Raw genomic sequence first — 56,913 nt, forward strand, 5'->3', positions numbered from 1 at the left:
TACGGCCGACGTCGATGATGACCTGCACCACCTGCTCGACGGTGAGCGCCTCGGCGAGCTGGGCGGTCGCGCCCTGGAGGCGGGCGGTGCGCAGCGCGGCGGCACCGAGCTGGTCGGTGAGGCGGCCATGCATCTCCTCGGCCTCGCGCTGCGGCGTGACGTCGGTGTTCGCCCCGACCCACTCCACCACCTGGCCGTGCCTGATGATCGGCACGGCCCGGACCTCGAAGTGCCGGTAGCCGCTGGCCCGGGTGCGCACCCGGTAGCTCCACTCGAACGACGTTTGGCGACGCAGCGCCTCGCGCCACGCCTCCTCGGTGCCGGGACGGTCGTCGGGGTGCACCGCGTCCAGCCAGCCGTGCGCGAGGTACTCCTCCAGGCCCTGGCCGGTGATGGCCCGCCACTGGGGTGCGTCCTCGGCCACCGCGCCGCCAGGCGAGGCGATCCAGAGGATCTGCGACTGGATATCCAGCAAGGTCGCCAGGCGCTCGTACATATGTTCCGCCGAACGCTTGCCCGGATCATGCACGTCATGCCTGACCTGGGATGCCGCACGGGTCAGACCGAAGACGTCCGAATCGACCAACCCGAACGGGTCACCCGCTGTTCTCATGCCGTGGTCGCCGTCCGCCAGTGCGCTCGGCACATAGCTCCGGAACGTAGTGGTTCCCACTCCCGCCCGAGCGGCAAGTTCGCGTGAAATCGCCTGAAGGACATGGACGGCGGTCTGCCGAGAGGAGCGCGATAGTGTTCGGAGAAGGAGGTCTCTGGCATCGGGCACGAAGGTGTAGAACTCCGGCTCCTGTTCTATCGGTCGCAGGAGACCGCTGAGGATGACCTCGGCAAGGTGCTCCGGGGACGATCTGGGCAGAAGCGCTCTCTGTATGAGCCGCATCAAGGACAATGATGGAAACGAGGCAGCCGCCAGATAACCGGCGAGTGAGTAGGCCTCAGGCGAGGCCACGGCTCGAAAGCGCAGGATCCTGTTTTCGATCGGTTGCCTGTACTCGTCCTGAAGCCAAGCGTCGAGAGCAGCCGGCTGATCCTCTAGATGCGTTACTCCGATGGACCTGACGCTGCCGGCCATTACCTGAGCCCAGTTCGCGAACCACGGCGCCGACAATCCGACCACTGGAACGGGAACCGGCTTGTCCGCCCTGTCCGAATGAGGCATCTTCGGCTGCAGCCTGAGCGATGTGTTAGCGGCGAAAGGCTGGGTGAGAAATGCCTGGTGAACTGTCACGCTGGTCGCTGTTCTATGCCACAGGCGTTCCGGTAGCGGTTGCAGAATCGCCGTCGGCGAACTCGATGCCCATCTGCGGACGGTATGAGTCATCCTGCCGGTCCACCAGTGCGCACCTGAACAGTCGCTCAAGAGGAGCACGAGCCGACGCCCTGACGGGTCGGTCAGAGCGCCCGGCGCAACCGCCGAACCGACTGTGATTCCGTACGGCCCCTCTTCAAGGCGCATGAGTTGCACATTTCGAAACGCGCCCAAATTCGTGTAGAGCCGTCGAAGCTCCTCGGCCAAGGGGCGCCACAGTTCCATCGACGAGCCGAAATCAACTACCAGGGTCAGGTCTAGACGACGTTCCATGGCAGGAACCAGAACCGGCACCCACGGCGCTCGGCGGCGCGGAAACTGCCGTGCTATACGATCGGCTGTCGCTCGCTCGTCCACCGTCGATCGGCGGTGGGCCGGCACTCGATGACGCAGCGGCCGCAGAGCGCGGTTGAGCCTCAGCGCGCTGGGGAGCATCGGACCTGTGGGCACCTGAATCGGCATTGCGACCTCACCCGTCGAGTCCGGCGTCGCACGCGAGTAGATCTCCACCTGATTCGCTGGGACCAGCGGCGTTTCTCCGTCTGGTGACCTCGGTGATCCATCGATATCCCCGGTCGGTTTCTCGAGCGTGGGTGGCCTGTTCTCCCGGATCCGTTCGCGCTCTTCCAGGTACTGCGCGAGCCAGAGCCGTTCCGCGAGCTCCACGGGGGTCGGCGGTGGTCCGATCGCACTAAGGGCGAGGTGTAACCGTTCAAGGTTTGTCGTCACCGTACGCGTCCGTTTCATCGGTGTCGCGATCGAGATAGGGCATGAGCCGGTCGGCCAAACTCAACCGGTCCTCCGACCTGGCATGGTGAAGGAGGTAGACCGCGTTGAGTAGTTGGTCGGTCGCCAGGGCGCCGCTGCTCTTCTTCGCAAGAAAGCGTTCGATGACGTCGTGGCTAGCAGCCGTCAAATCGGGGCCCAAGTGCGCGGCGACAATTCGGTGCAGTTTTTCGCCGCCAGGCTGATGCAGACGGAGCGTCACGCACCGCCGCAGAAAGGCGGGCGGGAACTCCCGTTCACCGTTGCTCGTCATGATCACTAGAGGAAACGCTCGACAGCGCACCACACCCCCGGAGACGGCCACCGGTCTCCCGTCGGCTGTCATAACCTCCGCGGTCGGTGAGGTATGGCGCTGCAGCTCGGGAATCTCGAAGTAGCCCTTCTCGAAGACCGTAAGTAGGTCGTTGGGGAGATCCATGTCGCTCTTGTCGATCTCATCGATCAGCAGTACGCGCGGCCGCTCGAAGGGAAGCAGGGCTGTGCCCAGCGGACCCAGCCGGATGTACCGGCCGATCTCCTCGTCGGCGGTCGTTCCGCCGGTGAGTTCCTCTCGGCTGGCCGCGTACAGCCGGGTCAAAGGGTCGTACTGATAGAGGCCGTCCGAGAGGGTCACGCGGCTCGTGATGGGCCAGTGCAGCACGGGGCCGAGGCGTAGTTCGTACGCCACCGCCTCGGCGAGGGTGGACTTGCCCGTGCCGGGCGGGCCGGTCACGAGGAGAGGACGGCGCAGGAACAACGCGGCGTTCACTTGCTCCACCGCCTGCGGGTCGGGCTGGTAACTCGTCGCGTCGTGATCCCCAGCCTCCTCTGCCCACGCCGGCTGCGGCAGCGCAGGGCCGCCACTGAAGACCCTCCAGGGAGGGGGCGCGGGAAGATCCGTTCCGATCCTGTCGTGGGGGGTGCCTGATCCCGTGTAGATGAACCACTCGGACATGTGTCGTCCTCTTTCACGATGCCGCGAGCGGCGGGTCGGGCATACGGGTCGGGTCGTCCCAGAAGAGCGCGATTCTCTGGACAGGTTTGGAATCCATTCCAGCTATGCGTAGTTGCTTAACGCGGAAAGGAAGCCGATCAGGTGAGGACTTCTCCACGATCGCGGAAACCTCGGATAGGAACTTGCGGCCCGCGCAGTCGTCGTGACTACCGGACCGGCACGAGGTCCTTGGCCACATCATGATGGGAATGCCGAACTTGAGTGCCTTCCCGATCTCGGTGGGCGTTGGTGAATCGGCGTGAACGATCGTGGTCCGGGTATCGTCAGCCAGCCAGCTGAGCGTGGCCTTGTCTCGGCAGCCGATGAGGCTCGGCGACTCGCAACCGACTTCACGAAGCTTGCGCCAGCGCCTGATGGCCTGATCCCACCGCTGGCTGCCACCTCGTCGGCGCGCCACGTCGCGCATCACGACCGGATAGAGGAGGCCGAGTTGAATCCGATCGTCCGGGTCGTTGTTGGTGAACCAGTTCTCGACCCCAGTTCCGCGCGTGAACCAGTCGTGGGGCATCATGAATTCGATGATGAAGTCCTCGCCGGCGACCTCTGCCAGAAGGCGGGGCATCTCACGTTCTACGCTCGCCCTTACCTGCTCGGAGGGGACAGGGTCGGGGATCGCGTGTGTCCATCCCCTACCGTCGCCTCGCCAGATGGAGAATTCGAGGCGGTAGCCGCCGAGGCCGCTGGGAGCCATGCGGATGATGACCGCCGCGGATGTGGGTGTTCCGCTTGTGGTCCGCGGCTCTCCCAGGTGTCGGGTCAACCAGTGCCGCGCCACGCTGGCCTTGTGCGCGTCGTCCAAGTTGCCGATCACACGAAAGAGGAAACGAGCCAACGCGTCGGGTTCCTCGATCTCCTCTGCGGCGAGAGTGACGGCTCTCCAGAGAGAGGGACCACCTTGATCGGCGAGGAGTGGGAACTCCTGCGCCAGCAGAACCTCTGGGGTTCTTCTCAGACCGGCGTCGGCAAGACAGCGGCGTAATTGTCCCCGAGGACCCGGACCGATCTTTCCCAGCCAGGTGTGCGGAAGCAGGTCGTCAAGCGGCTCCCAATACTGCCGCAGGGTGGAGATGGGAAGCATGCGCCCCACCCGCTGACCCGGCGTCAGATCGGCATCGGTGATCATGCCGATTACATGGTCGGTGTCCGGCAGGTAGACGGCGGCGCCGCTGAAACCTTTGGCGAGAAACTGACCGTGACCGTTCCATGCGTTTACCTGACACCATTCGCGAGCCATGACTTGGCGGTCGTCGATACGGAGCTCGGCGAAGGTGCCGGAAGCTGTTTTTCCCGCTGCGAAACCATAGGAGAAGAGCTTTTTGTCTCTCCAGATGTCCATATCGATGGGGTCGGCGAACTGCGCAGGTGGCACGGGGGCGGGTTGTGAAAGTTTGAGCAACGCGAAGTCGCCTCTCGGATCCTCCCTCTTCCAAGGTCCTGTCGCAACCACGCTCGCGGGATAGTGTTGCCGAGGATGGGTGGCCGGGAAGACAACGATCGGATCCGGCACGTTGTGCACAACATGAGCACAGGTCAGCACGTGATGGCTATCGATCAAAAATCCGGAGCCCACTGTGTTGTCGGCTGCCCGATCGATCCGAGCATGCCACGAACTACCCACTACTTCTCCTGGCGGGCCCAGGTGAGCTTGACGATGAAATGACCCTCGGTGGAGGCCTTGGCTACCACTGCGCCTGCGGCTGCGTTGAATTTGACGCCGAACTCGAGCTCGACCTCGTCAGGGTTCAGCTGCTTGTCCCGGAATGAGTCGAGCACCCTCGTTGCCGCGTCTCGCACGTTTCGCAGCGAATCCTCGAATCGCGATTTCGCTTCGATGATTCCGTGCCCGCCGATCCCAACCGCTTGAAAACCTTCTGCATCCTGTTCGGCGACCTCCACGACGATCGGCTCGCCGTCGACTTCCCAGCGCACTAGCTCACTCATGTATCTCCTCGTCTAGGGCAACACGCCGAAATCTGGGTAGGGGCAATCTCGGCTCCGACCGCAACGACGTGCCCGCGGGGTAGCAGTGCGGCTGAAATCACACCTCAACGGGTACGATCCGCACTTCCCTGATCTCTGCGACCACCAACGGTGCCAGGCTTGACCGTGCCCGCTCTGGGATGTTGCCTGATCGCAACCTATTGCTATTACGGTCGGCCTATATTCAGGGAAATGCGCAATTGTTTCCCAAGCGGCTGCCGCGGGAGGATATTCGCCCGACACATGCCCGCTCCCGCTGAGTTCGACCGCTCGGTCATAGGCCGGGCGGCCTCGTCCGCCCGACTCGTCACACCGCTCCTGTGGGGTCGTGCGGTGCCGTCGCCGATAAGGCCGCCCGGGGGCCGGTCACGTCGTCGTGCAGGCGCTTCCGTTGAGGGTGAAGGCGGCCGGTTTGGGATTCTCACCGGTGTAGGCGCCGTTGAAGCCGAGGTACAGCGACTGGCCGGGCTTGATGGTCTTGTTCCATTCGTAGTTCTCGGCCGTGACAGCGGTGCCGGACTGGGTCCAGACGGCCGACCATCCGTTGGTGACCCGCTGGGAGGCGAGCGGGAAGCTGAAGCCGAGCTTCCATCCGTCGATGCCGGCGGTGCCGGTGTTGGTGATCGTGACGGTGGTGGTGAATCCGCTGCCCCAGGTGGTGGTCGCGTACGTCACCCTGCACCCGGACCCGGCCGACGGGGACGGCGACGGGCTGGGGGACGGCGACAGGCCGAGGGACGGCGACGGGGTGGGTGAGGACGTTGCCCCGGGCTGTGCGATGGCCGTGTACGGCGCCGACGGGTTGCTCAGGTTTCCGGCGGCGTCGCGGGCGACGACCTGGAAGGTGTACGGCTTGCCTCCTTCGAGGCCGGAGACGATGTCACGGGGCAGGCCGTTCTCGCCCTCGTAGGCGTAGCCGTGGTCGGTTTGCCGGAACAGGTCGTAACGGGGCGGGACTCCGCTGTCGTCGCTGACGGTGTACCAGGCGAGGAAGATTCCGCCGGGTATGTCCATCCCGGTCACGGAGGTCAGCCCGGTCGGGGTGCCGGGCGGCGTCGTGTCCGTCCCGGGGCTCGGGCTGGCGGCGGGCGGCTCGACCATGGCCCGGGCGCGGACCAGGTCGGAGGGTGCGCTGAGGTTGCCCGCGCGGTCCCGGGCCACCACGTAGAACAGGTAGTCGTGCCCCGCCGTGAGGCCGGTGACGATCGCCGTCACCTGGTCGGCCCGCATGTCGAGCGTGGCCTGCTGCGCGCGCAGGAAGGCGCCGCCGGTCCACACGTAGACCTCGTAGGTGGAGATCCCGACGTCGTCCGTGGACGGCGTCCAGAGCAGGCCGACCGCGCCGTTGACGTAGACGTTCTGTGCGGCCAGGCCCTCGGGGCGGGTCGGCGGGGTCCGGTCGACCGGCGACGGGCTTGGCGGCGGGCTGGAGGGCGGCATGCCGCTGAGATAGTTCGCACTGGCCGTCAGTTCGTTCGACGGCTGGCCCGCGTTCCCCGCCCCGTCCCTGGCGACCACTCGGAACGTGTACAACTGCCCCAGGGTGAGGCCGCTGACGATGGAACCCGGATCGGTCGTGGTCCGGATGGTGGTGAAGGCGCCGCTCTGCTTCACCTGGATGTCGTAGCCGGTGACGCCGACGTCGTCGGTCGCGGCGCCCCAGCACAGCGACACGCCGATGCCGAGGCTCGATCCGGGGGCCGCGGGCAGGGGGCAGTCCCGCAGCGTCCCCGGCGCGCTGGGCGGCGTGGTGTCCTCGGCCGCCGCGGAGGCCGGGGGGAGGGCCGCGGCGGCGAGGGCGAGCCCGGCGCCTGCGAGGCCGGCCCCCAGGAGAGCGGCTCGCACAGCCGCGGCTTTACCGAGACCCTGGACGGACATGGAAGTCACCTCTCTTCGGGCGGTCCGGCGCGCCGGAGTGCGCCGGACCGCGGATGGGGATCAGGAGCAGGTGGTGCCGTTGAGAGTGAAGGTGGTGGGTTTGGGGTTGGCGCCGGTGTAGGTGCCGTTGAAGCCGATCTGGATGGACTGTCCGGGGGTGATGGTCGTGTTCCAGTCGAGGTTGGCGGCGGTGACGTTCGCTCCGGTCTGGGTCCAGGTGGCCGACCAGCCGGGCGGGGTGATCTTCTGGGTGCCGGGGAAGGCGAACTTCAGTGTCCAGCCGCTGATCGCGGTCGTGCCGGTGTTGGCGATGGTCACGGTCGCGGTGAACCCGCCGCCCCAGTCGCTCGTGCCGTAGGTCACCTTGCACCCCCCACCGGCCGACGGAGACGGAGACGGCGAAGGGCTGGGCGAGGGGGACGGGCTCGGCGAAACCGACGGGCTGGGCGACGGGCTGGGCAGGCCGGACTGGGCGGTCGCGGTGAGCGTGGCCGAGGGCTGGCTGGTGTTGCCGGCCGCGTCCCTGGCCACGACGTAGAACGTGTAGCTGGTCCCGGCCACCAGCTTGTCCGCGACGTACAGCGTGGACGTGGACGAGCCGATCTTGGTGAAGCCGGAGCCCTGCTTCATGTAGACGTCGTAGCCGGTGACCCCGGTGTCGTCGGTCGAGGCCGTCCAGCACATCGGGACGGCGTTGGCGAAGTCCGCCCCGCAGACCCACAGCCCGGTGGGCGCGCTCGGCGGCGTGGTGTCCACAGAGGGCGAAGGCGAGGGCGAAGGCGAAGGCGAGGACGACGGCGACGGAGAGGGGGACGGCGAGGGAGACGGGCTGGACGTGCCGCCGGGCGGCGTGCCCCACACCAGCGTGTTCCCGTCGTACACCGGCACGTGCGACGCCGCCGACGCCGACCAGTCGTTGGCCGGGTCCCAGGCCGCGCCGTTCGGCACCGAGATCCGCAGTTGCGTGCCGCGCCGGTAGAGCTGGGCGTCGCCGGGATAGATGGGCTTGCCCGTGCAGTCCACCTCGGCGTAGTAGGTGCGGTCCTGCGCGAGCGTCGGCCCGGTCACGGCACAGCCGTTGCTGTCTCCGCCGGTCACCTTCACCTGGGAGACGGAGGTCGAGCCGTCGAGCGTGAAGTAGTAGCGCGCCTTGCCCGACTGGAGGACGCGCGGTGGCCAGTTCGACGTGTTGGTGATGGTGACGGTCAGCGAGGTGCCGTCCACACCGCTGTAGACGTTGCCGGTCTCGGCGTAGATCTCCTCGTACTTCTGCTCCGGGGCGGGGAAGCCCGCCACCGGTGTCCCGCCGTACTCCTCGGCGAACCGCGCGAGCACGTTGGTGATGCCGGAGTTGTAGTCGATCGCCACCTCGTTGCGGACGTAGTCCGTGCGGCTGTCGGTGTAGGCGTCGGTCTGGTCCGGGCCGCCGGCGAGCGCGCCGTACAGGACGTGCAGGTTCGGGCCGGTGGTGTCGCTCATGTAGCCGAGGTACTGGCCGCTGGCCGCGCGGTGGTGGACGTGCGTCGGCGGGTTGGTCCCGAAGCCGACCATGTAGCTGGAGTGCCGGGGATTGTCCCCGAGGGCGTAGTCGACCTGCCGCTTGGCGAAGTCGTGGTAGCGGGCGTAGAGCGGGTCATCGGGCCCGAGGTGGTCGGCGTAGACGAGGGCCACCCAGGCGGTGTTCAGCGCCATGCGCAGCGACGCCCAGTTGAAGACGTACGCCAGGCCGCCGGGGGTGACCGGTCCCTTCTTGCCCTTGTATCCGACGGTCCAGTAGTCCAGGTAGCGCTGGACGTCGTCCTTGTACTTCTGCTCGCCGGTCAGTTCCGCCATCTGCTCGTAGACGGCGTACTCCTTGTCGTTCCAGCCCAGGCCGAAGGTGTAGGCGGGGACGGTGGTGCCGCCCGCGCCCTGGCCGACGTCGGGCTCGCCGCCCATCTTCGGGTAGAACTCGCGGGCCTTGTCCAGGTAGCTCCCCGTGCCGGTGGCCCGGTAGAGCCAGACGGAGGCCCAGGCCAGCTCGTCCCAGTACATCTTGGTCGCGCCCGGGTGGTCGGAGCCGCCCTCCCAGGTCGAGTTGTAGTAGCCGGAGATGCCCGGTACGCAACTCGTGTACGCCGTGTCCTGACCGTTGGAGCCCTTGGTCGTGTCGGCGAACGTGAACAGCTGCCTGGCGTGCGTGAGCAGCGTGTCGGCGTACGCCGGGTCGGTCTGCCGGAAGGCCATCGAGGAGGCCGCCATGGCCGCCGCCGTCTCGGCGACGACGTCGGTGCCCTTGCACGTCGGCGTGATCTTGTAGACCGGCCGCGACATGCCCTTGATGTCGATCACCTCGGGCGGACCCCAGTACGCGTGGTCCACGCTGCCGTCGCCCACCTGGACGTACAACGTCTCCGGATCGGGATGGGCGGCGATCAGGTAGTCGGTGGCCCACTTGAGGTTGTTCAGCATGGGCGTGAGCTGGGTCCCGTAGCCGGTGCGGTTCTCGACCAGCCCCCAGGCCAGCATGGTCGTGGTGAACGCCATCGGGAAGCCGAACTTGACGTGGTCGCCCGCGTCGTACCAGCCGCCGGACAGGTCCGCCCCGGCGGCCTTCCCGTCGTTCAGCGTGCGGTCGCCGCGCCACTCCACCCGGCTCCAGGCGGGCTTCCTGCCCGACTGCTGCGCCTCGTAGAAGTAGATCGACTTCTGCAGGGCCTCGGTGTAGTTGTACGAGCTCGCCGCTTGGGCGGGCGCCGGGCCCGGGACGAGCAGGGCGGCCAGTACGGCGGCCACCCCGCCCAGGGACAGGAGTCTCATGGATGGCCTCGTCTCAGGAGCAGGTGGTGCCGTTGAGGGTGAAGGTGGTGGGTTTGGGGTTGCTGCCGGTGTAGGTGCCGTTGAAGCCGATCTGGATGGACTGTCCGGGGGTGATGGTCGTGTTCCAGTCGAGGTTGGCGGCGGTGACGTTCGCTCCGGTCTGGGTCCAGGTGGCCGACCAGCCGGGCGGGGTGATCTTCTGGGTGCCGGGGAAGGCGAACTTCAGTGTCCAGCCGCTGATCGCGGTCGTGCCGGTGTTGGCGATGGTCACGGTCGCGGTGAACCCGCCGCCCCAGTCGCTCGTGCCGTAGGTCACCTTGCACCCCCCACCGGCCGACGGTGACGGCGACGGTGACGGCGACGGAGACGGGCTGGGCGAGGGGGACGGGCTCGGCGAAACCGACGGGCTGGGCGACGGCGACGCCGAAGGGGACGCCGAGGGCGACGCGGACGGCGACGGCGAGGGCGACGCGGACGGGGAGACGCTGGGGCTGGGCGACGGCTCGGCGCCGGGCGGCGTGCCCCAGATGAGGCGGCCGTCGTTGCCGTACAGGGTCATGTGGTCCGCGCCCTTGGCCGACCAGTCGTTGGACGGGTCCCACGTCGCGCCGTCGGCGACGCCGATGCGGAGTTGCACCTCGCGGCGGTACTCCGACTGGCCGCCGGGGAAGATGAGCGTGCCTGTGCAGTCGACCTCGGCGTAGTAGGTGCGCCCCTCCAGCAGGTGTGGCCCGGTGGGCTGCTTGCACTGCGTGTAGGACGTGCTCACCGTGACCTGGCTCGCCGTCGTCGAGCCGTCCAGGGTGAAGTAGTAGCGGAACTTCGCCTTGTCCAGCACGGTCGCCGGCCAGGCCGACTTGTTGACGACGAAGGTCTTGGCCGCCGTCTCCCGCGTCGTGTGGGTGAGCGTCGGCTCCAGATAGAACTCCGGGCCGTCGGGCGTCTCACGGGGCAGCGTGGCCAGGGGCGAGCCGCCGTACTCGCCGTAGAGGACGGCGAGCGAGCTGGTGATGCCGGAGTTGTAGTCGAGGGAGACCTCGTTCTTGACGTAGTCGCCGCGGCTGTCGGCATAGGCGTCGGCGCCGTCCGGGCCGCCGACCAGCGCGCCGTACAGGACGTGCCTGCTGACGGCGGGCTCGCCGTCGGGACCGGCGTTGGTCCAGGAACCGTGCGCGCCGCGGTGGTGCGGGTTGCGCGGCGGGTTGGTCCCGAAGCCGATCATGTAGCTGGAATGCCGGGGGTTGTCGCCGAGCGCGTAGTCGATCTGCCGTTTGCCGAAGTCGTGGTAGCGCGCGTAGAGCGGGTCGCCCGAGCCGAGGAAGTCGGCGTACTTCATCGCGACGAAGGCCGTGTTGGCGGCCATGCGCAGCGAGGCCCAGTAGAAGATGTACGCTAGGCCGCCGGGCGTGATCGTGCCCTTCTTGCCCTTGTATCCCACGGTCCAGTAGTCCAGGTAGCGCTGGACGTCGTCCTTGTATCGCTGCTCGCCGGTCAGCTCGGCCATCTGCTCATAGACGGCGTACTGCTTGTCGTTCCAGCCGAAGCCGAAGTTGAAGACCGGCACCTGCTGTCCGTTGCTGCCCGGGTCCTCCTGGGCGCCCATCTTCGGGTAGAACTCGCGCGCCCGGTCGAGGTAGCCCGCGGTGCCGGTGGCCCGGTAGAGCCAGACGGAGGCCCAGGCCAGCTCGTCCCAGTACATCTTCGTGGCGCCCTCGACCTGCCCGCCCTCGCCGGTGGAGTTGTAGAACCCCTGCGCGGCGCTGACGCAGTTCACGTACGCCGTGTCGCGGCCGTTCGTCCCCTTGGTCGTGTCGGCGAACGTGAACAGTTGCTTGGCGTGGGTGAGCAGCGTGTCGGCGTACGACGGGTCGGTCGGCCGGAAGACGATCGACGAGGCGGCCATCGCGGCGGCGGTCTCGGCGGCGACGTCGGTGCCCGGGCACGACGCGGTGATCTTGTAGACCGGCCGCTTGTGGCCCTTGGCCTCGACGGTCTCCGGCGCCCCCCAGTAGGAGTGGTCCTCACCGCCGTCGCCGACCTGGACGTACAGGACGTTCGGCTCCGGGTGGGCGTGGATGAAGTAGTCGCCCGCCTGCCGGAGCGTGTTCAGCAGGTATGGCAACTGGCCCGAGCGCTCGTAGGACGCCCGGTAGTCCGCGCCGCCCCAGGCCAGCGTCGTGGTCATGGCCGCCATCGGGAAGCCGAACTTCACGTGGTCGCCCGCGTCGTAGAAGCCGCCCGACAGGTCCACCCCGGCGGACTTGCCGTCGTTGACGGTCGAGTCGGCCCGCCAGGTCACCCGGTTGGTGGACGGGAGGTGCCCCGACTCCTGCGCCTCGTAGAACAGGAACGACTTCTGCAGCGCCTCGCCATAGTTGAAGGAGGCGGCCTCAACGGGGGCGGAAGTCGAGGTGACGGCCAGCAGGGCGCCGGCCAGTGCGGTCGCCGTGCTCGCGCTCAGCAGCCGTCGCGGTAGTCGCATCACGTGCCCCTCGGAAAGGACGACGGGCCGGCCCCGCCGTGCGGGGCCGCCCCGGAAGCGGGCGGGACGATCTCGGGATGACTCCCGCCCGGATCGTGCGTACGCGAGGCGGCGCGATCCAAGCACGCTCCGGTCACGGAGCAGTACGTCCAGGTCAGGACGGCCGAGGGCACGTCGGGGAACTGAAACTTTCAGCTCGGCGCGGCGCTCGGAGCAGCGGCATGAGCACACCCGCGAGGAGAACTCCGGCGACGACCAGGGTCGCCGCGGGCAGCGCCGTCCTGCCGAACCGGCGGTGAATGAGTTTCGGACTGTGTGCCATCGGAAGCGGCCCGCCTGCCTCGCGCCCGGACGCCCAGGACGTCCGGCCGCGAGGTGTCACCCGCGCGGGTCGTGCCGGACCCGGCGCCGGAGTTCGCCCTACGGGCGGCGGCGCGGTGTGGCTACGCCCGCGCCGGCGTGGGCGCGTACGTGTCGATCTCGTGGTGCCGCATCCGGTGGATCAGCGTGTCCAGCGCCCAGGCGCCGGGCCCGAAGACCACGATGAGGAAGAACGACCAGCAGAACATCGCCGCCGCCTCGCCGCCGTTCCGGATCGGGAACAGGCCCTGCGGCATGTGGACCGTGAAATACGCGTACGCCATCGAGCCGGAGCACAGCAGCGCGCTGACGCGGGTGAACAGCCCGACGAGGACGAGCGTCCCGAAGACCAGCTGGATGGCCGCCGCCCACCAGCCCGGCCACGTGCCGAAGGCCAGGGCGTGACCGGTGCCGCGGTTGCCGCCCAGCACGCCGAAGATCGTCGCCACGCCGTGGCAGACGAACAGCAGCCCCGTCACGATGCGGAAAAGCGAGAGGACTGGGCCCCTGATCTGGTCCGTTTTCATGTGATCACCTTCTTGTCGTGCCTGCCGGACGGGCCGCGCCGCATACGCGCGGCGCGATCCGGGTCGGCCGATGGGAACGCGCCGGAAAAGCCGGGATCCGGCGGAAGTGAAACGGGAAACTCCGGCCGTCGCCTATTCGCAGTCATGGCGAAGTAAATCGGCCGTGATTTCCTGTGCTCCGTGGCTCACATTGTCGGCGAATTGGACGTCCGGCGGCGTGAAGCCGCGCGGAGGTGCGAGCAAAAGCCCCAGAACCACTGGTCAAAGCCCGAAATGAGCAGCATCGTCGCTGGCGGCTTCGGCGGTTCGGCTGTGGACCACGGCGGCCGCGCCGCGCTTATTCGACGGCGAATACGCGCAGGGCGGCGTAGCCCCAAGAATGCTCACAGAAGTACCCATAGTCAAGAGTTCAAGTAATTCTCCGTCAGGAAATGGCGACACCATGTCGGCAAATCCGTGACGTCACCCCGGTCACCTGCTGGTTCTCCGGGCACCCGGGCGGTCCCGCTCCGGCAGGCGGCGTGAAACTTTCTCGCATCACCGCCGGGAACCCTGCGGGCTACCTCGTCCAGAGGCACTCCTGCGCCGTCCGCACGAGTGCCATCAACCCGGCCGACAGCCGTTCGCCCCGCCACGCGAGCGCGTACGTCAGGCGAAGGTCACCCGCGTCCAGGGGGACGAAGGCGACGTCGTCCCTGCGGACGGACGTGACGACCAGGGAGGGTGTGGGCAGCAGGCCGACGCCGGCCGCGACCAGGTCGAGCGCGGCGGCGAAGTCGTCGATCTCGTCGGCCACCACGTGCTGCCGGTGCGGCCCGACGCGGGCGGCGAGCCGTGCCCACATCCCGCCGGGCGGGCGTTCGCGCGGCAGCAGGACGCGGTGCCGCGCGAGCCGTTCGGGCTGCAGGCGGGGCAGGCCGGCGAGCGGGTCCCCGGCCGGTACGGCCAGGTGCCCGACGGGCACGTGGAAACGGGCGGCGGTGGTCAGCTCCCGCGGGAAGGGGGCGGCGAGGATGGCCGCGGTCACCTCTCCGGCGGCGAGGGCCGCGACGGCGGCGGCCCGGCCGGCCGGGTACAGCTCCACCTCGGCCGGGGGATCACGGCGTGCCATCCGGCGGGCGATCCGCGCCGCGAGGCCGCCCACCGGCGGGGGATAGGCCAGGCGGACACCGGCGCCCTCGGGCGCGGTGAGCCGCCTCGCCTCGGCCGAGAAGGCGGCCGCCGACTCCAGCAACGCCTCGGCGTACGGCAGCAGTGTCTTGCCGGCCGGCGACAGGTGGACCTCCCGGCTGGTCCGCTCGAACAGGCGGACCCCGAGCGCGCGCTCGAGACGGCCGACGGCCTGGCTCGCGGCGGGCTGGGAGACGCCCAGTTCGGCGGCGGCGCGGGAGAAGCTGAGATGCCGGGCGACGAGGGCGAAGCAGCCGATGTCGCGCAGCGGCGGGCCGGAGTCCACGCTCCAGTATGGGGAGATCAGGCGGTCCTGCGCAGACGCAGGTCGCAGCCCGTCTGACGGTAGAACGCCCACTGGTCGTAGTAGACCCGCCCGCTGGCGAACACGCCGTCGTCGCCCATCGTGTAGGCGCCCGCCGCCGGGAAGACCACGCGGCGGCCCGTGCCCATGACCTCCGTGCCGCCCGGCAGCAGCAGCACCCCGGTGTGGGTGCCGCTGAACGTCCACTCCGTGATGATGGTGTCGTCGAGGACGGCCCGTGAGGTGATCTCGTTGCGCATGTCGGGAAACGCCGTGAAGAGCTGCCGGAAGTACCAGCCGATCTGCTCGTGACCCTCCATCACCCCCGCGGGCGTGACGAAGACGGCCCTGGTGGTGAAGCAGCGGACCACCCGCTCCTCGTCCTGCGAGCTGATCGCGTCCGTGAGCGCGTCGAGCAGCGCGCCGATCTCAGCCATGCCCCTCCCGTCCCCCGTGCTGGAACTCCTACCCCCGGCAAAGGGCGGTGACGCAGGCGCGCGGCGCGCAGGGGTGTGCGCGTCGGAGGTCAGTCCTTGCGGGCGACCCCGCACAGCGCGTCGACCTCAGGCGCCTCCCCGAACTGGCTGGGGCCGGGCCGCCATCGCGACACCGACACCACCCCCGGTTCCAGCAGCGTGAGGCCGTCGAAGAAGCGCGCGATCTGCTCGGGCGTCCGCAACCGGTAGGGGTCGCCGCCCTCGGCGCGGATGCGCTCCGCCTCGTCGGCCGCCTCGGGCAGGACGACCTTCGTGCCGTCCTCGAACACCAGGTGGCTGCCGGACGGCAGGGCGTCCATGAGCTGACGCACGATCGCGTACGCCTCCTCGTCGTCGAGCACCTGGCCCATGATCCCCAGCAGCATGAGCGCCACCGGCTCGCCGAAGTCGAGCGTCTTCGACGCGGCGTTCAAGATCTTTTCAGGTTCGCGTACGTCGGCCTCGATGTAGTCGGTCACGCCGGGCGGGCTGCTGATCAGCAGGGCGTTCGCGTGCACCAGCACGAGGGGGTCGTTGTCGACGTACACGACCCGGGACTCCGGCGCCACCCGCTGCGCCACCTGGTGGGTGTTGTCGGCGGTCGGCAGGCCGGTGCCGATGTCGAGGAACTGCCGGATGCCCACCTCGCCCGCCAGGTGCCGTACGGCTCGGCCGAGGAAGCCGCGCGACTGCCGGGCGATGTCGACGATGCCCGGGTACGCCTGCCGGATCTGCTCGCCGAGTTCGCGGTCGACGGTGAAGTGGTCCTTGCCGCCCAGAAAGTAGTTCCAGATGCGTGCCGAGTGCGGCACGCTCGTGTCGAGCTTGGGACGGTGCTCCTCGCCGGGGCCGTCCGCCGAGCCTTCGCTCACCTGGTCCTCCTGCGGTCACGTGATCAATGCCCCACCTTAGAGACTCGCGGGTCCGCGGCATAGCCGTGAGAACCGGCCCTTGAGTCTCCAGCCGGTGGAGAGACCAGACTCGGTGTCATGGACGACGAGGGGCTGTTCACCATCGGATGGCTCTCCCGCCGCACCGGGATGCCGGTGCGCACGATCCGGTACTGGTCGGACGTCGGCGCGCTGCCGCCCGCGGAGCGGAGCGAGGGAGGCTACCGGCTCTACGACGCCGGCGCCGTGGCCAGGCTGGAGCTCATCAGGACGCTGCGGGATCTCGGTCTCGGCCTGGACGACGTACGGCGGGTGCTGGAGCGGAAGGTCACCCTGGCCGACGTCGCCGCCGTCCATGTGGACGCACTGGACGCGCAGATCCGCACCCTGCGGATCAGGCGCGCGGTGCTCAGCACCGTCGCGAGGCGGCGGTCCGGCACGGAGGAGACGAAACTGTTGAGCGATCTGGCACGGCTGTCCGCCGAGGAACGGCGGCGCATCATCGAGAACTTCGTGGACGAGGTCTTCGGCGGCCTGGACGCCGATCCGGAGCTCAGGAACCGGCTGCGGCACACCGAGATCGGCCTGCCCGACGACCCCACGCCCGAGCAGGTGGACGCCTGGGTGGAGCTCGCCGAGCTCGTCCGCGACCCGGGCTTCCGGCGGCGGATGCGCGACATGGTGGAGCACAACACGCGCAACCGCGCCGGGCAGGAGCCGGGGGCCTTCATGTGGTTCGCGAAGAAGGTCGCCTGGCAGGTCGGTGAGGCCCGGGAGAACGGGATGCGCCCCGACTCGCCCGAGGCCGCCGAGGTCGTCGGCCGCCTGCTCGGCGACATGGACGCCGACGGCCGGGCGGCGGTCAGGGAGCGCCTGGAGGCCGGCCTGTTCGCCGAGGCCGAGCGCTACCGGCATCTCATGGCCGTGATCAACGGCCGGGAGCCGAAGCCGTCCCACGCGGACGATTTCGCCTGGCTCCTCGCCGCCCTTCGCGCCCACCCCTGAAGTCCGGAATCCCGATCACGACCGCGCGACCCCTCGCGCGACGGGCGCGGAAGAGCGGCATGTACATTGCGGTCGTCGATCAGGAAGGGGCGGCCCTCATGGGTGAGTCGCGTCAGGCGGTGCGTGTGCTGCTCGTCTCGGGGAGCACCAGGGGTTCCTCGACCAACACCGCGGCATTGCGGACCGCCGTCCTGGCGGCGCCGGACGAGGTGGAGGCCGTGCTGTACGAAGGGCTGGCCGACCTGCCCGCTTTCACCCCCGACGAGGATCCCGGGCATCCGCATCCCGCGGTGCGGGTGCTGCGCGAGAGGATCACCGCCGCCGATGCCGTGGTGTTCAGCACGCCCGAGTACGCCGGAGCCCTGCCGGGCAGCTTCAAGAACCTGCTCGACTGGACGGTGGGCGGCGGCGAGCTCAACCGCAAGCCGGTGGCCTGGATCAACGTCGCCGCTCCGGGGCGGGGGGATGCCGCCTACGCGGAGCTGGCGAAGGTCCTGGGCTACGTGGACGCCGTGATCGTCGATGAGTGTTGCGTGCGCCTGCCGGTCGCCAGGGACGCGGTCGGGGCGGACGGATCGGTCGCCGACGCGGAGTTCCGCGCCCGGCTCACCGATGTGCTCGGAACGCTCGCGCTCCACGCCCGATAGTCCCTGCCCGAGGGTGGCGGACGGCGGCCGGTCACCACGTCCCGGAGGAACGGGCGGAAGCGGTCGTCACGCATCTGATCCGGTTCTTCGGCTGACCCGGCTCGGCCTTTCCGCCGCCTCGCGGCGCCCGCCCGCGGGCCGCTCCACACGGCCGGGCGGTCGCCGTGGAACCGGTCCCCGCCACGCTTCGGCGTTGACCGAACTTACCCCGGGCAGCGATGACGTATGTCGTCGACGAGAACTTCCCCTACCATCCCCGGCCCCGACCCGGCCGCGGTGCGCCGGAGACGCCGGACGATCCTCGTCGTGATGTGCGCGGGCATGTTCCTCGTGCAACTCGACGTGACCGTCGTCAACGTCGCCCTGCCGCACATCGGCTCGGACCTCCGCACCGGCCTGCCCGGCATGCAGTGGGTCGTCGACTCCTACACCGTCGTCCTCGCCGCGTGCCTGCTCGCCGCCGGCGTCGTGGGAGACCGGCTGGGACACCGTGCCGTCGCCGTCGCAGGGCTCGCCCTCTTCGGCGCCGCCTCCCTGCTGTGCGGCCTCGCCCCCGGCGTCGGCACGCTGGTCGCGGCCCGCGCCCTGCAGGGCTTCGCCGCCGCACTGCTGCTGCCCAGCACCCTGGCCGTGGTCAACACGACCTTCCCCGAACGCGCAGAACAGGCCCGCGCCCTCGGTGTCTGGGCGGGGGTGTCCGCCCTGGCGCTGCCCTGCGGCCCGGTGCTCGGCGGCCTGCTCGTCACCCTCGCCGGCTGGCGCTCGGTCTTCCTCGTCAACCTGCCCGTCGTCGCGGTCGCCGTCGTGCTCACCCTCCGCCGGGTCGGCAGGGACGAGCCCGCACCCGACCGGCGGCTGGACGTCCCGGGTGTGCTCGCCGCGGGCGTCGCCCTGCTGGCCGTCGCCTACTGCGCCATCGCCTACGGCCACTCGGGCGTCTCCGCCCAGACGGCGGCGGCCGCCGTGGTCGCCGTGCTCGGCACGGCGGCCCTGGCCTGGTGGGAGCGCCGGGCTGTCGAGCCCCTCTTCCCGCCGTCCGTCCTCGGCAGTTCCCGCTTCGTCGGCGCCAACGCCGTCGCCGCCCTGATGAACTTCGTCGGGATCGGCTTCGTCTTCGTCGTCACCCTGTATCTGCAGGGTGTCCGCCACCACGACGCCCTGTCCGCCGGCGCCATGCTGCTGCCGCTGTTCGCCCCCCTCGCGCTGTGCGCGCCGATCACCGGGCGGCTCGCCGCCCGCTACGGGCCCCGGCTCCCGATGCTGGGCGGGCTGCTGCTCGGCACGATCGGCGCCGCCTGCCTGGCGCTGGTCACCCCCACCGGCCCCTACGCGGCGCTCCTCCCCGCGCTCCTCGGCCTCGGTCTGGGCATGGGCCTGCTCACCGCGTCAGTGGTCGCCGCGGCGCTGCGCGCCGGGCCCCCCTCCCGCCCCGGCCTGTCCTCGGGCGTCAACAACACCGCCCGGCAGGCGGGCGGTGCGCTCGGCGTCGCCGTCCTCGGCGCCATCGTGCAGGACCCCGCCGACGCCGTGAGGTTCACCGCCGGCCTGCGATGGGCGGGCGGCCTGTCGGCCCTGCTGTGGATCGCCGCGATCGTCATCACCCTCCGTACGGTGCCGGGCCCTGAGGACCGGGACGCCGCCGGATGACCGTTCCCTTCATCGGGCCTCGGTGAGCGGCGCGGGAGCCGGCAGGCCGATCCGCTCCCGTACGGCCTGCTGGAAGTGCGCGCAGCCGGTGACGTCGTCGTGGTCGCAGCCCAGCGCGCACTCGACCACCTCTAACGCCGCGCGGGCCTGTTCGATGCGCCGCAGGAGCTCGGCCTGCCGCCGGCGGAGGATCTCCCGCCGCTCGGACGCCGCGCGGGTGGCGATCATCTCGCGGATCTCGTCGAGGCCGAGCCCGGCCTCCTTCGCCCGCAGGATCACGGCCACGCGGAAGAGGTCGTCGGGGCCGTAACGGCGCCGGTCGCCCGCGACCCGGGCGGGCGTCAGCAGTCCCACCGACTCCCAGTGCCGCAGGACGTGCGTCGCGAGGCCGAACCGGGCGGCCGCCTCGCCGATGCCGATGGTCGCACTTGACTTCATGTCGACATTAAGTCGGAGGCTGTCCTCCATGTCGAACCACACCCTCATCGCCCTTCTCGACCGCGTGGACAGGCATCCGGGCCAGGTGGCGCTGCGTGCCCGCTCCTACGAACTTCTCGGCCTGGCGGCCGGGAGCCGTGTGGCGGACGTCGGCTGCGGCGCCGGACCGGCCGTCGCGGAGATGGCCGCCCTGGGGGCGGAACCGATCGGGCTGGACACGGACGGGCAGGTGATCGAGGTCGCCCGGTCCCGGCACCCGGGCCTGGAGTTCCGCCGGGCGGACGCCTGCGACCTGCCGTTCGGGGACGGCGAGCTGGCCGGTTATCGGGCCGACAAGGTCTACCATGCCCTGGCCGATCCGGCCCGGGCGGCGGCCGAGGCATGGCGGGTGCTCGCCCCGGGCGGGCGGATCGTGCTGGTGGGGCAGGACTGGGACACGTTCGTGATCGATTCGGACGACCCCGCCCTCACCCGCGTCATGGTGCGGGCGAGGGCGGACGCCGTTCCCAGCCCGCACGCGGCCCGCCGTCACCGCAACCTCCTGCTCGACGCGGGCTTCGCGGACGTCACCGCCGAGGTCCGTACGGGCGTCTTCACGGACGGTTCGCTCCTGCCGATGGTCACCGGCATCGCCGAGGGCGCGTACGCGGCGGGGGCGGTCACCCGGCGGCAGGCCGACGACTGGATCGCGGAGCAGACCGGCCGCGCGCGGCGGGGCAGGCTGTTCCTCGCCGTGCCCATGTTCCTGGCCGCCGCCCGCCGCCCATGAGCGTACGGCTTGCCGAGGGCGGCCCCGCCGCGTGACGGGATCGGCCCGGGGTCGGTGGTGATGAAGACGACGGAGATCGCGTCGCGCGGAATGTCGGTGGCCACGGCTACCGTTCGTCCGGTGACGATGTTCGATCTTTCATTGCCGGCCACGGCGGGAGCCGTCCGCGTCGAGGAAGGCGCCTGATGGTCACGGTGGACGACGTGCGGCGGGTCGCGCGGGCACTGCCCCGCACCGAGGAAGCGCTGGTGCGCGACCATGTGAAGTTCCGGATCAGGGGCATCGTGTACGCCTCTATCTCCCCGGACGAGACCTTGATGGGCTTCGCGTTCCCCAAGGAGGAGCGGGCGGCCCTCGTGGCCTCCGAGCCGGAGAAGTTCCTCATGCCCCTTCCCTCGGACGAGCGCTACCAGTGGGTTCGGGTCAGGATGGCGGCCATCGACGAGACCGAGATGCGCGAACTCATCGTCGACGCCTGGCGCATGGTCGTGCCCAAACGAGTGGCCGCCGCCTACGACGCGACCTGACCGCCCAGCCCCCGTCGTCGGGCCGCGCTTCCCGTGAGGTGGCCTTGATCCGCTGCCCCATGCCCTCCTCATCGTGGTGCCCATCCTGCCGGCCCCCGACGGTTAAGCTCGATGCGAGGTGTCTCGAACCGCTCAACCAGCCGGGGTACCACAAGCGTGAGGAGGTAGCGGCATGACGGCCGAGCCGCACGATCTGATCGGCGTTCGGACGCCCGAACAGATCGTGGAGTCCCTGAAGGGCGATCGGACTCCGCGTAACATTCGCGCGTGCCTTCCTCCGGAAGATCGCGAGTACTTCGACAGGGACTACCGGCAGGCTATGGGCAAGGCCACCGAGGAACTGGACCTCGCGCCGGTGCACGCCCTGCTCGCTCATTGGTGGCACATGGCCAGGATGAAGGCGACCGGGGAGTATGAAACGGTCCTGGAACACGGCGCTCGAGTCCAAGAGCAGATCGAACGTGGCGAATATGTCCAGGGGAGATCGTTGCGGGAGGTTCTGGCCGAACGAGCATCCGAGCTTGGCGTGGAACTTGACCTCTAGATGTACACGGTCGATAAGAGCAAGCAAGTAGACGAGCAGATCGCCGCTCTTCCCGCAGAGGCGCTCGCGGCGTTCCACGAGGTGACTGTGTTTCTTCAAGTCGCGCCGTGGAACGGCCACTCCTTTGTCAGTGCACGGCCAGACGCCCCGATGCGGACGCGAACGTTCGGCGACGGCGGTTATGGCATGGTCACCTACCTGATCGTGGAGTACCGGCGCCTGGTCGAGATTATTCACGTGACCTGGTACGGCTGAGCACTGCAGGCATCCGGCTTCTTCGTTCGTGAGCGAGATGGCATGCGACGTGATGCGGCGCACACGAGGGGAAAGCGATGCGACACCAGGGCCAGGTCCGCCCGCGCCGCTGCCGAGAAGCGGCGCGAGCATCATGTACGGATCCCACGGCCGGTCGCCCTGATCCATAAGCACGGTCGACGAATCTGCTCGGGACCGGACGAGGGGCCGGAGGGCCGCGGACGAATCTGGTAGCCGGGACAGTAGGCCCGAACCCCGCAAGGGAGGATCTCTGTCCCGGCTCAGACCCCGGCGCCGCCGTCGACCCGCAGGACGGCACCGGTCACGTAGGAGGAGCGGTCGCTCAGCAGCCAGGCGGCGGCCTCGGCGATCTCGGCCGGCTCGGCCCCGCGGCGCAGTGGTGTCAGCGCCGTGAGCCGTTCCTGGAGACCGGGGGACTCCGCTTCCCAGGCACGCATCATCTCGGTGAGCGTGTTGCCGGGAGCGATGGCGTTGACGCGGATGCCTTCGGGGCCGTAGGTGACGGCGGCCGACTCGGTGAGGCTGTTGACCGCCCGTTTCATCGCAGCGTAGGCCGGGAGCTCCGGGTTGCCTCCCCAACTGCCGACGGACGAGTTGTTGACGATGGCGCCCGTGCCCGCGGTGGCCCGGATCGCCTCCACCTCGGCGACCATGGCCAGCCAGACGCCCTTGAGGTTCACGGCGTAGATGCGGTCGAAGCCGGCCTCCGGCATCCGGTCCATCGGGCCGGGCTGCTGGCCGGTCGCCCCGTTGTTGAAGGCGACGTCGAGCCGGCCGTACAGGTCCACCGCGCGGCCCACGGCGGCCCGCACGCTTGCCGCGTCGGCCAGGTCGCACACCACATGGTCCGCGGTGCCGCCCGCCATCCGGATCTCCTCGGTCACCGCCTTCAGCTCGGCCTCGGTCCGGGCCGCGAGCAGCACCCGGGCGCCCTCCCGGGCGAACAGCCGCGCCGCCGCGGCTCCGATACCGCGTCCGGCGCCGCTGATGAAGGCGACCTTGCCGGCCAGCAGACCAGGAGCGCCGGGCATGGTGGGGGTGGATGTGCCGGTGGTGATTGTGTTGTCCATGGCAGTGAGCCTGCGCCGGTGGGCGCGGCCTATCCAGGCATCGGCAGTACCTGGATCGCCTCCGCGCTCCGTGCACACTGGAAGTGTGAACCGACGAGAACTGGCCGACTTCCTGCGCAGCAGGCGCGAACGGATAAGCCCTGCCGACGTGGGGCTGCCCGCCGGGCCCAGGCGCCGTACGCCGGGGCTGCGGCGTGAGGAGGCGGCGCAGCTGGCGTTCATCTCGACCGAGTACTACACGCGGCTGGAGCAGGCCCGCGGTCCGCGTCCGTCGCGCGAGGTGCTGGCCGGGCTGGCCCGGGCCCTGCGCCTGTCGGACGCCGAGCGCGCCCATCTCCATCACCTCGCCGGAGCCCCGGCCGCCCCGCCGCCAGGGCCCTCGCGAGAGGTGCGGCAGAGCATCCTGGACCTGCTGGCGCGGCTGCCGCAGGCCGCCGCGTTCGTGACGTCCGCGACGCTCGAGGTGCTCGCCTGGAACGATCTGGCGGCCGCCCTCATGGAGGACTTCTCGGCCTTGTCCCGGCGCGACCGCAACCTGGTGCGCCGCGTGTTCCTCGGCCCGCACCATGAGGGACGGCGGTTGTACGGGGTCTCCGACGCCGGCGAGTTCGCCCAGCACGCTGCCCGGCGCCTGCGTGCCGCCGCCGGCCGCTATCCCGACGCGCCCGAGGTGACCGGGCTGGTGGCCGAACTTCTCGCGAAGAGCCCGGAGTTCGCGCGGCTGTGGGCGTCCCACGACGTGTCGGACGGGCCCACGCTGTGCAAGACCTTCCAGCACCCGATGGTCGGCCCGATCACCGTCAACTGCGACGTCCTCGACATCACCGACCGCGACCAGCAGGTGGTCATCTACACCGCCGTCCCCGGTTCGCCGTCCGACGAGGCGCTACGGCTGCTGTCGGTCATCGGTACACAGCGCATGGACGCCCCCCGCTGAACAGCCCTGGCCAACTGTCGAGTTGACCCATAAGCCTTGTCAATAGATCCCCGGCACGACGACGATCCACACCCGGGTCGCCCTGCCCGACGATCCCACGCCCGTGCCGAACGCCGCAGCCGGTGGCGGCGCTGCGCTTCTGTTCGCGGGTCAGATGCTGCGGTGGTTGCGCACAGCGGATTCGAGTTCAGACAGCTGGGGCCCGAGCGCGGCGTCGACGGCGAGCGGGTCACTGACGTGCAGCCGCTGCATGGCTCGCCGGGTGGACAGGCTGGTGTTGATCTCGTGCTCGCCGCGGCCAAGCGCGTCGAGCAGGTCGGTCACCACCTCTTCGACCGGGCGGCGGCCGAAACCCAGGTCCTCCCCCGCGGCCGAGCTGTCCATCATCGCCGTGGCTGTGGCCCCGGGATACCAGGTGGCGACGTGCACGCCGGTGCCGTGAAGCTCCCGGCGCAGCGCGTGACCAAACGCGGCCAGGCCCGTCTTGGTCGCCGCATAGGTCGCGTAAAAGGGCAGCGGGAGCAGTGCCATGCCGCTGGCGATACCCAGCACGACGCTGTCGCGCCGCCGGCCGAGGCCGTTCACGTCGGCGGAGCGCTCGGATTGGGCGGCCGCGCGCAGATCGGGCAGCAAGGCGCGCGTGAGCAGGATCGGCGCGGTCAAGTTGAGACCCACCATCGCCCGCACATCCGCTACATCGCACTCTTCCAGCCGGCCCGCGCGCACGTTGCCGGCATTGTTGATCAGTAAATCGACCTTGCCCAGCACCGTGCGCGCAGTGTCGGCGACCTTCTCCTCGGCCCCCTCGGCGGTGATGTCAGCGGCCAGCACTTCGGCTGCGCCGCCGGCCCGCGCCACCGCCGAGGCGGTCTCCCGCAACGCCTGCTCGCGGCGCCCCACCAGCAGCAACCGGGCACCGCGCCGGCCGAACTGTTCGGCCAGCGCGCGGCCGATCCCACTCCCCGCCCCGGTAATCACGCCAGACCGGTCGGTCATGTCAATGGGCAGCGGTGTTTCGGTCTGGGTCATGTGCGCTCCTTGGCATTGTGCGGGCCCGTTTTCACTTCTGGTCGGAGCCCGGGAAAACGTCGGCTAGTCGCCGGCTACGGCCGCTGCCTGACACGCCGCGAATCGGGATCAGTAATCCGCCCCGTCGGCCACCGGATCGGCGACCGCCGCCGGCGGCGTGCAGGCGGCTGAGCAACAGCAGCCCCCTAGCCGTCACATGTTCGGATAGCCGGAACATAGCACATGTTCGGGCTTTGCGAACATGGTGGGCTACCATGACAGTGTGGCAAGCCGAACAGCGACCGATCTTGTGCATCCTGATCGAGAGGAACTGGTCTTCGCTCGCGTCATGGGGGCGCTGAGCGATCCGGTGCGCCTCGGTGTGGTCGCTCGCCTGGCAGAGGCCGGACCCGATGGCGAGCTGGCGTGCGGGACCATCACCACACCGGTGAGCAAGTCCACCCAGAGCGCTCATTTCAAGATCCTCCGAGAGGCCGGAGTGATACATCAGCGAGACCAGGGAACCCGGCGCCTGAACCGGCTACGCCGAGACGACCTCGACGCTCGCTTTCCGGGCCTACTCGACCTCGCCATCACCCACGGGCGCGACGTGATCGCCGAGTGGGCGGGCCAGCCGCAGGCGACCGAAAGATCTGGTTGACCATCGTCCGGCCCCTGCTCGCCGGATGGTTCAGCCGAACGGCCGGGGACCGCCGACCGCCTCAGCCGCAAGCGCCCGGTACTGGTCCCCTAAGGGCTGCCCGTGCTTATGAATGGGGGCTCGGTCGAAGTGATCCATAAGGGGGGTGAATGGATCCGGCTCTGTCAGGTGCGGCGCGGGGAGGATGCGGGGCGTCCTGTTGATCTGGCGAACGAGGAGCCGGCATGACATCGTCCTTTCCCGCATCGACCGTGCTCGGATATCCGAGGATCGGGCCGCGCCGGGAGTTGAAGCGGGCGCTGGAGGCGTACTGGGAGGGGCGTTCCTCTCGGGAGGAGCTGGAGGACGCGGGACGGCGGCTGCGTGCGGACACCTGGCGGCGGCTCGCCGCGCTCGGCCTGGAGGGCCTCCCGTCGAACACGTTCTCCTACTACGACCAGGTGCTCGACACGGCGGTGCTGCTGGGCGCGGTGCCCGGGCGTTACCGGCACGACGACGACCTGGCGACCTACTTCGCGATGGCCCGGGGCGCCGAGGGAATCGCCCCACTGCGCATGACCAAGTGGTTCGACACCAACTACCACTACATCGTTCCCGAGATCGGCCCGGACACGGTCTTCTCCCTCGACGCCGCCAAGCCGCTGACAGAGGTACGCGAGGCCCGCGCGCTGGGGCTGGAGACCCGCCCGGTGCTGGTCGGGCCGGTGACGTTCCTGCTGCTGTCGCAGGCCGCGCCGGACAGTCCTGACGGCTTCGCTCCGCTCGACCGGCTGGACGACGTGGTCGAGGTGTACGCGCGCCTGCTGGCCGAACTGGCCGCGGAGGGCGTCGGCTGGGTGCAGCTGGACGAGCCCGCCCTGGTGACCGACCGCACCGCCGCCGAGCCGGCCGCGGTCGAGGCGGCGTACGGACGGCTGGGACGGCTGGAGAACCGGCCGGCGCTGCTGGTCGCCTCCTATTTCGGGGATCTCGGCGACGCGCTGCCCGCGCTGGCCGGAACGCCGGTCGAGGCCGTCGGCCTCGACCTCGTCCGGGGCACGGCCCACGGTGTGGACGCCCTGGCCGGCAAGACGGTGGTCGCCGGCGTGGTGTCGGGCCGGGACGTGTGGCGCGCCGACCGGGACCGCGCGCTGGCCACGCTGCGTGCCGCGCGGGAGCGCGCCGGGCGGGTCGTGGTGAGCACGTCGTGCTCGCTCCTCCACGTGCCCTACGACGTGGAACGGGAGACCGGCCTCGATCCCGCGCTGCGGCGGCGGCTGGCGTTCGCGGAGCAGAAGGTCGCCGAGGTGGTCGAACTGGCGGCTCTGCTCGCGGCCACACCCGGTCGTCACCTGCCCGAACACCTCGCCGCGCAAGAGCGTCCGCACACCTCCCGGCTCCGGACGGCGGAGGGCCGAGCCCCCTACGCCGTACGGGCCGCGGCGCAGGCCGAGCACCTGAAGCTGCCGCTTCTCCCGGTCACCACGATCGGCTCCTTCCCCCAGACGGGCGAGCTGCGCCGGGCCCGGGCGGCCCTGGCGGCCGGGGAGATCGGCGCGGCGGCGTACGAGAGCATGGTCCGCGCGGAGATCGATCAGGTCATCGCGCTGCAGGAGCGGCTGGGGCTGGACGTCCTCGTGCACGGCGAGCCCGAGCGCAACGACATGGTGCAGTATTTCGCCGAGCACCTCGACGGTTTCGCCGTCACCCGGCACGGCTGGGTCCAGTCGTACGGCTCGCGCTGCACCCGCCCGCCCATCCTGCACGGCGACGTGCGGCGGCCGGAGCCGATCACCGTCCGCTGGGCGCGATACGCCCAGTCGCTGACGAGTAAGCCGGTCAAGGGCATGCTCACCGGTCCGGTGACGATCGTGGCGTGGTCGTTCGTCCGCGACGACCTGCCACTGCGCGAGGTGGTGTTCCAGGTCGCCGACGCCGTACGGGAGGAGGTAGGCGACCTGGAGGAGGCGGGTATCCGCGTCATCCAGGTCGACGAGCCCGCGCTGCGCGAGCTGGTGCCGCTGCGGCGCGCTGAGCAGGCCGCCTACCTGGCGTGGGCCGTCGCGGCCTACCGATGGGCCACCTCGGGCGCGAGCGCGCACACGCAGATCCACACGCACCTGTGCTACTCGGACGCCGACGAGATCCTCGCCGCGATCGACGCCCTCGACGCCGACGTCACGAGCATCGAGTCGGCGCGCTCGCGGGGGCGCCTGCTCGGCGCGGTCGGCGCCTTCCCCAGGGGATTGGGGCCGGGCGTCTACGACATCCACTCGCCGCGGGTGCCGGGCGCCGGCGAGGTGGAGCGCCTGCTCACGGAGGCGCTGCGGACGGTGCCCGCCGAGCGGTTGTGGGTCAACCCCGACTGCGGGCTGAAGACCCGCTCGTACGAGCAGGTCGAGGCGGCGCTCGCCAACGTGGTCGAGGCGGCGGCCCGCCTGCGCGAGCGGTACGCCTGACTCGGACCGGTACGCGTCCGGAGCGGGCCCCGGGCCGGCCGGCGGTACGCGGACCGTCCCGCAACCGCGAGTGGGGTCCCCGCGGAGAGCGATCCGGTCGCTGTTCCGCGACTGCGGCTAGAGGTCGACGCTGGCCAGGACGACGCCCCGATAGAGGACGAGCGGGGCACCGCCGTCGAGGCGGGCCAGGACGATCTCGTGATCCGGGCCGGGACCGGCGCCGCAGGATCCTTCACCGCCGTGCTCGACGTGGCCGCGCTGCCGCCCGGCTCGCTCACCACTGTGAGCGAGCCGTCATCGCCGTCATGCCCGCTGTCGCCGCCACCGTCGCCGGTATCGCGAGTGTCACCGGAGAACAGGATCCGGCGCCCGGGAAGGGCCGTGACCGGGAACGCTCCGGCCGGTCCGGCCGCGGTGACCCCCTCGGACGTGAGGGCGACCACGACGCCGTCCGGCGCGAAGCGGATGCCCGTCACGCCCGGGGTGTCCGTCCCTGGGCCGGACGGCTGCCCTCCCGGTGGGGTGGCGGGGAGCGGCACGGCCTGCCGGGCCCGCGGAAGGGTGACGGCCCGGCGTGCCTGGGCCTGCCGGAGGTCGACCTCCCACACCTCGGCGGGCTTCGGGTCACCGATGTCCGTGTTCCGGGCGAGCACCGCGACGAGCGCGTGCTCGCCCGCGACGGCGATCTTCACGCTGCCGTCGCCCGTAGGGAAGCCCTTGACCGGAGTGAGCGTGCCCGTCCGCAGATCGGCCACGACCAGGTGCGGCCGGGTACGGCCCGCCATCGCGAGGGCACGGCGGCCGTCCGGCGTGAAGGCGGCCGGCCCGACATCGTCCACCAGCCGGCGGACCTTGCCGTGGAAACCGGCGACGGCCAGCACCGACGCGCCGTCGTCCTGCCGCAGGATCGTCGCGTACCCGTCGCCCGTGAAGGCGCCGGGGGCGCCGCGGCTCGACCGGCCCACGGTCACCGCGGTGCCGTCCCGGGTGCCGGTGATGACGAGCGCGTCGTCCCGCAGCGACGCCAGGTAGCGCCCGTCGGGGGAGACGGCCACCGGAAACGCCGGCACGGAGGTCCTCGGGGTCGCGGTGCCGTCGCGCAGGTCGACGCCGCCGGCGTCGGTCGATCCCGGGCCGTACCAGTACACGCCCCCGTTGGGTGCGCGCTCGCACTGCGCCTCGGGCCCCGGCTGCTCGATCCGGCCGTCCGTACGGACGAGCAGGCACCGCCCGGTGGTCGCGGACACGGTGGGGCCGACGGGGAACGTCCCCTCGACGAAGACGTGAGCGGGAAGCGTCGCGTCGACCACGTCGCCGGAGACCAGGACGGCGTCGCGGGGATCCCCTGCCAGGCCGCGTACCGCGATGGGAGCGGCCGGGTCGCCCAGTGCGACCTCCACGTGCCGGCGGACCCAGGTGCCCTTCGCCAGCGCGTCGCCGAACCGGCCCACCCGGATCAGGCCGAGCATGTCGTCCCGCGTCTCGTCGGGGACGCGGGCGAGGAAGACGGCCCCGCCGTGTCCTTCACCACCGGGCCCATCACCACCGACGCCGGCGGGCAGCGGGTTGACGCGTGCGGCCAGGTTCTCCGGCCCCGGCGGTCCGCCGGGGGAGCAGGCCGCGAGCGAGAGCAGGGCGAGCACCACGGCCGCGGGCGTACGCAGACCCATGAGCGCGATCTTAGATCCCCCGTCAGCCGCGCTTGGCGGAACTCCGGGGGACCACCAGGCCGGACTCGTAGGCGAAGACGACGAGCTGGGCACGGTCTCGCGCACCGAGCTTGGTCATCGCCCTGCTCACGTGGGTCTTGGCGGTGAACGGGCTGATCACCATGTGCGCGGCGATCTCCTCGTTGGTGAGGCCGCGCGCGACCAGGGCGACGACCTCCCGTTCGCGGTTGGTGAGCTCCTCGAGAGCGGCCGTCGGCACGGCGTCCGGCGGGCGGGAGACGTACTCGCTGATGAGCGTCCGGGTGACCGCCGGGGACAGCAGGGCGTCGCCGCGCGCCGCGACCCTGATCGCCTGGAGAAGCTCCACCGGCTCGGTGTCCTTGAGCAGGAAGCCGCTCGCGCCCGCGCGCAGCGCGTCGAACACGTAGCGGTCGAGCCCGTAGTTGGTCAGGATCACCACCCGGGTGGCGGCCAGGCGGGGATCGGCGGCGATGCGGCGGGTCGTCTCGATGCCGTCCATCACCGGCATCTGGATGTCCACGAGCGCGATGTCGGGGACGTGCCGCTCGGCCAGCGCCAGGCCCTGGCTGCCGTCGCCCGCCTCGCCGACCACTTCCACGCCGTCCTCGGCGTCGAGCAGCGCCTTGAATCCGGCCCGGATGAGCGCCTGGTCGTCCACCAGCAGCACCCTGATCACGCCGCTCCCTCCGCAGCCGGCAAGGGCAGCTCGGCGTGGATGGTGAAACCGCCGTCCGCCCTTGGACCGGTCTGGAGCCGCCCGCCGAGCGCGGACACCCGCTCCCGCATGCCGGTGAGCCCGACGCCCACACGAACCGCTTCCGGCTGGGCCACGGTGCCCGTCTCGGAGGTCCCGTCCGCTCCGTGTCGTGGCGTCGCCGCGGCGGGCAGACCCCGGCCGTCGTCCTCGACGCGTACGACGAGGGTGTCGGGCAGGTAGCGGACGTGCACGGACGCCGAGGCGGGGCCCGCGTGCCGCGCCACGTTGGTGAGCGACTCCTGCACGATCCGGTAGGCGGCCAGGTCGACCTCGGGCGGCAGGGCGCGGGGCGTGCCGCTGATCGCGAGCGTGGCCGGCACGCCCGCCGACCGCGCCCGCTCGACCAGCTCGCCGATCCTGTCGGCCCGGGCCGTGCCGGGCGCGTCGTCAGGGCCGGGTTCGCGCAGCACCTCCAGCGTCGCGCGCAGCTCCCGCATGGCGTCCGCGCTCGCGTCCTGGATCGCCAGCAGCGCGGCCGGCACGTCGTCGCCCCGCTTGCGCGCCAGATGGACGGCCACGCCGGCCTGCACCTTGATGATCGAGATGCTGTGGGTGAGCGAGTCGTGCAGCTCTCTGGCGATGCGCAGCCGTTCCTCGCCGGCGCGGCGCAGCGCGACCTCCTCGCGGGTGCGCTCCGCCTCGACGGCGCGCTGCTCGGCCTGGCGCAGGTACGCCCGCCGCTGCCGGGAGACGACCCCCGCCACGTTGGCGGCGACGAACCAGCCGACCAGCAGGCCGACCCGGTCCACCACGTCGCGCGGGGTCCGCGTGCCGAGGTCCGACAGCTCCACCAGCAGGACACCGGAGAGGTAGGCGGCGCTGACCGACGCCGCCCACAGGCGCCGGCCCGCGGTGGCCGCGGAAAACACGGTGATCAGGAGGGGAAAGACGGTCGCGGTCTCGGGATGCACCCGCAGGGCGTAGACCAGCATGCAGGCCGCGGCGACGACGAGCGCCGTCACGGGCGCCGTCCGCCGCGCGGCCAGGGCGGCGGACCCGCCCACCAGGAGCAGGTAGCCCACCACCCCCAGCTGCGCGGGGCCGCTCGGCGAGCCCGGAAGCAGGGTGGCGACCGCCAGCAGCACCGCCACGACAGCCGCGATCGCGGCATCCGAGGCGTAGAACCGGGGAAGGCGGCGGGGCCCGGCCTCCATCCGGTCGCCGGAGAGGGCCGGTCCGTCGGGGAAGGCCAACAGGTCCGCGAACGCCCGCGGGCCGGGCGACGCCGGTGCGTCCACGATCACCGGTGAGTCAGGGGACGCCAATGGGCTGGGGGACGCCTGCCGTCCGCGATCGCCGTCCATGTCAGCAGGGTAGACCGAGCCGTTTCGCGCCGCCTCCTCCCGGCGGACCGATCCCGCGCTACTCCCGCCGTAGTACGGCCGCCACCTCGCAGCCGCGCCGGGAGCGGCTGGGAACGCCTTCCGCCGTACGACGACGGGGGCGCCCGCGCTCGGCAGGATCGGTCCGCATGACAGCACGACCGATGAGGAGGCCGAGATGCCGACGCCATATCGCTATGTGACCCCGGTGCCAACGGAGGCGGCGGCCGGGCTGATCGCCCAGGTCTACGCCCAGATCGCCCGTGATTTCGGCATTGCCCGCATGCCGCTGTTCCTGACGTTGTCCCCGGCTCCCGAGGTGCTCGCTCCCACATGGGCGATGCTGCGTGAGTCGCTGCTCGCCGGGCAGGCCCCGAGGGCGGCCAAGGAGGTCGTCGCCACCGGGGTCTCCCTCGCCAACAAGTGCCCGTTCTGTGTCGACGCGCACACCGTGCTGCTGCACGCGACCGGCGAGCACGAGCTGGCCGAGACCGTCGCGCGCGGGGAGAAGCCGTCCGATCCGGAGCACGCCCGGCTGTTCGCCTGGGCCACCGGCACGGCCACGTCCGGGCAGGCGCCACCGTCCCCGCCGGGTCACGCGGCCGAGGTCATCGGCACGGCCCTCGCCTTCCACTTCATCAACCGGATGGTGTCGTCGCTGCTGACCGACGACCTCCTGCCCGCCGGCCTGCAGCGGTCCCGGCTCGTACGCGGCCTGGGCGGCAGGGCCCTCGCCAGGACGGTACGCCGCAGGTTGCCGCATGGCGAGGCGCTGCCGCTGCTGCGTGGGCTGCCGTCGGGCCCGGTCCCGGCCTGGGCGGCGGGCACCCCGGCCGGGACCGCGTTCGCCGCGCTGCTGGCCGCGGCGGGGGAGGGAGTCCATCTGCTGGGCGACACGGCCAGGGAGGCGGTGGTGGAGGCCGTCGCGGACTGGGACGGCGAACACCCTGCGTTGTCCGGCTGGCCGTCCGGTCCGCTGGCGGACGTCGCACCCGCACAGCGCCCGGCGGCCAGGCTCGCCCTGCTGGCCGCCCTCGCGCCCTATCGGGTGACCGACGCCGACGTCGCCGCCTGGCGGGAGGCCGGGGGCGGACGGTCCGACGCCGACCTCGTGCGGCTGCTGGCGTTCGGGGCGATCACCGCCGTCCGGCGGATCGAGGCCGCCCTCGCCGTGCCGGCCTCCTGACATCGGGCGGCTCTCGGGAAGCGTCCGTCTCCTGCGGCAGGCGGGCGGCGGTGGGAGGTCAGACCTCCAGTTCGCCGGACCATATGGTCACGGCGTGCCCGGCGAGCTCGACGCGGTCGCCGCGCAGGGTCGTGCGCACGGTTCCGCCGCGCCGCGACACCTGCTCCCCGACGAGCGCGTCCCGGCCGAGTCTGCCCGACCAGTGCGGCGCGAGCACGCAATGGGCCGAACCGGTGACGGGGTCCTCCGGCACGCCCACCCGGGGGCCGAAGAACCGGGAGACGTAGTCGGCGGCGGTGCCCTCGCCGGACGCCGTCACGATGACGCCCCGGGCCTCGACCTCGGCCAGCCGCGCCATGTCGGGGTCGGCGGCCCGGACCTCCTCGGCCGAACCGACCTCGACCAGCAGGTCGAACTCGCTGCGGCCGGTCCACACCGGCGTGACGCCGAGAGCCTCGGCGAGGCCGTCCGGCGGCGGGCACGGCGCGGCCTGCTTCGCGGGGAAGTCCATCGCGATCAGCCCGCCGTCCGCCTGCTCGGTCGCGAGCACGCCGCTCTTCGTGTCGAACTCCAGCCGCCCCGACTCCCCCAGGGAGTAGAGGACGTGCGCGGTGGCCAGGGTGGCGTGCCCGCACAGCGCGACCTCGACCGCGGGGGTGAACCAGCGCAGCGAGCGCGGCCCCTCGTCCCGCTCCAGCACGAAGGCCGTCTCCGAATGGCGCATCTCGGCGGCCACCGCCTGCATCCACTCGTCCGGCACGGTCTCGTCGAGGAGGCAGACCGCGGCGGGATTGCCCCGGAACGGCCGGTCGGTGAAGGAGTCCACGGTGAAGATGCGCATGTCTGCGGATTCTACGGCCGCCCGCCTCCACCAGCGGGACGGCCGAGCGCGGCGAGGGTCTCCCGGGCGACCTGGAGCTCCTCGCGGGGCCGTACGACGAGGACCGGCAGGCGGGCGTCCGGCGGGCTGACGACGCGATCCCGGTCCACGTCGTCGACGGCGGGCGGCTCGACGCCGAGGAGCGACAGCCTGCCGCACACCGCCTCGCGCACCTCGGGCTGGTCCCAGCCGATCTCACCGGTGAACACGAGCGCGTCGAGCCGGTCGAGGGCGGCGGTCGAGGCGGCGATCTCCCGGCTCACCCGGTAGGCGAACACGTCGAGCGCCAAGGCGGCGGCCTCCTCGGACGATGCGACCAGGTCGCGGGTGTCGCCGGACAGGCCGCCCGAGAGCCCGAGCAGGCCCGAGTCGTGCTCCAGCCCGTCGCGCAGTTCCTCCAGCGTGAGGCGTGAGCCGGACAGCAGCCACAGGAGCATGCCGGGATCGACGCTGCCGGAGCGCTTGCTCATGGGCACGCCCTCCAACGGCGTGAACCCCATCGAGGTGTCCACGCTGCGGCCGTTCCGCACGGCGCAGACCGAGCATCCGCCGCCGAGATGCGTGAGGACCAGGTTGACCTCCTCGGCCGGGCGTCCGAGCAGTTCGGCCGCCCGGTGCGTCGCCCACGCGTACGACAGCCCGTGGAAGCCGTAGCGGCGCAGGCCCCACCGGCGCCGCCACGTGGCGGGCAGGGCGTAGGTCGCGGCGGCGGCGGGCAGCCCGGCGTGGAAGGCGGTGTCGGGACACAGCACGTGAGGGACGGACGGCAGCACCCGCCGGGCCGCCTCGACCAGCGCGAGCGCGGGCGGCACGTGCAGCGGCGCGAGGTCGGCGTATCCGCGCACGGCCTTCACCACGTCGTCGTCGGCGACCGCCGGCGCGCGGACGGCCTCGCCGCCGTGGACGAGCCGGTGACCGACCGCGGTCACCTCGGCGTCCGTCCCGGACAGGAAGTCCGACAGCGTACGCTCCGCCGCGGAGGGATCCGGGCCGTGCTCGCTGTGCTCGGTGCGCAGCACGCGGCCGTCCCGCACCAGATGCAGCTGGAGGCTGCTGGAACCCGCGTTGACGGTGAGCACGGTCGGTGTCATGGCGTCCGTCTTTCCGGCGACCCGGCGGGCAAACCCCGGCAGGCCGCCGGACAGAGCGGCCGGGGAGATCGGCGGGCGGGGGAGACTACGGACGCACGGCGCAGAGCAGGCGGTTGTCGCCGCGCTGCCACAGCGTCCCGATCTCGGCGAAGCCCGCCGCCCGGAGGGCCTCGACGTGAGTGGACAGGTGGAGCGACTCCGAGCCGTGGTGTGCGGCGGTGGCCGGCCGGGGCGCCGCGACACCGGCGAGCTCGGGGTCGGCGGCGATCGCGTCCCACCACTGGCGCCAGTCCTCGGGACGGCCGTCGGCGAAGCGCCGCCGCTCCTCGCTCTCGTGGACGGCCCGCTCCAGCCGCGCCAGTTCGGGAGTGGTGTCCTCGGAGCTGAAGTGGTCGCCGTTGAGGAACAGCCCACCCGGCCGCAGCACGGTCGCGAGCTCGGCGTACACGGCGCGCAGGTCGTGCTCGGCCAGCCAGTGCAACGCGGTCGTGCTCACCGCCGCGTCGGCCGGGCGGTCGAGGCCGAGCGCCTGGCTCCATCCCGGTTCGCGCAGGTCCAGGTCGGCGAGGCGCAGGCCGTCGCGGTCGCCGTACGCCGCCCGGGCGAGCGACAGCAACAGAGGATCGGCGTCGACCGCGACGATCCTGGCCCGGGGCAGGCGGTCCAGCAGGCGGGCCGACAGCGAGCCGGGGCCGCAGCCGAGGTCGATCACCAGGGGATCCGGGCGGCCCACGCCGCCCTCGACGGCGTCGATCAGCGCGGTGAAGCGCTCCTCCCTGTCGGGGAGGTAGCCCTCCTGCTGGCGGTCCCAACGATCGATCCACCGGGTGGCCACGTCGAACGTGAGCATGCCGTCTCCTTGTAACTGGCGTGTATGCTTTCGGCAGTTACAACGTAGAACGCAAGGACGTAACTGGTCAAGTGAACTTCAACAGTCACACTGATGGCGTGGTGGCGGTCGCCGTCGGCCTGGTCAACGCGCTGACCGAAGGCGAGGCGCGGGGCCGGTCGTACGAGCCGCCGACGGGAGAGGCGCGGGCCGCCGCGGTCGCCGGCGTTCTCGCGACCGGCGACAGGCGGGCGCCGACGGTCACCGAGGCGGAGGCGGGCGCGCTCGCCGAGGTCGCGGGGCGGCTGCGCGGCGTGTTCGAGGCGGTGACGCGAGGCGACGTGGACGCGGCGGCGCTCACCGTGAACGGACTGCTGGCGGAGACGGACGCGCGCCCGCACCTCGACCGGCACGACGGGGAGCCCTGGCACCTGCACTTCCACGGCGCGGGCGGCACCCTGGCCGGAAACTACGCGGCCAGTTGCGCGACCGGCCTCGCCGTGGTGCTCGGCGGCGAGTTGCACGACCGGCTCGGCGTGTGCACCGCGCCGCACTGCGACCGCGTGTACGTGGACACCTCCCGCAACGGCACCCGCCGCTTCTGCTCCACGGCCTGCCAGAACCGGGTCAAGACGGCCGCGTTCCGGGCGCGCGGCGCCTGACGGCGAGGCCCGAACGCCAGGTCCGATCGCCGCCGGACCTCCCGGCGCCGTTGTCGCCATGCTCGACACCATGAACGAAATCAACGACATGAACGGCAAGTCGGCCCTGGTCACCGGGGGTGGCCGGGGAATCGGCGCGGCGGTCGTCCTCAAGCTGGCCGAGCGCGGCGCGGACGTGGCGCTGACCTACGAGCGCGACGAGGACAGCGCGGCCGCCGTGGCCGAGAAGGTGAAGGGGATGGGCCGGCGGGCGCTGGTCATCCGGGCCGACAACGGCGACGCCGCGGCGGTCGCCGCGGCCGTGGACGAGGCCGCCGCGGAGTTCGGCCGGCTCGACGTCCTCGTGAACAACGCGGCGGTCTTCCACGTCGCGCCGATCGAGGAACTGGGGCCGGACGAGGTCGACCGTACGCTCGCGGCCAACGTGCGCGGGCCGTTCCTGGCCGCGCGGGCGGCGGCGGGCCACATGACCGAGGGCGGCCGGATCATCACGATCGGGAGCAACGTCGCCGAGCGGACCGTCTTCCCGGGCTTCGCCCTGTACGCCATGAGCAAGACGGCCATGACCGGAATGACCAAGGGACTCGCCCGCGACCTCGGGCCGCGCGGCATCACCGTCAACCTCGTCAACCCCGGCCCGACCGACACCGCCTCGAACCCGGCGGACAGCCCCATGGCCGACACGGTCCGGGGGCTGACGGTCCTCGGCCGCTACGCGCAGCCGGACGACATCGCCGAGACCGTGGCCCACCTGGCGGGCGACGGCGGACGCTACGTAACCGGCGCGACGATCAACGTCGACGGCGGCTGGGCCGTCTGACGTCCGTCCGTGCGCACCGCTCGGGCGAGGAGCGGAGATCTCGCGGCCGTTTCGCCCGGCTGGAAGGTGATCACGCCCCGGCCCGCTGACGGCCGCGGGACGGGGAGGTGTCAGGCGTCGGCGGCTTCGACGTCGGCGATCACGCACGAGATGTTGTCGGGTCCGCCGCCCTCGTTGGCCAGCTCGATGAGCCGGTGGACCGTCTCCTGCGGATCGGCCACGGTGGTGAGCACGTGGTGCAGCGCCTCGGGTTCGAGCACGGAGGTGAGCCCGTCGGAGCACAGCAGATAGCGGTCGCCCGGGAACGCCTCGCGCAGCGACAGGTCGGGCTCGGCCAGGCCGCTCGTCTCCAGCGCCCGCAGCAGCAGGGAACGGCGCGGATGGCGGGCGGCCTGGTCGGGGCTCATGCGGCCGTCGTCCACCAGCGACTGCACCAGTGTGTGGTCGCGCGTGATCTGGTAGAGCGCGCCGTCACGCAGCATGTACGCCCGCGAGTCGCCCACATGGGCCAGGGCGAACTTCCCGTGGCCGTCCCACAGCATCGCGGTGACCGTGGTGCCCATCCGCTCGAGCGCCGGGTCCTGCGCGGCGAGGTCGCCCAGGCGCTGCCCCGCCTCCCGTACGGCGTCCGCGAGGGCGGCGACGACGTCGGCGGGACCCGGACCGTCCTCCAGCCCGGCCAGTGTGGAGATGACGGCCGCACTGGCGACCTCGCCGTGTCCGTGCCCGCCCATCCCGTCGGCGATGGCGAGCAGGCGCTCGCCGGCGTGCACCGAATCCTCGTTGTTGGCACGCGAACGCCCGACGTCCGACCCAGCGGCGTACCGAATACGGTTGTGCGTCATGGTTTTGAGTAAACCATTGGTTGAGTGACTTCACAAGCACGGTGCTAGTCTCATGTCCATGAGCCACGACGCCCAGGCCGACAACACAGCGGACACGACGGCGCGCCCGGCCGTCAGCCCGCTCGAGGCCGCCGTCGAAGCGGCGGTCGAAGCGACCGTGAACGCGGGCGACATCGCCCGGCTCGCCGACGTCGGCAGGGCCGCGGTCAGCAACTGGCGCCGCCGGTACGAGGACTTCCCCCAACCGGTCGGAGGTACCGCCTCCAGCCCGCTTTTCTCGCTCCCCGAAGTGGAGGCGTGGCTGCGCAGGAACGGCAAGTCGTTCGAGGTGTCCCAGGGCGACCGCGTCTGGCAGCGGCTGCGCGCGTCGGCCGACGACCTGCGCCTGGGCGAGGTGCTGGGGGAGGTCGGGGCGTTCCTGCTCTACACGCTCCGCGACCCCGACGGCTGGAAGCGGCTGTCCGCCGCCCCCGACTTCGCCGTACGGCTCCCGGGCGCGGTGGCCGAGACGACCGCCGACCTGCCCCCGCGTGCGGGGGACGCGACGCCGGTCGAGCCCGGCCTGCTCCGGCTGGTCGCCGGGATGGCCGAGCGGAACGGCGTGGCCGGCACGTTCGAGTTCCTCTGCGAGCGGTACGCCGAGGCGCACAGCCGCAGGCTGGCACTGACCCGGCCCGACGTCGCCGCCCTGATGACCCGGCTGGCCTGCACGGAGGCGCGTACGGTGCTCGACCCGGCGTGCGGCATGGGCACGCTCCTGCTGGACGCCGCCGGGGCCGGTGGGGCGGGAGACGAGGTGCGGCTGCTCGGCCAGGACGCCAACGAGACGGTCGCGCTGCTCGCGGCGCTGCGGCTGCTGCTGCGCGGGCGGGACGCCCGGGTCCTCCCCGGGGACGCGCTGCGGCACGACGCGTTTCCTCCGGACCGGCCGATGGACGGGCTCGGGGACGCGCTCGCGGACGCGGTGGTGTGCGACCCGCCGTTCAACGAGCGGGCCTGGGGCCACGAGGATCTCATCGGCGATCCGCGCTGGCAGTACGGCATGCCCCCTCGGGGCGAGCCGGAGCTGGCCTGGGTGCAGCACTGCCTCGCCCACGTGCGGCCCGGCGGGCTGGCGGCCGTCCTGATGCCGGGCGCCGCCGCGAGCCGCCGCCCGGGACGCCGCATCCGGGCGAACCTGCTGCGGACGGGCGCGCTGCGCGCGGTCTTCACACTGGCGCCCGGGGGTCCCGACCTGTGGCTGCTGCGCCGTCCCGAGCCCGGGGAGCGGCAGCCCGGGGCGATCCTGGTGGCCGACGCGGGAGACGACCCGGCCTCCGTCGAGGCGGTCTGGCGGGCCCACCTCGCGAAGAGCGAGCTCCCGCGCGGTGGCCGCACGGTCAGGATCATCGACATCCTCGACGACGAGGTGGACGTGAGCCCGGCACGGCACCTGTCACCCCGGGTCGACACGCGGGGCTTTCCCGCGGCCAGGGAGCGCTTCCTGGAGGCGGTCGCGGCGCTGGCCGGCGACGTGCCCGACCTGGAGGTGCTCACCGGCGGCGCGGCGGGCTGGGACGCGTCGTGGGCGACGGTGGCCGAGATGGCCAGATCCGGGCTGGTCACCATCAGGCACTCGACGCTGCGGGCACTGCCCGCCGACGCGTCCGAAGGCGAGGCGTCTGAGGGCGGGGTGCCCGAGGGTGAGGTGCCCGAGGGCGGGGTGCCCGTGCTGACGGCCGACGACGTCGCGGCCGGGACGGCGCCGTCGCGGCGGATCCCGCGTACCCCCGGCCTGGTCGCGGTACGACCGGGAGACGTCGTGGCGTCGGCCGTCACCGCGCGGATGGTCGCGGGGGAGGGGGCGGTCCTGGGCCCCCATCTCAGCCTTTTCCGCGTCGATCCAGACAAGGTGGATCCGGAGTTCCTGGCCGGGTTCCTGCGCTACGCGGCGGGCGGCGGCCGGCCGCATCTGGGCAGCAGCCGCGTGGAGGCCCGCCGGGCCCGCGTCCCCCAGCTGCCCCTGGCCGTCCAGCGGACGTACGGCACGGCCTTCCGGCGGCTGCTCGCCCTGGAGGACGGCCTGCGCGAGGCGGCCGCCGCTGGGGAGGCGCTCGCCCGCCTCGGCGTCGATGGGCTGATCGACGGACGCCTCCGCCCCCATGGGTGACGCGGCGTGGAGCTTCCCAGCTGAGAGAGTCCTGTCCACCCGGCCGCTGAGCCCGAGCACCGCGGACGAATCCGGTAGCTTTTTCCCCGATAGGCCGACGGGAGGGGCGCATGGTCATCGGCGACCGGTATGAGCTGGACGACCTCCCCCTGGGGCAGGGCGGTATGGGCGCCGTGTACGGCGGGCACGACCGACGGCTCGACCGCAAGGTGGCGGTGAAGTTCCTGCGGCTGCCCGACGGCCCGGACGAGGAGTTGCAGCGCCGGTTCATCCGCGAGGCGCGGATCCTCGCGAAGCTCGACCATCCGGGCGCGCCCGTGCTGTACGACTTCGGCACCTACGAGCAGCGGCTCTTCCAGGTCATGCAGTTCATCGAGGGCGTGACGGTCGCCGACCTGCTGAGCGAGCACGGCCCGCTGCCGGTGCCGTGGGCCGCGGCGATCGCCGCCCAGGCGTGCGCCGTGCTGACCGCCGCCCACGAGCTGTCGATCTGCCACCGCGACCTCAAGCCGACCAACCTCATGCTCTGCCCGGACGGCAGCGTCAAGCTGCTCGACTTCGGTCTCGCCATGCTGCGCGAGGCGGACGTCGCGGGGTTGACGGCGCAGTTCACCCGGATCGGGCAGATCCTCGGCACTCCGGCGTACATGTCCCCCGAGCAGATCCAGCGGGGTGTCGCCGGGCCGAAGAGCGACCTGTACTCCCTCGGCTGCGTGCTGCACGAGATGCTGACCGGCAACCAGCTGTTCACCGGGCCGACGGAGTACGCCGTGTTCGACAAGCAGGTGAAGGAACGGCCGCCCCGGGTTTCCGGGGTCCCCGCCAAGCTCGATCGTCTCATCGCCGAACTGCTGGAGAAGGAGCCGGACAACCGGCCGCCCGACGCGCACACGCTGTTCGAGCGGCTGCAGCCGTTCGCGGTCGACCTGCCCCCGCTGCCGGGCTTCCTCAACCCGTCGTCGGTCCCCAGCCCCGGGCGCATGTACGCCCAGATGGTCGGCCGCGTCCGCTGAAGGGTTCGCCGGAAGCGCTCACGCGCGCCAGGCCGTCAGGACCTCCTCGACCCGGGGGCGGATCCGCTCGCGGGCCGTCATCCGCGGCGTCCCGGCCATCAGCAGCTCGTCGTAGTCGGTGTCCAGGTGGCGCACGCTCGCGATCACGGCGAGCGTGATGGCGTTCTCGTCCAGCACGCGGGCGGCGGCGGTGCGGCCCACCCGCCCGCTGCCGCGCACGGCGGCGTGCGCGGCGATGGCCTCGGCCCGCTCGGCCGGGCAGCGGGGGAACAGGCGGCGGATCTGCGCCGCCATCCTCGTCTGGAACTCGGCGTCCTCATCGGCGCGGCGCTCGCGGTCGCGTTCGCGGCGGCGCAGCCGCGCCTCCTCGTCGGCCAGGCACTGCTCCTCGGCCCGCGTCAGCGCCTCCTCCTCGACCAGGACGCCGAGCCGCTCGTATCTCTTGCGCCGCCGGTTGAAGCGGACCACCACGGCGGACAGGCCGCTTTCCTTCTTGGCGCGGCGGCTCAGCGCCGCGTTCCCCGCCGGGAGGAAGCACAGGTGATCCATGTCGGCGCAGGTCAGGCAGTGTGGCCGGTCGTCCTCCATGATCAGATAAGGCCCGGTGTCCCCGCATCCGGCGCAGGTCCACGCGTCCGGCGACGCCACGGCCACGAGGTCGGGGGCCTTGCTGTGCCGTTCGGTGATCTGCCGCCGCCGCGCCTCGCTCAGCTCCGGTGAGAGCCAGTGGACGCGGAAGGCGCGCTCCAGGTCCTCGTCGCCCGCCGCCGTGAAGCGCAGCGGCCGCCGGTCGCGGGTGCCCGCCGTGTACGCCGCCTCGCTCTCCACCAGGTCGCGGGACAGGGCCCAGGCGCGCAGATGCGACAGGGCCTCGGCCATCCGGCCGGTGTCCACGGCGGCAAGCCGTTCCAGGCTGTCGGCCCGGCCCTGCCGCCAGGTCTCCACATGGCGGTCGTGCAGCCACCGCAGGCCGGTGAGGACGTCGATCGGGGTCACGTACTTGCGGGTGGCCAGGGCGATCTCCGCCGCCTGGGCCACCCGTCCGCCGAGCTTGCTGCGCATTCCTCCAAGGGTGCCCTATGCAGGTGTGCGCGTACGCCGGTTCACGGCGGCCAGCAGCCCCACGGCCGCCAGGCTGGAGATCGTGGCCGAACCGCCGTACGACACGAACGGCAGCGGCAGCCCCGCGACCGGCAGCAGGCCCATGGTCATCCCCACGTTCACGAACGTCTGGAACGCCAGCCAGCACACCACCCCGCCGGCCGCTGCCCTGCCGAACGGCGAGGGGCTCTTGGCCGCGATCCACAGGCCGCGCCACAGCAGGGCGAGCATCAGCAGGATCACGCAGGCGGCGCCGAGGAAGCCGAGCTCCTCGCCCGCGACCGTGAAGATGAAGTCGGTGTGCTGCTCGGGCACGAAATGGCCCGCCGTCTGCTCGCCGTGGAACAGGCCCTTGCCGAGCAGGCCCCCGGAGCCGATCGCGATCCTGGCCTGGGTGGCGTTGTAGCCCATGCCCATCGGGTCGGCGTCCGGGTCGGCCAGCACCATCAGGCGCTGGAGCTGGTAGGGCCGGATGAGGTCGAGCCGCCACACCAGGAGCAGTCCGGCGGCCCCGGCGGCGGCGAACGCCGCGAACCACCTCTTGGGCGCGCCGGACACCACGATCATCCCGGTGGTCAGCACCAGGAAGACGAGTGCGGTGCCGTGGTCGGGCTGCAGCGCGATCAGCCCGACCGGCAGCGCGGCGAGGCCCAGGGCGAGCAGCACGGCCCCGGCGCCCGGCCTGCGCTCGCCGTCGCGCGGCTCGCCCAGCGCCGTCGCGAGCGCGAGCACCGTGGCCGCCTTGGCGAACTCGGACGGCTGGAACTGCAGCCCGTCACCGAGCACGATCCAGGCGTGCGAGCCGTTGATCGTGCGGCCCAGCGGGGTCAGCACGGCGACCAGCCCGGCCAGCCCGAGCAGGTACGGCACCGGGACGTAGGCCCGCAGCACCCGCAGGTCGATCCGCGAGACGGCCCACATGAGCACGAAGCCGATGCCCACGCTGAGCGCCTGCCGCTGCGGCAGCGTCGAGCCCGGCTCGTTGCGGGTGGCCGACCACACGAGCAGCAGCCCGATCGCCGACAACGCGGCCGCCGGCAGCACCAGCCCCCAGGCGGGGAGGAAGGCGAGGCGCGCCCACCCCCTGCGCCTGGTCGCCCGGCTCGCCGGCAGCCGTACGGACAGGGGACCGAGCGCCGTCATCGCGCGCCTCCAACCAGCTCAGCCCTGCCCGTCTGACCGCTGCCCGTCTGATCCCTGCCCGTCACCGCGCGCCACCCGCCCCGGCGAACGCGACGGGAGGCAGGGAGGCGGACCGCGTGCCCCCGCCGTCCTTCTTGTCCTTCTTGCCGTGCTTCTTTCCGTCGTGCTTCTTCGCCTTATGGGTCAGGGCGGCGATGCCCTCCCAGATCTCGCGGGCGGCGGGTGCCGCCGTGGTCCCGCCCGTGCCGCCCTGCGAGACGACGACCACCACGACATACTTGGGCTTCTTCACCGGGCCGAAAGAGGCGAACCACGAGGTGTCCTGCCTGCCGTACGCCTCGGCGGTGCCGGTCTTCCCGGCGACCGGCAGGCGCGTGAACGAGTACCCCTTGAACGCGCCCGCGGCCGTGCCCGTGCGCGGCACGCCGGCGAGCGCGTCGCGGATGAACCGCAGCGTCTTGCGCGAGGCGTCGATCTTCCCCACCACGGGCGGGGTGATCGTGCGGACCACCGTGCCGTCGGGGCGCACGACCTGCTTGCCGATCCTGGGGCTGAAGACCGTGCCGCCGTTGGCGAGCGCGGCGTATCCGCGGGCGAGCTGGAGCGGCGTCACCAGCACGTCGCCCTGGCCGATCGAGAAGTTGGCCGCGTCGCCGGCCCACCAGACCCCGCCGGAGCGGCAGTTGTCGGCGGCGAGCGCCTTGAGGTAGGCCGCCCGCTTGCGGTCGGACATCTCCGGATAGCCGGTCTTGGCGCGACGGCAGGAGTCCGCCTTGGTCCGCTCCCAGTTGGCCTTCTTCCAGGCGCGGTCGGGCACCCTTCCCTGAGCCTCGTGCGGCAGGTCGACGCCGGTGGGCGTGCCGAACCCGAACTCCCTGGCCATCGCCTGCATCGGGTCCTTGGGGTGTTTGACCGGCTTGAGCCCGCCGTCGTGCTGCCACATCTTCTCCGCGAAACGGTAGAAGATCGTGTCGCAGGACACGACCAGAGCCCGGTGCATGTCCATCCGGCCCAGTTCGGCGCTCTCGAAGTTGTGGAACACCCGGCCGCCGATCTTGTAACCGCCCGGGCAGTCGTAGGAGGCCCGCAGCGAGTAGCCCGCCTTCGCCGCCGCGGCCGTCGAGGTCACCTTCCAGGTGGAGCCCGGCGGCCACTGCCCCTGCACGGCGGCGCTGACCAGCGGCAGGTCCTCGTAGTCGTGCTGCGAGATGCCCCCGGTCCACACGCCCGGGTCGTAGGTGGGATAGTCGGCGATCGCCGTCACCCGCCCGGTCTTCGCCTCCAGCACCACCGCCGCGCCGCTGTCGGCGGGCTCGCCCCGCTTGCGCGCGGCGGTCACGGCCCGGGCGAGCGCCCGCTCCGCCACCTCCTGGATGCGCGCGTCGACGCTGGTCACCAGCGTGTCCCCGGCCACGGCGGCCTCCTCGCGGATCAGGCCGGTGATCTTGCCCGTGCTGTCCACCGCCACCTCCCTGATCCCGGTGCGCCCGGCCAGCTCGCGGTCGTACTGCGCTTCGAGGCCGTCGCGGCCGATCAGCTCCGGGCCGCCCTCGGGGTCGTCGGGGGAGGGCGGCTGCAGGTAGCCGAGCACGTGCGCCGCGGCCGAGCCGAGCGGGTAGGTCCTGACCGGCCGCAACGCGGTGCTGACACCGGGGAACTCGTCCTGCCGCTCCGCGATCCACAGCGCCGTGCGCACGCTCACGTCGTCCGCGACGACGATCGGCTGGTAGGGCGAGCCGGGCCAGCACGGCCTGGGCACGTCCCCGGCGCACAGCCGGGCCCGGTCGGCGATCTCCTGGTAGGGCCGGCCCAGGGCCCGGGCGAGCCGGGCCAGCACGTCCTTCCCGCCGTCGGGCTGGTGGATGAGGGCCATGTAGTCCACCGACACCTGTGGTCTGGTCTCGTTGGCCACCAGCGGCCGGCCGTGTGTGTCGAGGATCCGCCCCCGCACCGGCGGCAGGACGACCGAGCGCGCCCGCGACTCCGTGGCCGCCCTGACGTACGACGGGCCGGTGACGATCTGCAGGTACCACAGCCGCCCGAGCAGGGTCAGCATGAGCGCGGTCACCACCGCGAACACGAGCGCGAGGCGGCCCTGGGGCCGGTTGCGGCCCCGGTTGAGAGGGCGCTGCTTGACGCTCCTACGCAAGCCGCCTCCCTCGCGTGCCCAGATCACGTGAACCGTCCCGTGATCTGGGCACCCGCCCGAACGACCGGCGGCGGGGCAGCAGGGCGAGCGCCGCCGCCGCGAGCGCGGCCAGGCCGGCCGTCCAGGCGACGGCGCCGGGCGCGAGGGCCGTGCCCCACGGCGTGCCGTCGAGCAGGGCCGCGAGCACGCCCCCGGCGAGCGTCGCGCCCAGGGCCACGGCGGCGGCGACGGCGGCGCGCCGCCCGGCCGTGCCGTCCGCGGCGACCCGTGCGCACACCCACCCGGCGAGGCACATGACGAGGGCGAGCCGCCCTATGGTGTGGTCGGCGGGCGGCGCGATGTCGGCGGCCAGGCCCGCGGCGAACCCCAGGAACGCGCCCGCTCCTCCTCCCGCGGCGCCCCGCTCCGGCAACCCCCTGGCCTCCGGCCTGGGCCGCAGATGCGGCGCGAGCGCGACGACGGCGACCAGCACGACGTCGGGGTGGCCGCCGGGCAGCGACAGCCCGTTGACCACGGCGACCTGGAGCACCGGTGCGACGAGGACGACGAGCACGGACAGGACGACCGCCTTCATCACGCCCCCTTCGCCTTCTTCGAGCCGCTCTTCGCGGCGTCCGTATCCCCGCCCCCGGCCTCGCCTTCGCCGGCGGACGCGTCCGCCGCCGCGCCGTCCGGCTGCGGTCCCAGCACCACGGTGACGAGGCCGAGCGCGGTGAACCTGGCGAAGGGACGCACGAGCGCCGTCCTGGTCAGCGCGTCCGGCGCGGGCTCCACCGTGACCACCGTGCCGATCGGCACGTCCGGCACGTACGGCCGCATGTCGCGCGAGCCCAGCGTCACCACCCGGTCGCCGGGCTTCACCTCCGCGGAGGGGTTGAGCAGGCTCAGCCGCAGCAGGCCGCGCTCGGGGACGCCGGTCACCAGGCCGACCTCCCGCGAGCCCTCGAGCCGGGCCCCGATCGAGGCGCCGGAGGCCGTGGCGAGCTGGACCGTCGCCGTGCCGGGGCCGGATCGCAGGATCCGGCCGACCAGCCCGTCACCGTCGAACACGGTCATGTCGCGGTCCACGCCGCCGTCGGAGCCGGTGTCGACGGTGACCGTGCCGTCCCGGCCGAAGCCGATGACGTGGGCCGACGCGACCCGGTAGCCGTCCGCCCGAGCGGGGGACGGGGTCGTGCGGCGGGCGGCCAGCAGGTCGGCGCGCAGCCGGGCGTTCTCGCGTTCGAGCTCCTCCAGGCGCCGCTCGCCCGACGCCCAGCGGACGCCGGCGGACGCCGCGTCCTCCAGCCCGCCGTACACGGCCGACCCGAACACCCGCAGCGGTTCGAGTGGTGTGACGGTGTCGGCTGCGATCAGGGCGGCGGAGACGAGCGCCAGCAGCGCGGGCGCCCGGCGACCGGCGGCCCTCATCGACGCGTTTCGGGGAGGAACACGTCCTGCATGTCGTCGAAGCGCTCGACGCACCGGCCCGCGCCCAGCACCACCGACTGGAGCGGCTGGTCGACGAGGTGGATCGGCATGCCGACGGCCTTTTCGAGCCGCTCGGCGAGCCCGTCGAGCAGGGCGCCGCCGCCGGTCAGCACGATGCCGTTGTCGATCAGGTCGCCCGCCAGCTCGGCCGGGCACTGGTCCAGCGTGGTCTGCACGGCGTCGACGATCGTCTGGACCTGGTCCTCGATCGCCTCCCTGACCTGCGCCCGGTTGATCGTCGCGGTCTTGGGCAGGCCGGTCACCAGGTCGCGGCCCCGGATCGGCAGCGGTGTGGTGTCGTCGCCGCCGGGCCGCGCGCTGCCCAGCTTGATCTTGACGTGCTCGGCCGTGCGCTCCCCGAGCATCAGGGAGTGCTCCTTCTTGACGTAGTTGACGATCGCCTCGTCGAGCTCGTCGCCGCCGACCCGCACGGACTTCGACACGACCACCCCGCCGAGCGAGACGATCGCGACCTCCGTCGTGCCGCCGCCGATGTCCACGACCATGTTGCCGGTCGTGTCGCCCACGTTGAGTCCCGCGCCGATCGCCGCGGCCATCGGCTCCTCGATGATGTGGACGCGGCGGGCGCCCGCCTCGTACGCCGCCTCCCTGACCGCGCGCTGCTCGACGCTCGTGGTGCCGCTCGGCACGGCGACGACGACCCGGGGCCTGGCCAGGTAGCGGCTCTTGTGCGCCACCTGGATGAAGTGCCGCAGCATGCGTTCGGCCGCGTCGAGGTCGGCGATCACGCCGTCCTTGAGCGGGCGCAGCGTGGCGATGTGGGGCGGGGTCCGCCCGATCATCTCCTTCGCCGCGGTCCCGACCGCCACGATCCTGTCCGTGTGCAGGTTGATCGCCACCACCGACGGCTCGTCGAGGACGACGCCCTTCTTGCGCACGTACACGAGCGTGTTGGCCGTGCCGAGATCGACCGCCATGTCCCGGCCGAGCAATCCCCACGGGAAACCCATCGCCGACCAGCTTTCAGAGAGGAGGGAGAGCACGCGTGATCGCTGCCCGGCGGCCCCGCCTCTAAACAGAACGGTCCCTCCCGTACGAACCGGACCGCTAGGCGACGCTGAGATAGAGGTCTCTCGCCAGCTTCGTCACCCGCTCGGCCGACTGCGTGAAGGACGCCCCCGAGGGCTGCAGGGTGAGCACCACCATGATCAGCCGGTCGCCGATCACGCCAGTAGTGTGGAGCACCGGACGGCCGAAATCAACCGGGTTGCCGCCCATTGTGACTGCCCCGATACGGTACGACGTCGCCCTCGCACGGGTGCATTTGACGGGAGGAACCGCGCCATACCCGGACCAGCCCTGCTTGATCGCCCAGGGTCGGGGAACGGCGCGGGGGATGCCGAAGAACTGGTCGAAACCGTCGCGAGCGCACTGGGACGCCTTGCGCAGATTGCCGAGGACGAAGTCGCGGACGCGGGGCTCGGCCCGCCGCAGCAGATACCGGTAGACGAGCGCGATGTCGGCCGCGCTGACGGCGGTGTAGCCCCAGAAGCCGGGTTTGGCGGCGGGTGGCGGTGAGGTTTCGGTCAGGCCGATCCTGCGCGCCATGCGTCGCACGATCTCGCCCTGGCCGCCGCGCCGCCACAGGGCCGTCGCCGCGTCGTCGTCGCTGCCGCGGAGCATGGGCGTCAGCAGCGCCATGTCCCCGGCGGGGATCGTCCCCCTGTGCCGTTCCAGGTAGTCGGTGGCGATGAGGATCTTCACCACCGACGCCGACCGGAACCGGTGGTGCGCCTGCCTCTGGGCGACCGTCCTGCCCGTGGTCACGTCGACCACGGCGTACCCCGCCGTCACCCCGGCCGGCACCCGCACGGGCTTCGCGGGGGACCGGACCGGGCGGGCGGCCGACGCGTCCCTGGTCGCCGGCCCGCTCGCCCCTGCCGTCGCGCCGCGGCCGGGGGCGGAGCCGGTCGGATCGGAGGAGGGGGCTGTCGCCTGCGCCGCCGTCGTCCCTGTCGGGCCCGCGCCGCGGCCGTCTGAGGAGCAGCCGGTCAGGAGCGCCGGGAGCGCGGCGGCGACGGCCAGGACGGCGGCGGTTCTCGATCGCGTCATCCGACCATGCCTACCAGATCGCCTGTCGCCCGATGTGCGGAAATGTCAGGTGCGGCTTTCTCCTTCCCTCTCGGGGTCGATGCGGGACGGCTCAGGCAGGCGTACTCCCCGGCGGCCGGTCGGCGACCGAGCCCGGGGTGACCAACCCGGTCTCGTAGGCGAGCACGACCGCCTGAACCCGGTCCCTGAGGCCGAGCTTGGACAGGATGCGCGCGACATGAGTCTTCACCGTCGTCGGGCTGAGGCTCAGCCGGTCAGCGAGCTCGGCGTTGCTCAGCCCGGTGGCGAGCAGGCGCAACACCTCCAGCTCCCGGGGTGTCAGCTCCGACAGATCCCGATGTACGGCTGCTCTGGCCTCGTCGCGGCGGGCGAACCGCTCGACCAGACGGCGGGTGATCGCCGGTGCGAGCAGGGCGTCCCCCGCGCGCACCAGACGCACCGCGGCCACCAGGTGCTCCGGTGTGACGTCCTTGAGCAGGAAGCCACTGGCCCCTGCGGTGAGTGCGGCGTAGACGTAGTGGTCGAGGTCGTAGGTGGTCAGAATGAGAACGCGCGTCTCGCCCGGGTCGGCAGCCATGATCTGCCGGGTGGCTTCGAGGCCGTCCATCCGCGGCATCCGGATGTCCATCAGCACGACGTCCGGTCGAGTACGCCGGACGGCGGCGACGGCTTCCGCTCCGTCGGCCGCCTCGGCCGTCACCTCGATGCCGTCGGCGGCGAGGATCATCCCGAACCCGCTGCGTACCAGTGCTTGATCGTCGGCGATGACCACGCGCATCGGCCCGTTCACGTGGCGGCCCACGGCACCCGCGCCTTGATTCGGTAGCCGCCGTCGCTTCGCGGTCCGGCCTGCAGGGTGCCGCCGTAGAGGGCGAGCCGCTCCCGCAGCCCGATCAGGCCCCGGCCCTGGCCGTCTCCCGCACGGGCCGTCAGCCTGCCGCCGGTGTCGGTGATCTCGATCTCCAGCCAGCCGCCGCGGTGGCCGATGGCGACGGACGCCGTCGCACCGGCCGCGTGCTTGATCGTGTTGGTCAGGGCCTCCTGGACGACGCGATAGACGGCCAGCTCCACCCCGGGCGGCAGCGGACCGGGCGGCGGAGAGATCTCGACGCCGACCCGCACTCCGGCTGCGCGAACCCGTTCGATCAACGAATCGAGCTGGTCGAGGCCCGGTTGCGGTTCGAGCCCGTCGGCACTGCCGCCCGCCCGCTCGCTCTCCGGCCCGGCCAGCAGTCCCATGACGTTGCGTAGTTCCGCCATGGCGGCTCGGCCGCCGGCTTCGACCGCCAGCAGGGCCTGCTTCGACCGCGCCGGAGCCGTGTCCATCACCGCGCGTGCCGCACCGGCCTGGATCACCATCACGTTCACATTGTGGGTGACGACATCGTGCAGTTCGCCGGCGATCCGGGAGCGCTCTCCCTGGACGGCCTCGCGCATGGCCTCCTCCTGGGCGCGCTGTAGTTCGGCGACCCGGCGGCGGCCGGCGTCGAGCTGCCGCCGCCAGGATCGGACGAAAGCGGCGGCGACTCCGGCGCTCATCAGTACCACGAACGGCCCCAGCCAGCTCGGCAACGCCGGGACGGAGTCCCGGAAGGCGACGCCCGCCAGCACGGTGGCGAGGACGAGTCCCCCGACGGCCGTCGCCCGGTGCGTGCTGTGGGCCACCGCCCCGTAGGCGGCGATGGCGAACGTCAGCACGGTGATCCACGTCGCGTCGTCACGGGTGCCCAACGCCGCGGCCAGCACCACCCAGAAGGTGATCAGCGGGTACAACCGTCGCATCGCCAGCGGCAGGGCCGTCAGAACCACCAGGAGCGGAAGCGGGCCCGAATCCTGCTGGTCGTCGGTGGTGACCAGGGGTCGTTCCAGGTGGTCAGGCGCGGCGTCGCTGCTTCGCGGCGGTGGAGAGGGCCGCAGTCGCAAGGGCTCCAGCAGGGAAGGCGGCTGCTCGTCGACGCGATGAGCATCGTCTGCCGCGCCCGCCGTCGCGGTCACTGCGGCAACGGTCAAGGCGATCGCGAGCAGCAGGTCGGCGAGGAGCGACCGGCGCGAGGCTCGGGCGGGTTTCCCCACTGGGCGCAGCACATCCAGCCCGAACCGCCGCCATCCACGTCGTTCGCTCGCTGTCACCGATGCATTGTCCCGACCGCACGGCACGTCCCGCATCAGCCGCGATGACCGGATCCGACCTCAGCCAGAAGTACATCGGAAGGACGACCCCGCGGCGGGCTCCTCCCCGGGGAGGGATCGATATCGGCATGGCAGCCGACGCGGACGGGCCTGCCCGGTCCCTAACGTCGTTGCCGCCACCGGCCGCCCGCACGGGCCCCGTCGAGGCGGCCCCCACCCGGAAGGACAGTTCATGGATCATGCGATGGAGAGGGAGAGCATGCCCGGCCCCGTCTCGGGACCCGGCGCAGGCGTCGGCGGTGGTGCGTCGACGCCGCCCCGCCGGATCAGCCGAGGCGCCGTCACCGTCGCGGCCCTGCTCGCCTTCGTGGCCGCCACCTCCTGCGCCTCCGCGTCCGGTTCGGTCGTGTCCGGCGCCCCGCCGCGCAACGCGTCGCCCGGCTCCACCGCATCCGCCGCCGGTCCGGCATCCGCCCGGATCGGCATGCCCCGGCTTCCCGAACCGACCGGATCCCGGCCGGTCGGCACCACGTCCCTCCACCTCAAGGACAGCTCCCGCGTCGATCCGTGGGTCCCCGATGTGAAGGCGAGGGAACTCATGGTCTCCCTGTGGTACCCGGCGAAATCCCGCAAGGGGAAGCGAGCCCCGTACATGACGGCCAAGGAGTCGGAGCTCATCCTGAAAGGCGGAGAGATCACCGGCGTGCCGTACGACGCGTTGAGCAGAACGCGGACCAACGCCCTCAGCGACGCCGAACCAGCCGGACGCGAGCACAGCCTGCCCCTGGTGGTGCTCTCCCCGGGCTTCACCGAGCCCCGCAGCTCGCTCACCGCTTTGGCGGAGGAACTGGCGAGCAGGGGCTATGTGGTGGCCGGCATCGACCACACCTACGAGAGCCTGGCCACGACCTTCCCCGACGGCCGGGTCACCACCTGCGTCGCCTGTGAGGCACCCAAGGACCAGGAGTTCTGGAACGCGGTGGGCCGGAGCCGGGCGGCCGACGTCTCCTTCGTCCTCGATGAACTGACCGGCGCGCACCCCAAATGGAAGGGCGCCTCGCTGATCGCCCGCTCCCGCATCGCGATGGCCGGGCACTCGGCAGGAGGCGCGAGCACCATCGCCGCCATGCTGCAGGACACTCGCATACGTGCCGGGATCGACATGGACGGCACCACATTCGCCCCGATCCCGGGCAGCGGACTGTCCCGGCCGTTCCTCTTCCTGGGCACGCAGGCCATGCACAGCCCGGGAGGCGAAGACACCACGTGGGACCGCGACTGGGCCCGTCTGACGGGATGGAAGCGCTGGCTCGTGGTATCAGGGGCAGAGCATGTCTCCTTCACCGACACCGCGCTGCTGGTGGAGCAACTCGGCATCTACCGCAATCCCGGCCTGCCCGGGGCGCGCGCCGTGGAGATCACCCGCAGCCATGTCGCGGCCTTCTTCGACCTGCATCTGCGCCACAGGTCCCGGCCCCTGCTGGACAAGCCGTCGACGCGCTACCCCGAAGTCCGACTGTGTGACGTCGAGCAGAAGGCCTGTGTCTAGGCCGGGACCGTACGGTCGGGCGGTGTGGATCAGCGCCCGTCGAGGAGGGGCTGCGCGGGGTCCCAGCGAGTGCCGTCGGCGGCGTCCCTGCGGCGACGGGCGATCGCCGACAGCGCCTCCAGGACGACCCGGTTGCCCAGGTACGCCGTGATGTCCGCGTGGTCGTACGGCGGGGCCACCTCGACGATCTCCAACCCGACGACGGGCAGCTCGTAACAGGTCCTGCGCACGGCGTCGAGGAGCTGCCGGGCCGACAGGCCGCCCGGCTCGGGCGTGCCGGTGCCCGGCGCGTGGCCCGGGTCGCAGACGTCCACGTCGACCGACAGGTAGACCCCGTCGCAATCGTCGAGCGCGATCGCGTACGCCTCGGTGAGGCACTCGTCGAGGCCCCTGGTGACGATCTCGGTCATCTCGTAGGACCGCATGCGCTGCCCGGCCATCCAGTCGAGGATCTCCGGCCCCGGCCAGTAGCCGCGCAGGCCGATCTGCAGGAAGCGGTCGCCCCTGATGGCCCCCGACTCGATGAGCCGCCGCATCGGCTGCCCGTGGCCGTGCAGGTGGCCGAACTCGATGTCGCCGGTGTCGGCGTGCGCGTCGAAGTGGAGCATCGAGACCCGGCCGAAGCCGTGGTGGCGGGCCACGCCGGTCGCGTCGGGCAGGGCGATCGTGTGGTCGCCGCCGAGGACGACGGGGATCGCCCCGGAGGCCGCGATCCTGGCGACCGCGTCCTCGATCGCGCGCAGGCTGCCCTCGATGTCCCCGGCGTAGGTCTCCACGTCTCCGGCGTCCAGCACCCGCAGGTCCTTGAGGGCGTCCACGCGCAGCGCCAGGCTCGGGCGGGAGCCGTCGTGGGGGAGGTAGCAGGTCTGGCGGATGGCATTCGGGCCGAAGCGCGCGCCCGGGCGGTGAGAGGTGCCACCGTCGAACGGCGCGCCCAGGATGACGACGTCGGCGTCCGCGTAGCCGGCCGGGTCGTCGAGGTCGCACCGCTCGACGCCGAGGAACGTGATGTCGGGGCCGAACATCTGGCCGTAGCGGGACAATCCAACTCCTGAGGTCAAACCGGTCTTATCGGGCATCACATGCTATTAGCTGACATGCTGCGCCTCGACGAGGAACGGGTCGAGCAGGCCAGGGGTGCCCGCCGCGGCCAGGCGCAGCGCCTCGGTGAGGTCCACGTCGCGCACCTGGTAGCCCTGCTTGCCCGCCGCCGTGGTCGCCGTCAGCGTCGCCAGGCGGGCCCGGCGCTGGAAGAACGATCGCTCGATGTTCCAGCCGATGACGCCGTCGCACTCCAGCGCCACCCTCCGGCGCGCGAGCGAGCCCCAGCGGGTGACCAGATAGCCGGACGTCAGAGCGTGGCCGAGCGAGCGGTAGCGGTCGGCGGCCAGCAGGGCGGTCAGCGGCAGCAGGGCGGCGGCGGTGAGCCAGGTCCACGAGGGCAGCCCGGCCCACCACCACAGCGCGAGCAGCGCGGTCAGCACCAGCGCGTGCACGCCGTACGCCCGGGTGAACCTGCGGCGCAGCGCGGCCGGGCCGTGAGGAGTCAGGTCCGCGGTGACCGGCGAGGCTTCCGAGACGGAGGAGGCGGAGGGGGCACCGGCGACAGTGGGGAGCACGAGCCGGGCCACCGACACGGCGGCCGCGCGCGGCGCGGGCGGCAGCAGCAACGACCCGCCGCGCTGGGAGCCCTGCGCCGCCCGCAGCCCGGTCGTCACCGCGGACAGCCGGGCCCCGCGTACGGCACGCAGCAGCAGCGGCTCACTCACCTCGACCCCGCGCAGCCGCCGTTCCTCGATGGTGATGGCCCGGGTGGTCAGCAGCCCCCGGGTCACGTGAAGGGTGCCCTCGGCGTGCCGGGTCAGCCGGAAGTTGCCGAAGGCCAGGACGTAGCCGAGCGTGGAGGCGACGCTCACGAACACCACCAGCACGAGCACCACCGTCGCGATCTCCAGCGGGAGCGACATCGCGCTGAACCACCGCCAGGTCTCCTGGACGGGCCCGACCCTGCCGAGGTCGACGTTGCCCTCCGAGACCAGGCGGGACACGAAGCCTGCGACGACGCCCACGGTGACGAGCCCGGACATCGTGAACGGCCCGAACCTCACCCACTCGGGACGCATGCGCGCGAGTTCGGTCTCCGCGGCCGGCGTGCTCCCGGCGGGGGGCGCCACGGGGGACACGGTTGGGGACGCGGTGGCGGGAGCGACGGGGGAGCGGTGCAGCAGCTCCACGCGCAGGCGGGCGGCCTCGGCGGCGGTCAGCGCGTCGAGCTTGAGCCGGCCCTCGTGCCTGCGCTCCGACGTGCCCGTCCCCACCTCCACCCGGGCCAGGCCGAGCACGCGGTGCAGCACGTGGGAGGTGACGTCCACCGTGCGGACCCGGTCGCGGGGCACGGTCACCACCTTGCGGGTCAGCAGGCCGCGGCGGACCTGCACGTGCTCGGGGGTGATGCGGTAGGTCGTGGTGAACCAGCGGAGCATGCCGAGCACGACCATGAGGGCGACGCCCGCGACGCTCCACAGGTGCCCCTGCCCGCCGCTGCTCGATCCCGCGACCAGCAGGCCGAGCAGCGCCGGGGCGGCCCGTACGACCTCCTGGAACGGGTGGATCACCAGCATGCGCGGGCTCAGCCGCCGCCAGGTCAAGGCCGTCTCGATGACGTCGATCACGTGGCGTCACCCGCCGTCGCCTGCGCGGTCGCGGTGAGCTCGGCGACCAGGCGCTGGGCCGTGTCCCGGTCGAGGCCGCTGACCTTGATCGGGCCGGCGGCGGAGGCGGTTGTGACGGTGACGTTGGCCAGGCGGAAGATCTGCTCCAGCGGGCCGCGCTCGCTGTCCACGGTCTGGATGCGGGAGACGGGTGCGATGCGCCACTCCTGCTTGAACCAGCCCGACTGGGTGAAGACGGCCGCGGACGTGGCCTCCCAGCGGTGCACCCGATAACGCCACTGCGGCATGACCGTGACGTGCGCCACCGCGACGACGGCGGTGACGACGAGACCGGCCACGTGCGCGGTGACGGGCAGGGCGCTCCCGTCGCTGTCGGCCACGAGCCAGGCCACCTGGGCGGCGAGGAGGACCAGCCAGCCGAGGGCGGCCCGCGCGGCCCAGTACCAGACGGCGGTACGGCTCACGCGGTGCTGAGGAGATCGGAGGGTCGGGGTGTCCACGCCTCAACTCTGCCCGATCCCGCGTGTCCCGGCGTAGTGGGCCCGATCCTGTTCTCCCCAGGACAAATGTCATGTCCTCGGCGCCGTGCGGCGGGTCAGAGTGCGGACAGCAGCTCGTGGACGTGGGAGAGCGGGTCGGCGCCCACCGGGCGGACGGCGACCGTGGACACGCCCGCCTTCCACAGCGCCCTGACCTGCGCGGACGCCTCCTCCGGCGAACCCGTCGCCATGACGACCTCCTCCGGCGCCACCTGCAGGAACCCTGCCTGCTCCTCCGCCGCCCGCCGCATGGCCGCGCGCGCGTCGTCGCCGACGTAGAGGTGGACGAACGCCACCACCTCGTGATCGCCGGTCGCGCCGATCCCCTCGATCATCGACCGCAACCGCTCCGGGGCGAGACCCTCGGGAAGGATGGTCCCCTGGGCCACCCGTCCCGACAGGGCCAGCGAGCGCGGGTTCACCACTCCGGCGAGGACGGGCGGCGGCTCGGCCGGCGGGTGGACGAGGCGGACGCCGTCCAGGCTCACCTCGCGTCCGTGCAGGGTGACGGTCTCGCCGCGCAGCAGCGCCCGTACGGACGTGATCGTCTCCTCCAGCAGCGACAGCGGCGACGCGGCGGCGGCGCCCACCTGACGCATCCACGCCTGCACGCCGTGGCCGATCCCCGCGGCCAGCCGCCCGGGGTGGAGGCGGGCCAGGTTGGCCAGCTCCATCGCCAGCAGCATCGGATTGCGCAGCGGCGCGGGGGTGATGCCGATGCCGACGCGCAGGCGCGAGGTCGCGGCCAGTGCCGTGGCGGCCGAGGAGATCGCGCCCGTCCAGCCGAGGTCCTCCACCACCCACAGGTCGGAGACCGCCGTGCCGTCGAGTTCCCTGGCGAACGACGGAAGCGACTCCGGCGGCAGGTCGCGGTCGAAGACGACTCCAAGCCTCACGGGCGGCCC

At 71.9% G+C, this 56,913-nt stretch carries 50 protein-coding genes and 1 pseudogene; 17 read left to right on the plus strand and 34 right to left on the minus strand.

The window, feature by feature from the left end:
* The 12 genes and pseudogenes from HHX35_RS24315 to HHX35_RS24365 all read right to left on the minus strand — a co-directional run.
* On the minus strand, window positions 1–496 hold a 496-nt coding region (locus tag HHX35_RS24315), incomplete at its 3' end, for a PAS domain-containing protein (RefSeq protein WP_259405360.1).
* 189 nt (window positions 497–685) lie between these two features.
* Window positions 686–2,071, minus strand: a pseudogene (locus HHX35_RS45185) (SAV_2336 N-terminal domain-related protein); the annotation flags it as partial.
* Complete coding sequence (locus HHX35_RS24320; protein ID WP_182901074.1) at window positions 2,037–3,044, minus strand: MoxR family ATPase; 1,008 nt, start codon at window positions 3,042–3,044, stop codon at window positions 2,037–2,039. The gene HHX35_RS24320 and the pseudogene HHX35_RS45185, both read right to left, overlap by 35 nt.
* Before the next feature lie 13 nt (window positions 3,045–3,057).
* Window positions 3,058–4,722, minus strand: a complete 1,665-nt coding sequence (locus HHX35_RS24325; RefSeq protein WP_182901075.1) for a trypsin-like peptidase domain-containing protein — start codon at window positions 4,720–4,722, stop codon at window positions 3,058–3,060.
* Window positions 4,722–5,045, minus strand: a complete 324-nt coding sequence (locus tag HHX35_RS24330; RefSeq protein WP_220505840.1) for a CU044_2847 family protein — start codon at window positions 5,043–5,045, stop codon at window positions 4,722–4,724. Before HHX35_RS24330 ends, HHX35_RS24325 begins: the two co-directional genes overlap by 1 nt.
* A gap of 405 nt (window positions 5,046–5,450) precedes the next feature.
* Window positions 5,451–6,929 carry a cellulose binding domain-containing protein gene (locus HHX35_RS24335; protein WP_182901076.1) on the minus strand — a complete coding sequence of 493 codons (1,479 nt, stop codon included), beginning with the start codon at window positions 6,927–6,929 and terminating at the stop codon, window positions 5,451–5,453.
* Between the two features lie 93 nt (window positions 6,930–7,022).
* Complete coding sequence (locus HHX35_RS24340; RefSeq protein WP_182901077.1) at window positions 7,023–9,761, minus strand: glycoside hydrolase family 9 protein; 2,739 nt, start codon at window positions 9,759–9,761, stop codon at window positions 7,023–7,025.
* Between the two features lie 13 nt (window positions 9,762–9,774).
* Entirely contained in the window at window positions 9,775–12,243 is a 2,469-nt protein-coding gene (locus HHX35_RS24345; RefSeq protein ID WP_182901078.1) for a glycoside hydrolase family 9 protein, read from the minus strand.
* Between the two features lie 443 nt (window positions 12,244–12,686).
* Window positions 12,687–13,130, minus strand: a complete 444-nt coding sequence (locus HHX35_RS24350; RefSeq protein ID WP_182901079.1) for a DoxX family protein — start codon at window positions 13,128–13,130, stop codon at window positions 12,687–12,689.
* Between the two features lie 559 nt (window positions 13,131–13,689).
* Window positions 13,690–14,586: a LysR family transcriptional regulator gene (locus tag HHX35_RS24355; RefSeq protein ID WP_182901080.1), complete on the minus strand. Its 897-nt coding sequence runs from the start codon at window positions 14,584–14,586 to the stop codon at window positions 13,690–13,692.
* Window positions 14,587–14,603: 17 nt separating this feature from the next.
* Entirely contained in the window at window positions 14,604–15,041 is a 438-nt protein-coding gene (locus HHX35_RS24360; protein WP_182901081.1) for an ester cyclase, read from the minus strand.
* A gap of 89 nt (window positions 15,042–15,130) precedes the next feature.
* A complete protein-coding gene (locus HHX35_RS24365; protein ID WP_182901082.1) occupies window positions 15,131–15,952 on the minus strand; it encodes an SAM-dependent methyltransferase in 822 nt (273 codons plus the stop codon).
* A gap of 117 nt (window positions 15,953–16,069) precedes the next feature.
* Between HHX35_RS24365 and HHX35_RS24370 the strand changes: the two genes are divergently transcribed.
* From HHX35_RS24370 to HHX35_RS24380, 3 genes are all read left to right on the plus strand, one after another.
* Entirely contained in the window at window positions 16,070–16,975 is a 906-nt protein-coding gene (locus HHX35_RS24370) for a MerR family transcriptional regulator (protein WP_182901083.1), read from the plus strand.
* Window positions 16,976–17,073: 98 nt separating this feature from the next.
* A complete protein-coding gene (locus HHX35_RS24375; RefSeq protein WP_182901084.1) occupies window positions 17,074–17,622 on the plus strand; it encodes an NADPH-dependent FMN reductase in 549 nt (182 codons plus the stop codon).
* Window positions 17,623–17,898: 276 nt separating this feature from the next.
* On the plus strand, window positions 17,899–19,269 hold the full coding sequence (locus tag HHX35_RS24380) for an MFS transporter (RefSeq protein ID WP_310739271.1): 1,371 nt from the start codon (window positions 17,899–17,901) through the stop codon (window positions 19,267–19,269).
* Window positions 19,270–19,278: 9 nt separating this feature from the next.
* Here HHX35_RS24380 and HHX35_RS24385 read toward each other — a convergent pair whose 3' ends face one another.
* On the minus strand, window positions 19,279–19,707 hold the full coding sequence (locus tag HHX35_RS24385; protein WP_182901085.1) for a MerR family transcriptional regulator: 429 nt from the start codon (window positions 19,705–19,707) through the stop codon (window positions 19,279–19,281).
* A 28-nt stretch (window positions 19,708–19,735) separates the two neighbouring features.
* Between HHX35_RS24385 and HHX35_RS24390 the strand changes: the two genes are divergently transcribed.
* The 5 genes from HHX35_RS24390 (at window position 19,736) to HHX35_RS24405 (ending at window position 21,802) form a co-directional block, all read left to right on the plus strand.
* Window positions 19,736–20,476: a methyltransferase domain-containing protein gene (locus tag HHX35_RS24390; protein ID WP_220505841.1), complete on the plus strand. Its 741-nt coding sequence runs from the start codon at window positions 19,736–19,738 to the stop codon at window positions 20,474–20,476.
* Between the two features lie 60 nt (window positions 20,477–20,536).
* Window positions 20,537–20,662: a hypothetical protein gene (locus HHX35_RS43720; protein ID WP_259405361.1), complete on the plus strand. Its 126-nt coding sequence runs from the start codon at window positions 20,537–20,539 to the stop codon at window positions 20,660–20,662.
* The gene (locus tag HHX35_RS24395; RefSeq protein ID WP_182901087.1) at window positions 20,662–21,003 is read left to right on the plus strand and encodes an MmcQ/YjbR family DNA-binding protein; all 342 of its coding nucleotides are present in this window, start codon (window positions 20,662–20,664) and stop codon (window positions 21,001–21,003) included. Before HHX35_RS43720 ends, HHX35_RS24395 begins: the two co-directional genes overlap by 1 nt.
* Window positions 21,004–21,175: 172 nt before the next feature.
* Window positions 21,176–21,547, plus strand: coding sequence for a DUF6247 family protein (locus tag HHX35_RS24400; protein WP_182901088.1), 372 nt, complete (start codon window positions 21,176–21,178; stop codon window positions 21,545–21,547).
* On the plus strand, window positions 21,548–21,802 hold the full coding sequence (locus tag HHX35_RS24405) for a hypothetical protein (protein WP_182901361.1): 255 nt from the start codon (window positions 21,548–21,550) through the stop codon (window positions 21,800–21,802).
* Window positions 21,803–22,083: 281 nt separating this feature from the next.
* Here the strand turns inward: HHX35_RS24405 and HHX35_RS24410 are convergent, their stop codons facing one another.
* Entirely contained in the window at window positions 22,084–22,893 is an 810-nt protein-coding gene (locus tag HHX35_RS24410; RefSeq protein ID WP_182901089.1) for an SDR family NAD(P)-dependent oxidoreductase, read from the minus strand.
* An 85-nt stretch (window positions 22,894–22,978) separates the two neighbouring features.
* Between HHX35_RS24410 and HHX35_RS24415 the strand changes: the two genes are divergently transcribed.
* Window positions 22,979–23,830 carry a helix-turn-helix domain-containing protein gene (locus HHX35_RS24415; protein ID WP_182901090.1) on the plus strand — a complete coding sequence of 284 codons (852 nt, stop codon included), beginning with the start codon at window positions 22,979–22,981 and terminating at the stop codon, window positions 23,828–23,830.
* Window positions 23,831–23,980: 150 nt separating this feature from the next.
* On the opposite strand, the gene HHX35_RS24420 is transcribed toward HHX35_RS24415, so the two are convergent.
* Complete coding sequence (locus HHX35_RS24420; protein ID WP_220505843.1) at window positions 23,981–24,859, minus strand: SDR family oxidoreductase; 879 nt, start codon at window positions 24,857–24,859, stop codon at window positions 23,981–23,983.
* Window positions 24,860–25,121: 262 nt separating this feature from the next.
* On the opposite strand from HHX35_RS24420, the gene HHX35_RS24425 reads away from it, so the two are divergent.
* Window positions 25,122–25,499, plus strand: coding sequence for a helix-turn-helix domain-containing protein (locus HHX35_RS24425; RefSeq protein ID WP_310739272.1), 378 nt, complete (start codon window positions 25,122–25,124; stop codon window positions 25,497–25,499).
* Between the two features lie 224 nt (window positions 25,500–25,723).
* On the plus strand, window positions 25,724–27,937 hold the full coding sequence (gene metE / locus HHX35_RS24430; protein WP_182901092.1) for a 5-methyltetrahydropteroyltriglutamate--homocysteine S-methyltransferase: 2,214 nt from the start codon (window positions 25,724–25,726) through the stop codon (window positions 27,935–27,937).
* Window positions 27,938–29,629: 1,692 nt separating this feature from the next.
* Here the strand turns inward: metE and HHX35_RS24435 are convergent.
* Both HHX35_RS24435 and HHX35_RS24440 read right to left on the minus strand, forming a co-directional pair.
* Window positions 29,630–30,304: a response regulator transcription factor gene (locus HHX35_RS24435; protein WP_139575761.1), complete on the minus strand. Its 675-nt coding sequence runs from the start codon at window positions 30,302–30,304 to the stop codon at window positions 29,630–29,632.
* Window positions 30,301–31,689, minus strand: a complete 1,389-nt coding sequence (locus tag HHX35_RS24440; RefSeq protein WP_259405362.1) for a sensor histidine kinase — start codon at window positions 31,687–31,689, stop codon at window positions 30,301–30,303. Before HHX35_RS24440 ends, HHX35_RS24435 begins: the two co-directional genes overlap by 4 nt.
* Window positions 31,690–31,885: 196 nt before the next feature.
* Between HHX35_RS24440 and HHX35_RS24445 the strand changes: the two genes are divergently transcribed.
* Complete coding sequence (locus tag HHX35_RS24445) at window positions 31,886–32,893, plus strand: carboxymuconolactone decarboxylase family protein (RefSeq protein WP_182901093.1); 1,008 nt, start codon at window positions 31,886–31,888, stop codon at window positions 32,891–32,893.
* A gap of 58 nt (window positions 32,894–32,951) precedes the next feature.
* Here HHX35_RS24445 and HHX35_RS24450 read toward each other — a convergent pair whose 3' ends face one another.
* The 3 genes from HHX35_RS24450 to HHX35_RS24460 all read right to left on the minus strand — a co-directional run bounded on the left by HHX35_RS24450 (window position 32,952) and on the right by HHX35_RS24460 (window position 35,714).
* Window positions 32,952–33,734, minus strand: coding sequence for a PhzF family phenazine biosynthesis protein (locus tag HHX35_RS24450; RefSeq protein WP_182901094.1), 783 nt, complete (start codon window positions 33,732–33,734; stop codon window positions 32,952–32,954).
* 11 nt (window positions 33,735–33,745) lie between these two features.
* Window positions 33,746–34,864 (minus strand): acetate/propionate family kinase, encoded by a 1,119-nt coding sequence (locus tag HHX35_RS24455; protein ID WP_182901095.1) that lies wholly within the window; start codon window positions 34,862–34,864, stop codon window positions 33,746–33,748.
* Between the two features lie 85 nt (window positions 34,865–34,949).
* Window positions 34,950–35,714, minus strand: coding sequence for a trans-aconitate 2-methyltransferase (locus HHX35_RS24460; RefSeq protein WP_182901096.1), 765 nt, complete (start codon window positions 35,712–35,714; stop codon window positions 34,950–34,952).
* Window positions 35,715–35,812: 98 nt separating this feature from the next.
* Here HHX35_RS24460 and HHX35_RS24465 point away from each other — a divergent pair, with 98 nt between their 5' ends.
* Window positions 35,813–36,355, plus strand: coding sequence for a CGNR zinc finger domain-containing protein (locus tag HHX35_RS24465; protein ID WP_310739273.1), 543 nt, complete (start codon window positions 35,813–35,815; stop codon window positions 36,353–36,355).
* A 70-nt stretch (window positions 36,356–36,425) separates the two neighbouring features.
* The gene (locus tag HHX35_RS24470; RefSeq protein WP_259405363.1) at window positions 36,426–37,175 is read left to right on the plus strand and encodes an SDR family NAD(P)-dependent oxidoreductase; all 750 of its coding nucleotides are present in this window, start codon (window positions 36,426–36,428) and stop codon (window positions 37,173–37,175) included.
* Window positions 37,176–37,285: 110 nt separating this feature from the next.
* On the opposite strand, the gene HHX35_RS24475 is transcribed toward HHX35_RS24470, so the two are convergent.
* Window positions 37,286–38,020 (minus strand): PP2C family serine/threonine-protein phosphatase, encoded by a 735-nt coding sequence (locus tag HHX35_RS24475; protein ID WP_182901098.1) that lies wholly within the window; start codon window positions 38,018–38,020, stop codon window positions 37,286–37,288.
* A 58-nt stretch (window positions 38,021–38,078) separates the two neighbouring features.
* Here HHX35_RS24475 and HHX35_RS24480 point away from each other — a divergent pair, with 58 nt between their 5' ends.
* Window positions 38,079–40,169 (plus strand): N-6 DNA methylase, encoded by a 2,091-nt coding sequence (locus tag HHX35_RS24480; RefSeq protein ID WP_182901099.1) that lies wholly within the window; start codon window positions 38,079–38,081, stop codon window positions 40,167–40,169.
* A gap of 110 nt (window positions 40,170–40,279) precedes the next feature.
* On the plus strand, window positions 40,280–41,182 hold the full coding sequence (locus HHX35_RS24485; RefSeq protein ID WP_182901100.1) for a serine/threonine-protein kinase: 903 nt from the start codon (window positions 40,280–40,282) through the stop codon (window positions 41,180–41,182).
* A gap of 18 nt (window positions 41,183–41,200) precedes the next feature.
* On the opposite strand, the gene HHX35_RS24490 is transcribed toward HHX35_RS24485, so the two are convergent.
* The 9 genes from HHX35_RS24490 to HHX35_RS44745 all read right to left on the minus strand — a co-directional run bounded on the left by HHX35_RS24490 (window position 41,201) and on the right by HHX35_RS44745 (window position 51,248).
* Window positions 41,201–42,244, minus strand: a complete 1,044-nt coding sequence (locus tag HHX35_RS24490; RefSeq protein WP_182901101.1) for a DUF2293 domain-containing protein — start codon at window positions 42,242–42,244, stop codon at window positions 41,201–41,203.
* 15 nt (window positions 42,245–42,259) lie between these two features.
* Window positions 42,260–43,426: a rod shape-determining protein RodA gene (rodA, locus tag HHX35_RS24495; RefSeq protein ID WP_182901102.1), complete on the minus strand. Its 1,167-nt coding sequence runs from the start codon at window positions 43,424–43,426 to the stop codon at window positions 42,260–42,262.
* A gap of 61 nt (window positions 43,427–43,487) precedes the next feature.
* On the minus strand, window positions 43,488–45,575 hold the full coding sequence (gene mrdA / locus HHX35_RS24500) for a penicillin-binding protein 2 (RefSeq protein WP_259405364.1): 2,088 nt from the start codon (window positions 45,573–45,575) through the stop codon (window positions 43,488–43,490).
* The gene (locus HHX35_RS24505; protein ID WP_182901103.1) at window positions 45,568–46,149 is read right to left on the minus strand and encodes a rod shape-determining protein MreD; all 582 of its coding nucleotides are present in this window, start codon (window positions 46,147–46,149) and stop codon (window positions 45,568–45,570) included. Before HHX35_RS24505 ends, mrdA begins: the two co-directional genes overlap by 8 nt.
* Window positions 46,149–46,985: a rod shape-determining protein MreC gene (gene mreC, locus HHX35_RS24510; protein WP_182901104.1), complete on the minus strand. Its 837-nt coding sequence runs from the start codon at window positions 46,983–46,985 to the stop codon at window positions 46,149–46,151. Before mreC ends, HHX35_RS24505 begins: the two co-directional genes overlap by 1 nt.
* Window positions 46,982–48,016 carry a rod shape-determining protein gene (locus HHX35_RS24515; protein WP_259405365.1) on the minus strand — a complete coding sequence of 345 codons (1,035 nt, stop codon included), beginning with the start codon at window positions 48,014–48,016 and terminating at the stop codon, window positions 46,982–46,984. The genes mreC and HHX35_RS24515 overlap by 4 nt, the downstream gene beginning before the upstream one ends.
* A 97-nt stretch (window positions 48,017–48,113) precedes the next feature.
* Complete coding sequence (locus HHX35_RS24520) at window positions 48,114–49,118, minus strand: hypothetical protein (protein WP_220505844.1); 1,005 nt, start codon at window positions 49,116–49,118, stop codon at window positions 48,114–48,116.
* 91 nt (window positions 49,119–49,209) lie between these two features.
* Entirely contained in the window at window positions 49,210–49,896 is a 687-nt protein-coding gene (locus HHX35_RS24525) for a response regulator transcription factor (RefSeq protein ID WP_182901324.1), read from the minus strand.
* Window positions 49,897–49,904: 8 nt separating this feature from the next.
* On the minus strand, window positions 49,905–51,248 hold the full coding sequence (locus HHX35_RS44745; protein WP_310739276.1) for a histidine kinase: 1,344 nt from the start codon (window positions 51,246–51,248) through the stop codon (window positions 49,905–49,907).
* Window positions 51,249–51,480: 232 nt separating this feature from the next.
* Here HHX35_RS44745 and HHX35_RS24535 point away from each other — a divergent pair, with 232 nt between their 5' ends.
* A complete protein-coding gene (locus tag HHX35_RS24535; protein ID WP_259405366.1) occupies window positions 51,481–52,797 on the plus strand; it encodes an alpha/beta hydrolase in 1,317 nt (438 codons plus the stop codon).
* 29 nt (window positions 52,798–52,826) lie between these two features.
* On the opposite strand, the gene speB is transcribed toward HHX35_RS24535, so the two are convergent.
* From speB to HHX35_RS24555, 4 genes are all read right to left on the minus strand, one after another.
* Window positions 52,827–53,840, minus strand: a complete 1,014-nt coding sequence (gene speB, locus HHX35_RS24540; protein WP_182901106.1) for an agmatinase — start codon at window positions 53,838–53,840, stop codon at window positions 52,827–52,829.
* A gap of 45 nt (window positions 53,841–53,885) precedes the next feature.
* Entirely contained in the window at window positions 53,886–55,469 is a 1,584-nt protein-coding gene (locus HHX35_RS24545; protein WP_220505845.1) for a PH domain-containing protein, read from the minus strand.
* On the minus strand, window positions 55,466–55,969 hold the full coding sequence (locus tag HHX35_RS24550; protein ID WP_139575776.1) for a PH domain-containing protein: 504 nt from the start codon (window positions 55,967–55,969) through the stop codon (window positions 55,466–55,468). Before HHX35_RS24550 ends, HHX35_RS24545 begins: the two co-directional genes overlap by 4 nt.
* A gap of 95 nt (window positions 55,970–56,064) precedes the next feature.
* The gene (locus HHX35_RS24555; protein WP_182901107.1) at window positions 56,065–56,904 is read right to left on the minus strand and encodes an LLM class flavin-dependent oxidoreductase; all 840 of its coding nucleotides are present in this window, start codon (window positions 56,902–56,904) and stop codon (window positions 56,065–56,067) included.
* Between the last annotated feature and the right edge of the window lie 9 nt (window positions 56,905–56,913).

The sequence above is a fragment of the Microbispora sp. H10830 genome, from assembly GCF_014161375.1.
Taxonomy (GTDB): Bacteria; Actinomycetota; Actinomycetes; order Streptosporangiales; family Streptosporangiaceae; genus Microbispora; species Microbispora catharanthi.

What these genes read in the sequence shown, in the direction of transcription:
- HHX35_RS24320 (WP_182901074.1), bottom strand. Translation starts at nt 3,044, where the DNA reads ATGTCCGAGTGGTTCATCTACACGGGATCAGGCACCCCCCACGACAGG.
- HHX35_RS24330 (WP_220505840.1), bottom strand. Translation starts at nt 5,045, where the DNA reads ATGAGTGAGCTAGTGCGCTGGGAAGTCGACGGCGAGCCGATCGTCGTG.
- HHX35_RS24340 (WP_182901077.1), bottom strand. Translation starts at nt 9,761, where the DNA reads ATGAGACTCCTGTCCCTGGGCGGGGTGGCCGCCGTACTGGCCGCCCTG.
- HHX35_RS24345 (WP_182901078.1), bottom strand. Translation starts at nt 12,243, where the DNA reads ATGCGACTACCGCGACGGCTGCTGAGCGCGAGCACGGCGACCGCACTG.
- HHX35_RS24350 (WP_182901079.1), bottom strand. Translation starts at nt 13,130, where the DNA reads ATGAAAACGGACCAGATCAGGGGCCCAGTCCTCTCGCTTTTCCGCATC.
- HHX35_RS24360 (WP_182901081.1), bottom strand. Translation starts at nt 15,041, where the DNA reads ATGGCTGAGATCGGCGCGCTGCTCGACGCGCTCACGGACGCGATCAGC.
- HHX35_RS24370 (WP_182901083.1), top strand. Translation starts at nt 16,070, where the DNA reads ATGGACGACGAGGGGCTGTTCACCATCGGATGGCTCTCCCGCCGCACC.
- HHX35_RS24375 (WP_182901084.1), top strand. Translation starts at nt 17,074, where the DNA reads ATGGGTGAGTCGCGTCAGGCGGTGCGTGTGCTGCTCGTCTCGGGGAGC.
- HHX35_RS24385 (WP_182901085.1), bottom strand. Translation starts at nt 19,707, where the DNA reads ATGAAGTCAAGTGCGACCATCGGCATCGGCGAGGCGGCCGCCCGGTTC.
- HHX35_RS24390 (WP_220505841.1), top strand. Translation starts at nt 19,736, where the DNA reads ATGTCGAACCACACCCTCATCGCCCTTCTCGACCGCGTGGACAGGCAT.
- HHX35_RS43720 (WP_259405361.1), top strand. Translation starts at nt 20,537, where the DNA reads ATGAAGACGACGGAGATCGCGTCGCGCGGAATGTCGGTGGCCACGGCT.
- HHX35_RS24395 (WP_182901087.1), top strand. Translation starts at nt 20,662, where the DNA reads ATGGTCACGGTGGACGACGTGCGGCGGGTCGCGCGGGCACTGCCCCGC.
- HHX35_RS24400 (WP_182901088.1), top strand. Translation starts at nt 21,176, where the DNA reads ATGACGGCCGAGCCGCACGATCTGATCGGCGTTCGGACGCCCGAACAG.
- HHX35_RS24405 (WP_182901361.1), top strand. Translation starts at nt 21,548, where the DNA reads ATGTACACGGTCGATAAGAGCAAGCAAGTAGACGAGCAGATCGCCGCT.
- HHX35_RS24410 (WP_182901089.1), bottom strand. Translation starts at nt 22,893, where the DNA reads ATGGACAACACAATCACCACCGGCACATCCACCCCCACCATGCCCGGC.
- HHX35_RS24420 (WP_220505843.1), bottom strand. Translation starts at nt 24,859, where the DNA reads ATGACCCAGACCGAAACACCGCTGCCCATTGACATGACCGACCGGTCT.
- metE (WP_182901092.1), top strand. Translation starts at nt 25,724, where the DNA reads ATGACATCGTCCTTTCCCGCATCGACCGTGCTCGGATATCCGAGGATC.
- HHX35_RS24440 (WP_259405362.1), bottom strand. Translation starts at nt 31,689, where the DNA reads ATGGACGGCGATCGCGGACGGCAGGCGTCCCCCAGCCCATTGGCGTCC.
- HHX35_RS24445 (WP_182901093.1), top strand. Translation starts at nt 31,886, where the DNA reads ATGCCGACGCCATATCGCTATGTGACCCCGGTGCCAACGGAGGCGGCG.
- HHX35_RS24450 (WP_182901094.1), bottom strand. Translation starts at nt 33,734, where the DNA reads ATGCGCATCTTCACCGTGGACTCCTTCACCGACCGGCCGTTCCGGGGC.
- HHX35_RS24455 (WP_182901095.1), bottom strand. Translation starts at nt 34,864, where the DNA reads ATGACACCGACCGTGCTCACCGTCAACGCGGGTTCCAGCAGCCTCCAG.
- HHX35_RS24460 (WP_182901096.1), bottom strand. Translation starts at nt 35,714, where the DNA reads ATGCTCACGTTCGACGTGGCCACCCGGTGGATCGATCGTTGGGACCGC.
- HHX35_RS24470 (WP_259405363.1), top strand. Translation starts at nt 36,426, where the DNA reads ATGAACGAAATCAACGACATGAACGGCAAGTCGGCCCTGGTCACCGGG.
- HHX35_RS24475 (WP_182901098.1), bottom strand. Translation starts at nt 38,020, where the DNA reads ATGACGCACAACCGTATTCGGTACGCCGCTGGGTCGGACGTCGGGCGT.
- HHX35_RS24480 (WP_182901099.1), top strand. Translation starts at nt 38,079, where the DNA reads ATGAGCCACGACGCCCAGGCCGACAACACAGCGGACACGACGGCGCGC.
- HHX35_RS24485 (WP_182901100.1), top strand. Translation starts at nt 40,280, where the DNA reads ATGGTCATCGGCGACCGGTATGAGCTGGACGACCTCCCCCTGGGGCAG.
- HHX35_RS24490 (WP_182901101.1), bottom strand. Translation starts at nt 42,244, where the DNA reads ATGCGCAGCAAGCTCGGCGGACGGGTGGCCCAGGCGGCGGAGATCGCC.
- rodA (WP_182901102.1), bottom strand. Translation starts at nt 43,426, where the DNA reads ATGACGGCGCTCGGTCCCCTGTCCGTACGGCTGCCGGCGAGCCGGGCG.
- HHX35_RS24505 (WP_182901103.1), bottom strand. Translation starts at nt 46,149, where the DNA reads ATGAAGGCGGTCGTCCTGTCCGTGCTCGTCGTCCTCGTCGCACCGGTG.
- mreC (WP_182901104.1), bottom strand. Translation starts at nt 46,985, where the DNA reads ATGAGGGCCGCCGGTCGCCGGGCGCCCGCGCTGCTGGCGCTCGTCTCC.
- HHX35_RS24515 (WP_259405365.1), bottom strand. Translation starts at nt 48,016, where the DNA reads ATGGGTTTCCCGTGGGGATTGCTCGGCCGGGACATGGCGGTCGATCTC.
- HHX35_RS24520 (WP_220505844.1), bottom strand. Translation starts at nt 49,118, where the DNA reads ATGACGCGATCGAGAACCGCCGCCGTCCTGGCCGTCGCCGCCGCGCTC.
- HHX35_RS24525 (WP_182901324.1), bottom strand. Translation starts at nt 49,896, where the DNA reads ATGCGCGTGGTCATCGCCGACGATCAAGCACTGGTACGCAGCGGGTTC.
- HHX35_RS24535 (WP_259405366.1), top strand. Translation starts at nt 51,481, where the DNA reads ATGGATCATGCGATGGAGAGGGAGAGCATGCCCGGCCCCGTCTCGGGA.